This is a genomic window from Paenibacillus sp. CFBP13512, assembly GCF_005233705.1.
GTDB classification, from domain to species: domain Bacteria; phylum Bacillota; class Bacilli; order Paenibacillales; family Paenibacillaceae; genus Saccharibacillus; species Saccharibacillus nuruki.
The window spans coordinates 230,686-286,224 of record NZ_QGAD01000006.1 but is presented as its reverse complement, the minus strand read 5'-3'; the positions used below and the strand labels follow the sequence as shown (position 1 = coordinate 286,224).

At 39.3% G+C, this 55,539-nt stretch carries 54 protein-coding genes (1 of these 54 only partly in view); 38 read left to right on the top strand and 16 right to left on the bottom strand.

The window, feature by feature from the left end; genetic code table 11:
• Positions 1-113 precede the first annotated feature (113 nt).
• Both PaeCFBP13512_RS11710 and PaeCFBP13512_RS11705 read left to right on the top strand, forming a co-directional pair.
• Positions 114-947, top strand: coding sequence for a M12 family metallo-peptidase (locus tag PaeCFBP13512_RS11710; RefSeq protein WP_137223241.1), 834 nt, complete (start codon positions 114-116; stop codon positions 945-947).
• Between the two features lie 19 nt (positions 948-966).
• Positions 967-1,317, top strand: a complete 351-nt coding sequence (locus PaeCFBP13512_RS11705) for a hypothetical protein (RefSeq protein WP_137223239.1) — start codon at positions 967-969, stop codon at positions 1,315-1,317.
• Positions 1,318-1,579: 262 nt separating this feature from the next.
• On the opposite strand, the gene PaeCFBP13512_RS11700 is transcribed toward PaeCFBP13512_RS11705, so the two are convergent.
• Together PaeCFBP13512_RS11700 and PaeCFBP13512_RS11695 are read right to left on the bottom strand one after the other, a co-directional pair.
• Positions 1,580-1,804, bottom strand: coding sequence for a hypothetical protein (locus PaeCFBP13512_RS11700; protein WP_137223237.1), 225 nt, complete (start codon positions 1,802-1,804; stop codon positions 1,580-1,582).
• 139 nt (positions 1,805-1,943) lie between these two features.
• Positions 1,944-2,435, bottom strand: a complete 492-nt coding sequence (locus tag PaeCFBP13512_RS11695; protein ID WP_069328012.1) for a hypothetical protein — start codon at positions 2,433-2,435, stop codon at positions 1,944-1,946.
• 212 nt (positions 2,436-2,647) lie between these two features.
• On the opposite strand from PaeCFBP13512_RS11695, the gene PaeCFBP13512_RS11690 reads away from it, so the two are divergent.
• The 5 genes from PaeCFBP13512_RS11690 to PaeCFBP13512_RS11670 all read left to right on the top strand — a co-directional run bounded on the left by PaeCFBP13512_RS11690 (position 2,648) and on the right by PaeCFBP13512_RS11670 (position 9,080).
• Positions 2,648-3,931: an ABC transporter substrate-binding protein gene (locus PaeCFBP13512_RS11690; RefSeq protein WP_241669355.1), complete on the top strand. Its 1,284-nt coding sequence runs from the start codon at positions 2,648-2,650 to the stop codon at positions 3,929-3,931.
• A 62-nt stretch (positions 3,932-3,993) separates the two neighbouring features.
• A complete protein-coding gene (locus PaeCFBP13512_RS11685; protein WP_137223235.1) occupies positions 3,994-4,881 on the top strand; it encodes a carbohydrate ABC transporter permease in 888 nt (295 codons plus the stop codon).
• A complete protein-coding gene (locus tag PaeCFBP13512_RS11680) occupies positions 4,881-5,762 on the top strand; it encodes a carbohydrate ABC transporter permease (protein ID WP_137223233.1) in 882 nt (293 codons plus the stop codon). Before PaeCFBP13512_RS11685 ends, PaeCFBP13512_RS11680 begins: the two co-directional genes overlap by 1 nt.
• 157 nt (positions 5,763-5,919) lie before the next feature.
• Positions 5,920-7,467, top strand: coding sequence for a DUF4127 family protein (locus PaeCFBP13512_RS11675; protein WP_137223231.1), 1,548 nt, complete (start codon positions 5,920-5,922; stop codon positions 7,465-7,467).
• Positions 7,464-9,080, top strand: coding sequence for an FAD-dependent oxidoreductase (locus PaeCFBP13512_RS11670; RefSeq protein ID WP_137223229.1), 1,617 nt, complete (start codon positions 7,464-7,466; stop codon positions 9,078-9,080). The genes PaeCFBP13512_RS11675 and PaeCFBP13512_RS11670 overlap by 4 nt, the downstream gene beginning before the upstream one ends.
• Positions 9,081-9,223: 143 nt before the next feature.
• On the opposite strand, the gene PaeCFBP13512_RS23215 is transcribed toward PaeCFBP13512_RS11670, so the two are convergent.
• Positions 9,224-9,388 carry a hypothetical protein gene (locus PaeCFBP13512_RS23215; protein WP_161594258.1) on the bottom strand — a complete coding sequence of 55 codons (165 nt, stop codon included), beginning with the start codon at positions 9,386-9,388 and terminating at the stop codon, positions 9,224-9,226.
• Between the two features lie 11 nt (positions 9,389-9,399).
• Positions 9,400-9,753, bottom strand: coding sequence for a hypothetical protein (locus tag PaeCFBP13512_RS11665; RefSeq protein WP_241669354.1), 354 nt, complete (start codon positions 9,751-9,753; stop codon positions 9,400-9,402).
• A gap of 275 nt (positions 9,754-10,028) precedes the next feature.
• On the opposite strand from PaeCFBP13512_RS11665, the gene PaeCFBP13512_RS11660 reads away from it, so the two are divergent.
• Positions 10,029-10,544, top strand: a complete 516-nt coding sequence (locus PaeCFBP13512_RS11660) for a DUF2179 domain-containing protein (RefSeq protein ID WP_069328071.1) — start codon at positions 10,029-10,031, stop codon at positions 10,542-10,544.
• A gap of 134 nt (positions 10,545-10,678) precedes the next feature.
• A complete protein-coding gene (locus PaeCFBP13512_RS11655; protein WP_069328018.1) occupies positions 10,679-11,527 on the top strand; it encodes an aldo/keto reductase in 849 nt (282 codons plus the stop codon).
• Between the two features lie 120 nt (positions 11,528-11,647).
• Here the strand turns inward: PaeCFBP13512_RS11655 and PaeCFBP13512_RS11650 are convergent, their stop codons facing one another.
• Positions 11,648-12,208: a PadR family transcriptional regulator gene (locus tag PaeCFBP13512_RS11650; protein ID WP_137223225.1), complete on the bottom strand. Its 561-nt coding sequence runs from the start codon at positions 12,206-12,208 to the stop codon at positions 11,648-11,650.
• Positions 12,209-12,365: 157 nt separating this feature from the next.
• Between PaeCFBP13512_RS11650 and PaeCFBP13512_RS11645 the strand changes: the two genes are divergently transcribed.
• On the top strand, positions 12,366-12,854 hold the full coding sequence (locus PaeCFBP13512_RS11645) for a phenolic acid decarboxylase (RefSeq protein WP_069328020.1): 489 nt from the start codon (positions 12,366-12,368) through the stop codon (positions 12,852-12,854).
• 93 nt (positions 12,855-12,947) lie between these two features.
• On the opposite strand, the gene PaeCFBP13512_RS11640 is transcribed toward PaeCFBP13512_RS11645, so the two are convergent.
• On the bottom strand, positions 12,948-13,976 hold the full coding sequence (locus PaeCFBP13512_RS11640; protein WP_137223223.1) for a substrate-binding domain-containing protein: 1,029 nt from the start codon (positions 13,974-13,976) through the stop codon (positions 12,948-12,950).
• 368 nt (positions 13,977-14,344) lie between these two features.
• Between PaeCFBP13512_RS11640 and PaeCFBP13512_RS11635 the strand changes: the two genes are divergently transcribed.
• From PaeCFBP13512_RS11635 to PaeCFBP13512_RS11620, 4 genes are all read left to right on the top strand, one after another.
• Positions 14,345-15,649 (top strand): ABC transporter substrate-binding protein, encoded by a 1,305-nt coding sequence (locus tag PaeCFBP13512_RS11635; RefSeq protein WP_137223221.1) that lies wholly within the window; start codon positions 14,345-14,347, stop codon positions 15,647-15,649.
• A gap of 172 nt (positions 15,650-15,821) precedes the next feature.
• Positions 15,822-16,706, top strand: coding sequence for a carbohydrate ABC transporter permease (locus PaeCFBP13512_RS11630; protein ID WP_137223219.1), 885 nt, complete (start codon positions 15,822-15,824; stop codon positions 16,704-16,706).
• Positions 16,706-17,539, top strand: a complete 834-nt coding sequence (locus tag PaeCFBP13512_RS11625; RefSeq protein ID WP_137223217.1) for a carbohydrate ABC transporter permease — start codon at positions 16,706-16,708, stop codon at positions 17,537-17,539. Before PaeCFBP13512_RS11630 ends, PaeCFBP13512_RS11625 begins: the two co-directional genes overlap by 1 nt.
• Before the next feature lie 46 nt (positions 17,540-17,585).
• Positions 17,586-18,539 carry a glycoside hydrolase family 113 gene (locus tag PaeCFBP13512_RS11620; protein WP_137223215.1) on the top strand — a complete coding sequence of 318 codons (954 nt, stop codon included), beginning with the start codon at positions 17,586-17,588 and terminating at the stop codon, positions 18,537-18,539.
• 67 nt (positions 18,540-18,606) lie between these two features.
• Here PaeCFBP13512_RS11620 and PaeCFBP13512_RS11615 read toward each other — a convergent pair whose 3' ends face one another.
• Positions 18,607-18,816 carry a TM2 domain-containing protein gene (locus PaeCFBP13512_RS11615; RefSeq protein WP_137223213.1) on the bottom strand — a complete coding sequence of 70 codons (210 nt, stop codon included), beginning with the start codon at positions 18,814-18,816 and terminating at the stop codon, positions 18,607-18,609.
• A 159-nt stretch (positions 18,817-18,975) separates the two neighbouring features.
• Here PaeCFBP13512_RS11615 and PaeCFBP13512_RS11610 point away from each other — a divergent pair, with 159 nt between their 5' ends.
• The 5 genes from PaeCFBP13512_RS11610 (at position 18,976) to PaeCFBP13512_RS11590 (ending at position 23,590) form a co-directional block, all read left to right on the top strand.
• A complete protein-coding gene (locus PaeCFBP13512_RS11610; protein ID WP_069328024.1) occupies positions 18,976-19,974 on the top strand; it encodes a glycosyltransferase in 999 nt (332 codons plus the stop codon).
• A 47-nt stretch (positions 19,975-20,021) separates the two neighbouring features.
• Positions 20,022-20,990: a nucleoside hydrolase gene (locus tag PaeCFBP13512_RS11605; protein ID WP_069328025.1), complete on the top strand. Its 969-nt coding sequence runs from the start codon at positions 20,022-20,024 to the stop codon at positions 20,988-20,990.
• 149 nt (positions 20,991-21,139) lie between these two features.
• Entirely contained in the window at positions 21,140-21,463 is a 324-nt protein-coding gene (locus PaeCFBP13512_RS11600) for a type II toxin-antitoxin system Phd/YefM family antitoxin (protein ID WP_069328026.1), read from the top strand.
• Positions 21,463-21,777 (top strand): hypothetical protein, encoded by a 315-nt coding sequence (locus PaeCFBP13512_RS11595; protein WP_069328027.1) that lies wholly within the window; start codon positions 21,463-21,465, stop codon positions 21,775-21,777. Before PaeCFBP13512_RS11600 ends, PaeCFBP13512_RS11595 begins: the two co-directional genes overlap by 1 nt.
• Positions 21,778-21,934: 157 nt before the next feature.
• Positions 21,935-23,590: a sensor domain-containing diguanylate cyclase gene (locus tag PaeCFBP13512_RS11590; RefSeq protein ID WP_241669353.1), complete on the top strand. Its 1,656-nt coding sequence runs from the start codon at positions 21,935-21,937 to the stop codon at positions 23,588-23,590.
• A 67-nt stretch (positions 23,591-23,657) separates the two neighbouring features.
• On the opposite strand, the gene PaeCFBP13512_RS11585 is transcribed toward PaeCFBP13512_RS11590, so the two are convergent.
• Both PaeCFBP13512_RS11585 and PaeCFBP13512_RS11580 read right to left on the bottom strand, forming a co-directional pair.
• Complete coding sequence (locus PaeCFBP13512_RS11585; protein WP_069328029.1) at positions 23,658-23,915, bottom strand: helix-turn-helix domain-containing protein; 258 nt, start codon at positions 23,913-23,915, stop codon at positions 23,658-23,660.
• A 40-nt stretch (positions 23,916-23,955) separates the two neighbouring features.
• Positions 23,956-24,492, bottom strand: coding sequence for a sigma-70 family RNA polymerase sigma factor (locus tag PaeCFBP13512_RS11580; RefSeq protein ID WP_161594257.1), 537 nt, complete (start codon positions 24,490-24,492; stop codon positions 23,956-23,958).
• Positions 24,493-24,862: 370 nt separating this feature from the next.
• On the opposite strand from PaeCFBP13512_RS11580, the gene PaeCFBP13512_RS11575 reads away from it, so the two are divergent.
• From PaeCFBP13512_RS11575 to PaeCFBP13512_RS11560, 4 genes are all read left to right on the top strand, one after another.
• Positions 24,863-26,101: an ABC transporter substrate-binding protein gene (locus tag PaeCFBP13512_RS11575; protein ID WP_069328031.1), complete on the top strand. Its 1,239-nt coding sequence runs from the start codon at positions 24,863-24,865 to the stop codon at positions 26,099-26,101.
• A 24-nt stretch (positions 26,102-26,125) separates the two neighbouring features.
• The gene (locus tag PaeCFBP13512_RS11570) at positions 26,126-26,995 is read left to right on the top strand and encodes a carbohydrate ABC transporter permease (protein WP_069328032.1); all 870 of its coding nucleotides are present in this window, start codon (positions 26,126-26,128) and stop codon (positions 26,993-26,995) included.
• Positions 26,995-27,819 (top strand): carbohydrate ABC transporter permease, encoded by an 825-nt coding sequence (locus tag PaeCFBP13512_RS11565; protein WP_069328033.1) that lies wholly within the window; start codon positions 26,995-26,997, stop codon positions 27,817-27,819. Before PaeCFBP13512_RS11570 ends, PaeCFBP13512_RS11565 begins: the two co-directional genes overlap by 1 nt.
• A gap of 204 nt (positions 27,820-28,023) precedes the next feature.
• Positions 28,024-29,409, top strand: a complete 1,386-nt coding sequence (locus PaeCFBP13512_RS11560) for an amidohydrolase family protein (protein ID WP_137223207.1) — start codon at positions 28,024-28,026, stop codon at positions 29,407-29,409.
• 98 nt (positions 29,410-29,507) lie between these two features.
• Here PaeCFBP13512_RS11560 and PaeCFBP13512_RS11555 read toward each other — a convergent pair whose 3' ends face one another.
• On the bottom strand, positions 29,508-30,845 hold the full coding sequence (locus tag PaeCFBP13512_RS11555) for a DUF2252 domain-containing protein (RefSeq protein ID WP_137223205.1): 1,338 nt from the start codon (positions 30,843-30,845) through the stop codon (positions 29,508-29,510).
• A gap of 188 nt (positions 30,846-31,033) precedes the next feature.
• On the opposite strand from PaeCFBP13512_RS11555, the gene gpmA reads away from it, so the two are divergent.
• Together gpmA and PaeCFBP13512_RS11545 are read left to right on the top strand one after the other, a co-directional pair.
• A complete protein-coding gene (gene gpmA / locus PaeCFBP13512_RS11550) occupies positions 31,034-31,783 on the top strand; it encodes a 2,3-diphosphoglycerate-dependent phosphoglycerate mutase (RefSeq protein ID WP_069328036.1) in 750 nt (249 codons plus the stop codon).
• A 12-nt stretch (positions 31,784-31,795) separates the two neighbouring features.
• On the top strand, positions 31,796-32,353 hold the full coding sequence (locus tag PaeCFBP13512_RS11545) for a hypothetical protein (RefSeq protein WP_137223203.1): 558 nt from the start codon (positions 31,796-31,798) through the stop codon (positions 32,351-32,353).
• A gap of 72 nt (positions 32,354-32,425) precedes the next feature.
• Here PaeCFBP13512_RS11545 and PaeCFBP13512_RS11540 read toward each other — a convergent pair whose 3' ends face one another.
• Complete coding sequence (locus PaeCFBP13512_RS11540; protein ID WP_241669352.1) at positions 32,426-33,388, bottom strand: TRM11 family SAM-dependent methyltransferase; 963 nt, start codon at positions 33,386-33,388, stop codon at positions 32,426-32,428.
• Between the two features lie 411 nt (positions 33,389-33,799).
• Between PaeCFBP13512_RS11540 and PaeCFBP13512_RS11535 the strand changes: the two genes are divergently transcribed.
• Complete coding sequence (locus PaeCFBP13512_RS11535) at positions 33,800-34,618, top strand: hypothetical protein (protein WP_137223198.1); 819 nt, start codon at positions 33,800-33,802, stop codon at positions 34,616-34,618.
• Here the strand turns inward: PaeCFBP13512_RS11535 and PaeCFBP13512_RS11530 are convergent.
• Positions 34,602-36,077, bottom strand: a complete 1,476-nt coding sequence (locus tag PaeCFBP13512_RS11530; RefSeq protein WP_137223196.1) for an aminotransferase-like domain-containing protein — start codon at positions 36,075-36,077, stop codon at positions 34,602-34,604. The two genes, PaeCFBP13512_RS11535 and PaeCFBP13512_RS11530, sit on opposite strands and share 17 nt — an antisense overlap.
• Positions 36,078-36,259: 182 nt before the next feature.
• On the opposite strand from PaeCFBP13512_RS11530, the gene PaeCFBP13512_RS11525 reads away from it, so the two are divergent.
• On the top strand, positions 36,260-37,216 hold the full coding sequence (locus PaeCFBP13512_RS11525) for a DMT family transporter (protein WP_137223194.1): 957 nt from the start codon (positions 36,260-36,262) through the stop codon (positions 37,214-37,216).
• Between the two features lie 81 nt (positions 37,217-37,297).
• On the opposite strand, the gene PaeCFBP13512_RS11520 is transcribed toward PaeCFBP13512_RS11525, so the two are convergent.
• Entirely contained in the window at positions 37,298-37,822 is a 525-nt protein-coding gene (locus tag PaeCFBP13512_RS11520) for a hypothetical protein (protein WP_137223192.1), read from the bottom strand.
• A 198-nt stretch (positions 37,823-38,020) separates the two neighbouring features.
• On the bottom strand, positions 38,021-38,536 hold the full coding sequence (locus tag PaeCFBP13512_RS11515) for a hypothetical protein (protein ID WP_137223190.1): 516 nt from the start codon (positions 38,534-38,536) through the stop codon (positions 38,021-38,023).
• 180 nt (positions 38,537-38,716) lie between these two features.
• Here PaeCFBP13512_RS11515 and PaeCFBP13512_RS11510 point away from each other — a divergent pair, with 180 nt between their 5' ends.
• Complete coding sequence (locus PaeCFBP13512_RS11510; protein ID WP_137223188.1) at positions 38,717-39,121, top strand: hypothetical protein; 405 nt, start codon at positions 38,717-38,719, stop codon at positions 39,119-39,121.
• 126 nt (positions 39,122-39,247) lie between these two features.
• Here the strand turns inward: PaeCFBP13512_RS11510 and PaeCFBP13512_RS11505 are convergent, their stop codons facing one another.
• Entirely contained in the window at positions 39,248-41,065 is a 1,818-nt protein-coding gene (locus PaeCFBP13512_RS11505; protein WP_137223186.1) for an APC family permease, read from the bottom strand.
• 278 nt (positions 41,066-41,343) lie between these two features.
• On the opposite strand from PaeCFBP13512_RS11505, the gene PaeCFBP13512_RS11500 reads away from it, so the two are divergent.
• Both PaeCFBP13512_RS11500 and PaeCFBP13512_RS11495 read left to right on the top strand, forming a co-directional pair.
• Complete coding sequence (locus PaeCFBP13512_RS11500; RefSeq protein WP_137223184.1) at positions 41,344-41,586, top strand: NarK/NasA family nitrate transporter; 243 nt, start codon at positions 41,344-41,346, stop codon at positions 41,584-41,586.
• Between the two features lie 115 nt (positions 41,587-41,701).
• Positions 41,702-42,352: a stalk domain-containing protein gene (locus PaeCFBP13512_RS11495; RefSeq protein WP_137223182.1), complete on the top strand. Its 651-nt coding sequence runs from the start codon at positions 41,702-41,704 to the stop codon at positions 42,350-42,352.
• Positions 42,353-42,417: 65 nt separating this feature from the next.
• On the opposite strand, the gene PaeCFBP13512_RS11490 is transcribed toward PaeCFBP13512_RS11495, so the two are convergent.
• On the bottom strand, positions 42,418-43,482 hold the full coding sequence (locus PaeCFBP13512_RS11490; protein WP_137223180.1) for a LacI family DNA-binding transcriptional regulator: 1,065 nt from the start codon (positions 43,480-43,482) through the stop codon (positions 42,418-42,420).
• Between the two features lie 359 nt (positions 43,483-43,841).
• Here PaeCFBP13512_RS11490 and PaeCFBP13512_RS11485 point away from each other — a divergent pair, with 359 nt between their 5' ends.
• The 8 genes from PaeCFBP13512_RS11485 to hcp form a co-directional block, all read left to right on the top strand.
• Positions 43,842-44,774, top strand: a complete 933-nt coding sequence (locus tag PaeCFBP13512_RS11485) for an ABC transporter permease (protein WP_285097523.1) — start codon at positions 43,842-43,844, stop codon at positions 44,772-44,774.
• Positions 44,775-44,788: 14 nt separating this feature from the next.
• Positions 44,789-45,670: a carbohydrate ABC transporter permease gene (locus PaeCFBP13512_RS11480; protein WP_069328046.1), complete on the top strand. Its 882-nt coding sequence runs from the start codon at positions 44,789-44,791 to the stop codon at positions 45,668-45,670.
• Between the two features lie 36 nt (positions 45,671-45,706).
• Positions 45,707-47,284 carry an ABC transporter substrate-binding protein gene (locus PaeCFBP13512_RS11475; protein WP_137223176.1) on the top strand — a complete coding sequence of 526 codons (1,578 nt, stop codon included), beginning with the start codon at positions 45,707-45,709 and terminating at the stop codon, positions 47,282-47,284.
• Positions 47,285-47,329: 45 nt separating this feature from the next.
• A complete protein-coding gene (locus tag PaeCFBP13512_RS11470; RefSeq protein ID WP_137223174.1) occupies positions 47,330-48,799 on the top strand; it encodes a glycoside hydrolase family 32 protein in 1,470 nt (489 codons plus the stop codon).
• 46 nt (positions 48,800-48,845) lie between these two features.
• The gene (locus PaeCFBP13512_RS11465) at positions 48,846-51,407 is read left to right on the top strand and encodes a glycoside hydrolase family 32 protein (RefSeq protein ID WP_137223172.1); all 2,562 of its coding nucleotides are present in this window, start codon (positions 48,846-48,848) and stop codon (positions 51,405-51,407) included.
• Positions 51,408-51,515: 108 nt separating this feature from the next.
• On the top strand, positions 51,516-52,370 hold the full coding sequence (locus PaeCFBP13512_RS11460; RefSeq protein WP_137223170.1) for a stalk domain-containing protein: 855 nt from the start codon (positions 51,516-51,518) through the stop codon (positions 52,368-52,370).
• 348 nt (positions 52,371-52,718) lie between these two features.
• On the top strand, positions 52,719-54,134 hold the full coding sequence (locus PaeCFBP13512_RS11455; RefSeq protein WP_069328051.1) for an MATE family efflux transporter: 1,416 nt from the start codon (positions 52,719-52,721) through the stop codon (positions 54,132-54,134).
• A gap of 192 nt (positions 54,135-54,326) precedes the next feature.
• Positions 54,327-55,539, top strand: the 5' portion of a protein-coding gene (gene hcp, locus PaeCFBP13512_RS11450; RefSeq protein WP_137223168.1) for a hydroxylamine reductase. 74 nt of this gene lie beyond the right edge of the window; only the first 1,213 of its 1,287 coding nucleotides appear in the window; it begins with the start codon at positions 54,327-54,329; its stop codon lies beyond the right edge, outside the window.

The following is a 55,539-nucleotide window of genomic DNA, read 5'->3' as shown; positions in this document are numbered from 1 at the left end:
CCCTTTTTTGATGCTAGGTAAATATTCTTTTTTTAGAAAAAATAGATCGAATTATACTTAAATTATCCTTTTTTTGTATTATTGTATATAATATACAAAAAAGGAGGTTTAAAATGAAAAAATGTAAATTATTTTCTTTGCTGAGTTTCTTGTTTATGATTTCTTTAGTATTATGTACAATTAGTTATGCAGAGCCAGTTGAGAAAAGTATAGATGTAAAAAAATTTTATGAAACACAAGTAGAATTACCTGAGGAAAAGACACCTTTAGAACCACGAAACTATTCATTAACGAAAGAAGAAAAACCATTTGTTGAAATCGAACGTTCTTCTTTAGCAAAAGTTTATGATGAGTCTGGTGTGGTGATAGATACATACCAAATAAAAAGTAACTTAGATAGTAGAAAATCACTGACTGCTGCTACTGAAGGCAAAGTTGCTACTGTATTAATAGCAGCTGATGAAGAATACAGAAAGAAATTTTCTAATTGGCAAGAAAGAACCTCAAATATCGTTGAATTAACAGATAATGCATTTGTTAGAGATTTTAATATTGATTTAGATGTAAAAGCATTTCGTTATTGGACTTCAACAGGAAGTGACACAACACAAATTTTATCTAATTTAAAAGGTAATGGTAAGGATGATTATGATTTTGTTATTGGTTTTGTAGCTGATGCAAATTATATGGAGGGCGGACGTGCATATATATATAAAAGCCCACCAACATATGCTGCCTATAGTACTGTATTAGATCAAACAACTACTTCAACTTCACGAGCTTTACAACATGAAATATCACATAATTATGGATTAGATCATGATCCGTTAGCAGCAGAACCTTTATGTATTATGAATTATGAAAATATGTATACAACTACACAATGGCATGCAGATCATAAAAATGAGCTTGGTATTCATGTGAATTGGTATGGAACTTCTTTTTAAAATATAGGAGGTGATATATATGCTAAAAAACAAAGTTGTTTTATTGCTAACAGCTTTAACTCTATTTTTAACAGCTTGTGCCCAAGAAGAACAACCAACTTATGTATCCACTCCTAATTATAAAATGGAAGAACCTTCTCCACGTACATGGATTAATTATGATGGCGAAAAATATAATTTTTTTAAGGTTTATTCAAAGACAGAAGAATCAAATATACAAATGGATCATTTGATTGATACAGGTGAAGTAACAGACAAAGATGATGGAATTGAGAGTAATTTACAAATTTATCAAGATAAGAATACAAAAAATTTATTTGTTTCTAGCTCCTACAATGATCAAAAAGAATGGGCAGAATTTAAAAAATAAAAAAAGGGCTTTGCGTTTTATACGCAAAGCCTTTTTTTACAATATCTTATTTTTAATTGTAGAAAATCAGCTAACTAGAAAAATATTTTATTAGAAGAATGTAAGATATTTTGCTGTGCAAAAATCATGTTTGATTGAAGTAGAAAAAGTCGCGCTTATAGTGCCAAGCGCTGAATAATCAAAAATAAAGTGCTTAATTTCTATTTTCTATGCAAAAATTTTTTTAGTATAAAAATAAAACCTATTAGTGCAAAGCTAGAATTTACTCTTTTTGCTCTTTGTTGCGAGCTTTCCAACGCCACATCATTTCCCCGAACAAATATCCACACAATAGAAATAAAGGAACCGTATCCGTAATTTCTTCAACAATACTGTGAAAAGTCAGTACAAAACGATGATCTATATAATGCATGGCGATCATGCCGAGAGATGTTGTCCCACCGTAGCCTAATACACCTTCGCTCCATATAAATTGATACTTGCTCATCATGACCTCCACATTAGTAACGGTATTAGAATCAACGTATGATCATACCCATATCTATCCGAACATGACAACTATTTCTAAATAATAGCGTATTCATAAAAGAGTCGCAAGACTATTTCTTGCGAATTTCATTTTAGTTTTACAAAGGTAACAAGTCTTGTCTTTTGGCGATATGTTCACAATCTTTGCATACACCTACAAGACCTCCGTTATCATTCGCATAAAAAGTCAGATGTTTGACATCTTTTTTGCAATAAGAGCATTTCTGAAGTCGAGTGTTGGAAAAGGATTGTACTTGTTTGGGTTGATGTAAGTTTCGTACAGTTGCTAATTTGGGAGGAGTAGATACAGATGAAGAGGTATCTTTAGCTTGGATATCAGCAGAAGCAGAGGTACGTTGCTCTTCCTGGTTCAGATGCTTGCGTTCACGAAAAGCAGATAAATCTACAATATTAGGATGCGATGGATCTTGTTCAGTGGGTTCAGGCTGTGTTGTTGGCTCGGGCGGTAGTATAGGATCTGCCTGATGTATAGTGACCTTTTTTAAAGGAAAAACAATCCAGAGCACAACAGCAATAGCAACCACGGCAACAACAATAATGCCGGCTAATATCATCCATTCTGGTTGCATAGGAATTCACCTTCTTTTACACATATTTGGTAATAAAAAACAACAATTTGCACAAGGATTACCTTTTAATTCCTGTCTATCCCTTTTTTGTTACATTTAGTTTTGCTATAATTCGTCTCATAGGTAGAACGGTTCCAGATTCTGGCATCTCCACCGTGATATCTTACATATTACATGATGGTCGTAGAAAGTATAACTGCCACACGAGAGGGATGAAGATTGTGAAAAAGAAATTTAGAAGTTGGATGTCATTATGTCTACTAGCTACATTATGTGTATCGCTACTGAGTGCATGTGGTTCAGATGCCAAAGATAATGAGGCGAAAGATGGGAAAGTCACTTTGAAATTCTGGACGATTGCTCTTCAACCCACGTTCAATGATTATTTTAATGGACTAATATCAGAATACCAAAAAAGTCATCCTGGCGTAACTGTAGAATGGAGCGATTATCCATATGATGCTATCTCTAATAAGTTATTAACCGGAATTGCGAGTGGTAACGTACCAGATGTGGTCAATTTGAATACTGAATTTGCGAATCAAATGGCTTCTAAAGGTGCACTTGCTGATCTGGGTCAATGGATGAGCGATGATGAGAAAAAATCTTATTTTGATGGCATTTTCAATTCCACTGTATTTGATAACAAAGCATATGCTTTGCCATGGTATACAGGAACAGAAGTGTTATTTATGAACACTCGTCTGGTGAAGCAAGCAGGGCTTGATCCTACCAATCCACCGAAAACGCGTGATGAGCTGAATGAATGGTCTCGTGAGATCAAAGCCAAAACAGGAGCAACAGGGTATGCAACTACATTTGCAGCTAGAATGTTCCCGGTTGAAGGAATCTCTATTTTGAATGACGACAAAACAGCAGCAGCTTTTAATACACCAGCTACGATTGCATTAATCCAGAAAATGCAGGGATTGATTCAAGAAGGCGTACTGGTGAAAGAAGACGCTAACTTTGATAAACAGATTCAATATTATTCTAGCGAACAGACTGCTTTTGAAATTGCAGGACCTACTTTTATTAATTTTATCAAAACATCTGCACCAGATGTATATAAAAATACAATTGCGGTTCCACTGCCTACAGGTAAAGCCGATGTGCGTTTGTCGAACACGATGAATGTCGTGGTACCACTCAAATCGGCTAATGCTGAACAAGCGGCTGAATTTGCGAAATTTTTGACCAATGCGACGAACCAGACAGCATTTGCCAAAGCAGCTAATACATTGCCAAGTACTAAAGAATCGATCAAAGATTCCTTTTTCACTGAAAATGATGGCACATTGGAATCCGAAGCCAAAGTAGTATCCGCAGAAAGCTTAGATAAAGCAGTAGATTATATGGTAGGTGTACCAAATGCAGGTGATGTGAACTCGGCGATTGCACGTCAATTGCAAGAAATCTTTATGAATGGCAAAGACCCTCAACAAGGATTGACAGAAGCCGAACAAGAAGTGAACCAAATTCTGTCGCAAAACTAAGGGGCACTCCAAGCAGATCAACAATCGAACCCAAGACGACCCTTTGAAGGCGGTGGACGAACATGAAGAAATGGATGAGAACAGAAACATTTGCTGCATGGGCATTTATGGCGCCCGGACTGCTGATTGTGGCTGTATTCGTGTTATGGCCAATTGTGTACGGACTTCCGTTGTCCTTGACCGATTATTCGGTCATTGGAGAAACGCACTATGTAGGTGTAGACAATTATGTAACAGCTTTTCAAGATAAAAGTTTCTTGGCTTCCCTATGGAACTCGATGGTCTATGTGTTGATTGTACCGATTATTCAGATTATTTCGATCTTAATGGCGATTCTGGTCAATAGCCGTATTCCATTGATCAAAGCATTTCGCGCCGCTTATTACATCCCTGTCGTCACCTCTATGGTGGCGGTAGCGTTGATGTGGAGCTGGTTGTTCAGTAGTAACGGTGTGATCAATTATGCGTTAATCCAGCTAGGTGTTATTCAAGAACAAGTCGGCTGGTTGTCCAGCAGTAGCACCGCATTGTATGTAATTATGTTTATTACGATGTGGAAAGGGCTTGGCTATTATATGATGTTGTATCTAGCCGGGCTTCAATCGATTCCAACTGATCTCTACGAAGCATCCATGATTGATGGAGCAAGTCGCTGGCAGACCATTTACCGGATCACGATTCCTTTACTGCGCCCTCATATCTTATTCTGTACGTTGATCTCATTAATGGGTGCGATTCGTGTATTTGATGAAGTGTTTGTTCTAACCAATGGTAAAGGTGGACCGGGTACAGCGACACTTACATCCAGTCTGTATATTTATCAAAAAGGGTTGGTGCAATTTAACTTTGGTTATGCGTCAGCACTAGGTCTAATCGTTAGTGTGATTGTAGGCATTTTGAGTATACTGGTGTTCCGTCTGAACAAGAAAGGCGGTGTGCAAACGTACTGATGAATAATCCAACGATACCAACCAAAACCGATTACAAAACACCCAGTCCGCAAGCACGTAAATGGAAAAAAGGGATTCGGTATACGATTACTTACGTGTTGTTGATTGCCTTAGCTTTATTTATGACAGGGCCTTTTCTCTGGTTACTCAGTGTATCGCTTATGCCCGGACGCAATGTGTTTTCTAATCCACCTGCCGTTTTTCCGACATTTATTAATTTCGGCAACTATGCGCAAGTGTGGAACTTTATGAACTTTCCCAAATACATTATGAACACGGTCATCATTACGGTGATGGGTGTTGTATTTAATATTATTTTGTCCTGTATGACGGCTTATCCGTTAGCCGTATTCCGGTTTAAAGGTAGAGATATGGTCTTTACCCTGCTGATCGCAACGATGATTATTCCTTCATCAACAGCGATGATCGTACATTATTTAACGATTCAATGGCTAAATTTAGGCAATACGTATCTGGGTGTAGTGCTACCTGCTGCTGTATCGGTATTTAATATCTTCCTGATGCGTCAGACCTTCTTGACGATTCCTACTGAAATTCGAGATTCTGGTAAAATGGACGGCGCATCCGAATTACGCATCTGGTGGCAATTAGTACTACCACTCGTAAAGCCCGGTATTGCGGTCATTATGCTACTTGAAGTAATGGCATTCTGGAACAATTTCCTGTGGCCAATCGTTGTGCTAGATGATCCCGAAAAATACCCATTAGCATCAGCACTAACATATCTCAACGGACAATTTTCCTACAACTTCGGCTGGATCGCCGCCGGAACCATCATTTCCGTAATCCCTATCATCGTCGTCTTCCTGTTCACCCAACGCTACTACATGGAAGGCTTGGCAGGAGCCGTCAAAGGATAATAAAAGTAATACGCATTATAAATCGTTTTATATTTTACTGCTCCGCCAAATAGAAAAATGCGAGTTTACTCTGAGCGAAGGGAACGATATCTTTACCAGCGACGACAAGCAAGATATCCTTCCCAAAGCGGTGTAACTTCAAAGGAGTCTATTCCAAATGACATTGGTGATTGTACCTTTAGACGAAAGACCTTGTAATTATAATTTCCCTTATGAACTGACACGAGGAACATCATATCAAGCTGTGCGTCCTCCGCAAGAATGGATGGGACGCAAGAAAATAGCCGCCGATACCGAACGGCTATGGAGATGGACACAATTGGAATGTCAATCGGCTGACGGAGCAGTGATATCCCTAGATACACTATTGTACGGCGGGATTGTGCCTTCCCGTCTACATGAACTGGATGTGACCGAACTGACTCGTCGTTTGGATCGATTACGAATACTCAAAGAGCAGAATCCTGCACTTAAATTGTTCGCTTTTCAACTGATTATGCGTTGCCCACAGTACTCTTCCTCAGACGAAGAACCGGATTATTATGCTGATTGGGGACGAGAGATTTTTCGCAAAGGGTATCTAGAACATTATGCAGAAGAACATCCGTTAACGACCGAAGAGCAACAAGAACTGGACGATATCAATAGTCGCTTACCTCAAGAAGTGCTGGATGATTATCTAGGTCGTCGTGCGGTAAATCGGGAGATCAATCAATTAGCACTGGATTATGTAGAACAAGGTGTGATCGACTTTCTGATTTTCCCGCAAGATGATTCGGCTCCTTATGGATATACCGCTAGAGATCAGCAGGAAGTAAGGGCACGTATTCGAGCATTGCGTCTAGGCTTGCGTGTCTATATGTATCCGGGTGCAGATGAAGTTGGTTGTACATTGGTGGCTCGCATGATCAATCAGTTGAATCATAATATCCCTCGGGTCTATGTGCGTTTTAGCTCGGTAAATGGAGCTTTGATTATTCCTGCGTATGAGGATCGGCGATTGTATGAAACGTTAAAATATCAGATTATTGCGGCAGGCGGTATGGTCGCTTCTGATGAACAAAGTGCGGATATCTTATTACTGCTCAATACCGCAGGTGAAAAAATGGGTGAAGCTGTCTATCAAGGATCACCGTCTGCTAATTATGATACCGAACGGACAACCGTAGAGTTAGTAGAGTATGCAGGCTACATATTGGATCGTCAGCCGAATGCGGTAGTGGCTATTGGAGATATTGCCTATGCTAACGGTGGTGATCTTGAATTGCTGGATTTACTTCGTCAGCGAGGCATTTTGTACCAACTGGCAGGTTATGCAGGCTGGAATACCAGTTCGAATACATTAGGAACGGTTATTGCACAATCGATGATCTATCAACAATATGGAGCCACTCCAGAGCATATGAATTTTCTGGCGCTACGTTATGTAGAAGACCTAGGCTATGATTCTGTTGTACGTAAGTATTTAAGCAATGGACCCATTCAAGAATTGGGTCTGGATAAATTTCAGTTAGATGGAGAACGTGGATATGTGGCTGAGATGGTACGTAGTCACCTGGAACAATTTATAGAGCAACATTTACAAGAAGATGGTGTGCAGATCGATATTCAAGATTGTTATATGCCGTGGAATCGGATGTTTGAAGTGGGGTTATCGATTCGAGCCCATCTATCGTTAAAAGATCACAAAGGAGAACAACAATGACAGAACAAATAAAACAAACAGATGTGGTAGTAATCGGTGGCGGTCTAGGAGGCTGTATGGCAGCTCTTGCCGCTGCGAAGCAAGGATTGACTATAACCTTAACAGAACCGACAGACTGGTTAGGTGGACAGCTTACATCACAAGCTGTTCCGCCCGATGAACATCGCTGGATAGAACGTACAGGAGCAACCGCTACATTTCGTGAATTTCGTGAACGGGTACGCGACTATTATCGTCGGAATTATCCGTTAATAGAGGAAGCACGTAATAACCCAATTTTAAATCCGGGCAATGGATGGGTGAGTCGATTAGCGCATGAACCTAAGATTGCACTAGATGTATTACAAGAAATGATGTCGCCGTATATCCATACTCAGCGTATCCAAGTGCTATATCATACGGTGCCCGTTGAAGTAGCAACAGAGTATGATCGTATTGTATCGGTCACGGTTAGTCATACCCAAGTAACCGGATCAGTCGGTCAATATACACAGTTAATCGGTCAATATTATCTGGATGCTACAGAAGAAGGAGACCTTCTAGAGCAGTCTGGAACAGAGTATGTCAGCGGAGCAGAAGCGAAGTCAGATACCGATGAACCGCATGCGCTAGAACATGCTGATCCGCTAGATATGCAGTCGATCACTCATGTAGCCGCTGTGGATTATGTGGAAGGAGCAGATTTCACGATTGAAAAGCCAGCAGAATATGACTACTGGCGTGAATATATGCCTTCTTTTTCCCGTTTTCCTATCTTAAGCTGGTATGCTTCTGATGCGAACGATACAACCAAGTTAAAAGAGTTCACGTTGTTCCCTAACGATCAAGGTGTGACTTCATTATGGGATTATCGCCGTATTATCGATCCAGCTATTTGGGAAGAACCACTTCGTTCACAGATTCAAGAAGTCAGTCTACTCAATTGGGCGCAAAATGATTATTATGCAGGAGCAGTGACAGGTGTACCGATCTATGAACGTACGCAAAATCTAGAAAGTGCCCGCCAGCTTACTTTTTCATTAGTATACTGGTTGCAGACAGAAGCGCCACGTCTGGATGGTGGTAAAGGCTTCCCGGGTATTCGTTTGCGTGGAGATATTTTAGGGACAGCAGATGGGCTTGCCAAAGCACCGTATATTCGTGAGTCTCGCCGTATCAAAGCGCTATACACGATTACCGAACATGATGTGAGTAAAGAGTTACGCGGGGCTGAAGGAATCAAGCGATATGAAGATAGTGTGGGTGTAGGAAGTTATTCACTTGATCTACATCCAACAGTCAAAACACATCGTACGTTCTATATTCCTAATTATCCTTTTGAGATTCCGTTGGGATCATTAATTCCTGTGTGTATGACTAATCTTTTACCTGCTTGCAAAAATATTGGCATGACTCAGATTGCTGGCGGTTGCTATCGTCTGCATCCTGTCGAATGGAATATTGGAGAATCCGCAGGTTATCTAGCTGCGTATGCGATCCAACAGGGCATTACACCACGTGAAGTCTACGAATCAACAGAACATGTCAGTCGTTATCAAGAGATGTTGGTAGACGCAGGTGTGGTTCTGCACTGGCCTGAGGATGTAGAACAAGAAGTATTGAACCCCCAGTAAAACGTCGTTATGTCTTTGTAAATGATGAATAGATCAAATAGCCTTTTGTCCGTTTGATTGATGGACAGAAGGCTATTTTTCGATACTGCATATAGCAATATAGCTTGAAAAATGATAAATATCGTCATGATTGAATCTGAAGATCATTCTGCTAATCCTGTTGTCACCAGTTCTAACAATTCAGTTCGTAACGTCTGCATCGCATCTTCATAAGGCATACGTAGATATTTACTCAGATGCTTCATGTCTTCTTCGTAATAATGAAGTAGCTCCAACATAGCCGCTTGATCACCATGTTGTTGAACCATGTGTAATAGATTTACGAACTGATCTTCTGAGAGAGATACTGCAAGCTTTTGCGCTTCCATCGGTTCACCGCCTGTTGACTGATTTGTAGTTGCTCTGCTAATTGCGCTTCGGTCTGCTGATCTAGGTATAATCCTCGAATAATTTGTTTTCCCTGAGCAAAAGGTAACGAATCAATCAGTTCTTGAACCGCTATCAGACTATCAAATTCTTCTGCTGGAAAAGAGTGATACTCATGGGTTTCTAACCATGTATGGATCGACAGCTGCTCCGAACGAGCACGTACTTTATTCCGATACTGGATACGCCAGGCGATCTGTTTGAGCTGTTTACGATAATGCTCGGATAATGAAAGAGTCTGTGGCATCATGATTTCTCCTTTATAACGTTTTCCTTATTTTGTTACTTAAGGGAGCTTATGTTCTTATTTTATAATAAAAAAGAAATGATGAGGTTGGAGATACGGTTAATTTATAGCCATTTATCAGCTGATTTATAGCGAGGAAAAAGATGGACTTTTTGGAAGACCTTTAATTGACACTTGATCCCATGTATAGAAAGAGATAGTGTAGAGGTTGAATATCTATAGATCGTTAGTGACATACACGATTATTTTGGAGAAGAAAGGTGTTTTTGCATGTTATGCTTAAAATTCTAATGTTTATTTTTCTGATTCAGATTGTATATGTAACGGCATATACGTTAAGAACGATCCTTACACTTAAAGGACAAAAATATATAGCATCGGCGATCAGTATTGTTGAAGTCGTTATCTATGTTATGGGGCTTAATCTGGTTCTCAAATATCTCGATCAACCGCTAAGTCTAACGGTATATGCAATTGGATATGGACTCGGTATCCTGCTCGGTTCTTGGATTGAGGAAAAGATTGCTCTTGGTTATATCACCGTCAAAGTAATCAGCGATGTACCGAATCAACGTCTAGCCGAAGTGTTGCGAGACAAAGGATATGGTGTCACTTCATGGCTTGGACAAGGACGAGATGGTGACCGAATCGTGATGGAGATTCTAGCCAAACGCAAAAATCAGGACAGTCTGTATAAGACCATCCTGTCTGTCGATCCCAAAGCTTTTGTAATTATGGTGGAGCCGCGCGAATTTCATGGTGGCTTCTGGACGAAGGCAATTAAACGCTAATTGAAACCTGTCGATCGTGTAGAAAATCGTTCGCAATCAGACGCCCTTTATCTATGCCCTTCAATGATGAATTGTTTATAACCTATTCATTGGTTTAAATAATGATTGAAGCAAATAAGAGGAGGGCTTTTGATATGCAAACGAATATTCCAACGAAAAAGCTAAATGATGGACTGGATATTCCAGCGATCGGGCTGGGTACTTACTCGCTTAATGGTCACAAAGGTGTGGAATCGATCAAGCAGGGGATTGAAGTGGGTTATCGGCTGATTGATTCTGCTTTTAATTATGAAAATGAAGGTGCTGTGGGTAAAGCGGTACGTGAAAGCTCGGTCCCTCGTGATCAGTTACGTGTCTGCTCGAAATTACCAGGACGGCATCATGCGTATGACGAAGCATTAGTCACCATTGAAGAATCACTACTTCGTACCGGACTGGATTATTTTGATCTTTATATTATTCACTGGCCGAATCCGAAAGTAGATAAATATGTAGAAGCATGGCAAGCGATGATTGAAGCACAAAAACGCGGTTATGTCCGTTCGATCGGCGTTAGTAATTTCTTGCCAGAACATCTGGAACGGATTATCGCTGAAACCGGTGTAGCACCCGTGCTGAATCAAGTAGAATTGCATCCGTATTTCGAACAGACAGAACAGCGTGCTGCAAATGATAAACATCAAATCATCACTGAATCATGGAGTCCGCTTGGTCGTGGGCGCGGAGAAAGTGTGCTTGAAGATGCAGGTATCAAAGAAATCGCAACCGCTTATGGCAAAACACCGACTCAAGTGATTCTACGCTGGCATACCCAGCTAGGTGCTGTACCTATTCCGAAAGCTGGCTCACTAGAGCATCAACAGGAAAACTTGAACATTTTTGATTTTGAGTTAAATGAAGAGCAAATGCGTACCATTTCAGCATTCAGTAAAGACAACAAACGCCTGTGGGATCAAGATCCAGCAGAGTACGAAGAATTTTAAACAAAGCACATCTTGAAGTACAGTTCACTACTATACAACCAACGTAAAAGATACAAAAAAGGCATCCTTAATGGATGTCTTTTTTTGGGTTAAGCTGTCTATAAGTATTCAAAGTATCTCTTATAAGAACAAGTGAACATGGCGTTTCAACCACTCTACGTAGCTTTGCTCACGTGCTATCGCTTTGGTCAGTACGAGATAATGTCCGAGATGAGGATGATCGAAATGCATAGCACCAGATGTATTTTCCTCGCCGAATAAAGGAATGAGTTGCTCATATTCCTGTTTTAAATGAACCAGCTTCTCTTGGCGCTGTTGTAGTTGATTTTCAAATAATATGCGTGCTTCTTCTCGTGATAACGTATGGATAAAATACATTTTCAACATAAACGCATCTTTCTCTGTTTCAGGCAACGGTTCTGGCGATAACGCCCATTCTAGCAGTTCTTTTCGTCCAGCTTCAGTGATCGTATACATTTTTTTTTCTAACTTTTCCCCTTGAATCTGAGTACGAAAATGAAGTAAACCTTCGTCCACCAACTTGCGAAGCTCTGGATAAATCTGACTATGTTTGGCACTCCAGAATTGACCGATTTCTTTTTTAAATTGACTGGTGATATCGTAGCCACTGTATTCTTGACGATATAATAAACCTAGAATCGCATATTTCAATACTCGCACGATCATAATCCCCTTTAAATATAGATTTGTGTATATTTGACCATAGCATATCAAGATGTTAAAATAAACATGTTGATATTTACATGTTTTATAAAACAGTTTGCAAGACAGAGTGAATGATATTTGAATTCAAATTCTAGAAAGCAGGTGCTGTATAATGGAAAACTTTGTAGGAAGTCATATGATTTATACGTATGAGAACGGCTGGGAGTATGAGATTTATATCAAAAATGATCATACTATCGATTATCGTATTCATAGTGGTATGGTGGCTGGACGTTGGGTTCGCGATCAAGAAGTCGATTTGGTGAAATTAACAGAAGGTGTATACAAAGTAGCTTGGACAGAACCAACAGGTACAGACGTAGCGCTGAACTTTATGCCTCTTGAGAAACGAATGCATGGTATTATTTTCTTCCCTAAATGGGTACACGAACATCCAGAAATCACAGTATGTTACCAGAATGATCATATCGCTTTGATGGAAGAATCTCGTGAAAAATACGAAACATATCCTAAATATGTTGTCCCTGAATTTGCCGATATTACATTTATCGAAAATGCAGGCGTAGACAATCAAAACGTAGTTGCACAAGCACCTTATCCAGGCATGACCGACGATATTCGTGCAGGTAAAATAAAATAAATAATGACTTTATATACATCATATAGCATTCATCTGAATGACCAAAAAGGAACGTCTTTGAGACGCTCCTTTTTTTATTTGTCTACTATTCTATTAGGCTTGGTGGTCTGCATCATTAGTTAAAGCGATGGCTGATTCACGTTCAATTACACGACCAGGTACAAGTGCACGTCCGAAAGTGTAATACGGATTACTTACTTTTTTCAAAATGGACTGTACGGCTAACTTTGCCATGCGTTCGATATCGACTTCAACAGTCGTGAGTGGGGGCCGGGTTAATGTGGCATAGATATCATTATCAAAGCCGGTCACAGAATAATCTTGAGGCACATGGTAACCCAAGTCCTGCAATTTGTTAATTAGATTATGCGCGACCTGATCGCAGTTACAGACAAACGCACTTGGCATAGGATCAGGTAACTGAATATCAATATAAACGCCATCTTCATCACGGTCATCCAATATCCATTGTTGTTGCAAAGGGATTCGATGTTCCAACAACGATTTGTAATATCCTAGAAAACGGTCTTGAATACTACTGGTCGAGTGTAAAGTACCGAGATACGCAATATCCCGATGACCACCTCGAATCAACAAGTTCGTTAACTCATACGCACCGTAAAAGTTATCGGTAACCACAGCATCCATTTCTACATGCTCATCATAGAAGTCGAGAAAGATTTTGGGTAATTGCATTTCTTGCATGGCTTCAATATAGGGCTTGCCAATCTGCCCCAAAATAATCAAACCATCTATCTTTTGTTCATAATACAATCTTGGCAATGTAAGCATCGATTCTTCATGTTCGCCTAAAGTGGTCATAATGCCGTAATAGCCACCTTGTTCAAGGATCTTTGCAATGTATTTGTAGATACGAAAATAAAAGGAATGATTCGTACCTGTAAATCGCTCAGGAATCATGACCCCGATATTGTAAGATAATCCATCTTTCATTGATTTGGCAGCTGTATTATAGCGGTAGCCCATTTCTTCAGCTACTTGTTTGATCTTTTCTTTAAGACTATCACTAACTCCGTCTTTATCTCCAAGCGCTTTGGATACGGTCACACTACTGATATTCAAGCGATCTGCGATATCCCTCATCGTTACTTTATGATTCATAGGTACGCCCCTTTTTAGAAAATATCAATATATCTAATTTATCGGTAACTTTATAAAAGTATCTATTATTTATATTTAGAAAGAATATAACAAAACATTCAACAATTAATACTAGTTTTTTTCAAGAAGACTGTCAATAAACATGCTAACTTTGTGTATTTTGCGTGTTCTATATAGGTATAGCTCCTATTTTAAGCTTATATATTCTATCCTGTGATACACAATAAACCTGTTATTAACCTTACATTCTATTAAAATAGGGCAAAATAAAGTAATTGACAAGAAAGCGTTACCATACTAACATGTATTTTGTAACCTAACCGATAACTTTATTTAATACAAAAAATAAGTAAAGGAGATTAAAAGTAATGGCAATTAAAAAATGGTTCCAACTCACAGTCGCTTCTTTGTTAACCGTAGCTCTTGTCAGTGGATGTGGCTCCAAAAGCGAATCTAGCACAGCAAGTACGAATCCAGAAGATATTTCGGGGGATATTACAGTCATTACACAGCGTACAGATATTGTAGATACAGTATTCAAAGATTATGCCGCCAAATTCAAAGAAAAATACCCGAACGTGAATGTAAACTTTGAAGCATTAGCAGATTATGAGAGTCAGATCAGTATCCGTCTCAATACCAAAGATTATGGCGACGTTTTATTGCTTCCGACCAGTATTCCTATTTCTGATTTGCCAGACTTTTTCGAGCCTTTAGGTTCTATGGATGAATTAAGCAAAAAGTATAAAGGGCTTGAAGAGCGTGCTGTAGATGGTCAAGCCTATGGTATTCCTGTAGCCATCAATTTCTCAGGCATTATTTACAATAAAAAAGTGTTCAAAGAAGCAGGCATCACAGAAACACCGCGTACACCGGAACAATACTTAAAAGCACTAGCAACGATCAAATCCAAAACAAGCGCTGTACCGTTGTATACCAATTATGCTTCTGGATGGGCGCTAACCCAGTGGGAATCAGACTTAACAACTGTGGCGGGTACAACAGATTATGTAAACATCACACAACCTACGATAGATAATAACTTTGTGGCTGGACAACCTCATTATGAATTGTACAAATTGATGTATGATGCCACCAGTCAAGGATTGATCGAGAAAGACCCAACAACAACCGATTGGGAAACATCCAAAGTAGACCTAGCGAATGGCAAGATCGCTACGATGGTGCTCGGTTCATGGGCAATTGATCAGATCAAATCGGTAGCAGAGAACAAAGACGATATTGGATTTATGCCATTCCCTACTAATGCAGATAAAGTGATCGTGCCATTAGCAGACGATTATACGATTGGTATTAATGTAAATAGTGAGAACAAACCTGCTGCTAAAGCATGGGTGGATTGGTTCACCAATGAATCGAATTATGCAACAGAACAAGTGGGGGGCGTAAGTCCAGTGATTGGCGCAGAATTGCCACCTACATTGAAAGAGTACGAAGGAACAGATATTACTTTTGAAGCTCAGACTCCTGCCAAAGCGGGTGAAGAAGGTCTGGTGGATAAGATCGACAAAGAAGGCGAAATTGGTCTATGGCAACCTGATTTCAAAAAACGAATTATTGAAGCAGCACTGTATAAAAAAGAAACATTTGATGACATTATGAAAGATTTGAATGATAAGTGGGTTGCAGCTCGTGCAGAAGTAGCCAAGTAATCGTCAGTACATTTTCTTCGTGACAATATACAGCGTATCGACAGCATATAGAAAAAAAGTCTGTTCGCTGTGGTGATATCAATAAAGCATGTTGCTATATTCGAGGATGATCCATGTACGCAGACAACACTCGGATATAGTCACATGGCTTATAGGAACAGGAGGATATAGGATGTGGAAGTTATCGAACTGGAGTTATAGCAATCAAAGAAAGCTTATTATATTCGCATTTTCGATTGTTCCTATTATTTTGCTGGTTACTTTTGCCTATTTACCTGTGGTGAATATGGTGAAGTATAGCTTTACCGATTGGAACGGTTTTAGCAAGCATTTAGATTATGTAGGTCTTAAAAATTATAAAACGATCTTTACCGATCCCGAATACTTCGCTGTCTTCAAAGTGAGTTTGTACTACTTTTTTGCTACCTTTGTACAGATGGCATTAGCTCTTTATTTTGCAACTATACTTAGCTTTAATGTACGATTCAAAAACTTTTTTAAAGGTGTATTGTTTTTACCCTCATTACTGAATGGGGTCGCAATAGGTTTTGTATTTTTATTCTTTTTCAAGCCAGATGGCACATTCGATACTGTGCTACATGCGCTAGGTCTTGGTAGTTATATTCAGTTGTGGCTTGGTAATCCGGGCATTATCAATATTTCGCTTGCAGGTGCTTCGATCTGGCGGTATATGGGATTTAACTTTATTATTTTTCTCGGTGCCATCTCCTCGATCTCCAAAGATATCTATGAAGCTTCCGATATTGATGGAGCCAATCGCTGGCATCAATTTATGCATATCATTTTACCGAGTATCAAAAAAATTCTGCAATTGAACTTAATTCTAGCGGTCAGTGGAGCAATCAGTGCTTTTGATATTCCATACATTATGACCGGCGGTTCGAATGGTAGTGAAACCTTTGTTATTCAGACGGTGGACTTGGCGTTCAAATACAGCAAAGTCGGTTTGGCTTCAGCGATGGCTGTTGTATTGTTGTTGATCGTCGTGATTGTCACACTGATTCAGCGTCTGTTGATTGAGGAGGAGAAAGCCTAATGTATGTATTCAAGCGAACTTTTTTATCTTCGATCAAATATATCAGTCTGATTCTAGGAACGATTGCAGCTCTATTACCGATTGTGGTTATCTTTTTTGCTTCTTTTAAAGTAGGTACAGAATATACTCAGACCAGTCCACTCGCACCGCCCACCAACTGGTTTAACTTTGCTAATTATATTAAAGCGTTTGTAGATGGAAATATGTTAGTTGGTTTTTTGAATACAACGATTATTCTCGTGATTTCTATTGTTGGAGCTACGTTGACTGGTTCGATGGTGGCTTATGTACTTAATCGCTTTAAGTTCCGTGGTAGCAAATTACTGGTCGGAGCATTTCTGTTAGCGACTCTGATCCCAAGTGTGACCACACAGGTAGCTACTTTTCAGATTATCAACTCGTTAGAGTTATTCAATACCCGTCTGGCACCGATCGTGTTGTATTTAGGAACTGATATTATAGCGGTTTATATTTTTCTACAATTTCTCGATTCGATTCCACAAGCGTTGGATGAATCAGCGATGTTAGATGGAGCTTCATACTTCACAATTTATTGGAAAATCGTTCTACCCCTGCTTAAGCCTGCTATCGTTACTGTGATTATTGTCAAAGGCGTAAATATCTACAATGACTTTTATACTCCATTTCTGTATATGCCCAAAACGAGTCTGCAAGTGATATCAACAGCTTTATTTAAATTTAAAGGCCCGTATGGATCACAATGGGAAGTCATTAGCGCAGGGATTATGATTGCGATTATCCCGACAGTGATCGTTTTTATCGCTTTGCAAAAATACATTTATAATGGATTCGCTCAAGGTTCTGTTAAATAACTATTTATAGATAACTATACTCTGCTAAAAAGGATGCGATATACGTATGCAACTTCCTTACATCAAAGGATTTACTTTCGGCTGGATGAGCGGCAAAGGAGTCTTCCGTACCCCTGAAGCCAAGCAATCTCTTCAATTGATGCAACAGCATACAGGGAGTGAATATGTAATTATTGCACTGGCTGCGCTACAAGATCATCCGCAAGCGACAACAATTGATTATCAAGGTCGACATATGGTCGATAATGATGAACTGATCGATATGATCGAATATGCGTATTCACTAGGATTAAAAGTAATTCTCAAACCAACTGTGAATTGTGCAGATGGAACATGGCGTGCTCATATTAACTTTTTTGATCATGATGTGCCTTGTGAACCGAAATGGCATGAATGGTTTGCTAGTTATACCGAGTATCAATTACATTATGCTCGTATTGCACAGCAGACGAATTGTGAAATGTTGGTTGTCGGTTGTGAAATGGTGCAGTCTGATCGTCGTGCAGAGGAATGGCGGCAATTGATTGCAGAGGTACGAACAGTTTATACCGGAAAGATCTCGTACAATGCAGATAAATATCAAGAAGATCGAATCACCTGGTGGGATGCAGTCGATGTGATATCATCCAGTGGATATTATCCGTTAGGGCACTGGGAGCAACAATTAGATCGGATTGAAGCAGTGGTTACCCGTTACAACAAACCTTTTTTCTTTGTCGAAGCAGGTTGTCCAAGTCGTACCGGTTCAGCGCATATTCCAAATGATTGGTCATGGGATGGCGAAGTGAATGTAGAAGAACAGCAGAACTTTTACAAAGAAATGTTCTCTCATGTACAACAACGGGATTGGGTGCGTGGATTCGGGTTGTGGGATTGGAGCGCAGAACTATATCCAGAAGCAGAAGCTCTGACTGACAATGGGTACGGTGTATATGGGAAGCCTGCACAGCAAACGATTTTAGATTTTTATACTCATCATCAGGTATTCACTTCTTCCTGAATTCTAGAATAAAAAGGCACATAAAAACTCGACAGCTCTAAAGACTGTCGAGTTTTGGTTGTTACATTTAGAATTTTAATCGGTATCCTTCTTTATCACGGAATTTGCCTAAGATAATAATAATGATATCAATAATGACCCAGACCCCGCCCAGACCCGCTGTAAATAACATCAAAAGCCCTGTTCCGACTTTACCTACATAAAAACGATGTATCCCTAAATATCCGAAGAAAATACATAACAATAAACTGACTAGATTACTTTTACGACTATACATAGCGTTCCCTCCAAAGTGTGTTGCTTATGAGATTACATACGTATTCAAAGCGGTCAAGGTTCCTCTTTTCATCATTTAAAGGTATATTTAGAATATACACACTACAACACAATAGACGCAAATAACGAAAAATAATAGAGATTTCTTTGGAGGAATAGTATGCAAAAAGTTGGACTGCTTATGCGCAAAATTCAATTTAGTGAGAATCAAGGGCCACGTGTGTTTGCAGAACGATTACAAGCATTAGGACGAGAATTAGGCGTAGAGATCGTCTTTATTTCACCAGAGCGTCATGTGAGCGGATATGATTGGCTTCCCGGGTATGAACACGAGAAGAGTGATCTGGTGAACTACGATATTGTATTAGATCAGATCCATAAAGAACAGATTGAGCATGTTATTTATACGGTGTCTGGCTTTACGTATTTAAAAATGTTTTTGCCGAAAAGTGTACTGTTTCCACATAGTTTCCCTGATCCTGCGCTAACAGGATACGAGATGATGAAACCTTTTTATAATATGGTCGATAAAGCCGTAGTACAGACTCCTTTTCTCAAACGACAGTTAGCTTCACAATTCAATATTCATGATGTCGATGTGATTCCAATAGGATTTAGCGAAACGCTGGCAAACAAACATTTCGATCCTTCACAAGTGGTAGAAAATCGAATCTTGTGGATTGGACGAGATGAAGAAAATCGCCGTCCTGATCTGGTACTCAAGTATGCTCGTCAGAATCCAGACAAAGAAGTATTTATGGTATTTGGTGGCGAACGTTATCGTGAAAGTATGCAGAAATATGATATTCCATCTAATATTCACTTACGGTTTGCTTTATCGCAAGATGAGATTTTCCAATTGATGAATTCGAGTAAAGTGTATTGGAGCTGTTCTAAATTTGATACATTTGCGATGCCGCTTACTGAAGCATTAGCGATGGGCAAAATTGTAGTCAAACCAGAACATCCTTGTTATGACCATATTAGTTCGACCCATGCTTTTGCAGGGAATGAGCGCAATTGGTTTGAACTGGTGAATATGGCAGCAGCCTCTCCACGCCAATTTTCACAAGATAATCGGGATTATGCGTTTGATACGTTTTCCAGTTCGATTATGAAAGAAGGGTATCGTCAATTTTTCTCGGAATGGTTGAAATAAACACAGTAGCTTAGAATCTAAAGAAATCATAAGGACGTGGAACCATTATGACAACATTACGCAAAGCGATTATAGATACCGATACTGCTGGTGATGACACGATCGCTATTTTGACAGCACTTCATCATTTTGATGTACAAGGCATTATGATGACAGGTGGGAATGTACAATTTGATCAGGAAGTCGAAAATGCACTCTATACGATTCAAGTCGCAGGTAAAGGTGGAGTAGACGGGCAGATTCCTGTCTACAAAGGTTGCGAGCGTCCACTAATGACGACATGGAATCAAGAACAGCATCGGACTGTAGAAGATGTGCATGGTAGCGATGGCATGGGAGGAGCGAACTTCCCTCCAGCAATCCAACGTCCAGCGGATGGACATGCAGTTGATTTTCTTATCGAAAGTGTACATAAGTACCCTGGTGAAATCCATTTACTAGCGATCGCGCCACTAACCAATATTGCGATGGCGATTCAGAAAGATCCAACAATTGTTCCGAAAATCCCTCATTTATATGTAATGGGTGGAACGAATAATGCACTCGGGAATATTACACCAGCGGCTGAATATAACTTCTATGTCGATCCGGAAGCAGCTCATATTGTTCTACGTTCAGGGATTCCAACAACCATGGTTGGTTGGGAAATGTGTACCGGTTATTCTCTGATGGATGATGACGATCATGCAGAGATTGCTGCGTTGGGTACTGCCGGAGCGGACTTTTTCAAAGCAGTCAATCAAGTCGTGATGACATTTAATAAAGAAGTACATCGTCTAAATGGTACAACTCATCCTGATACATTACTGATGGCTGTAGCCGCTAATGAAGCAGTCATGACAGAAAGCCATACGTATTTTGTTGATGTAGAAACCAAAGGCGAATGGACACGCGGATACAGTGTAGTGGATATCAATGGACGACTAGGACAGACACCAAATGTACGCGTCTGTGAAAAGATTGATCGTCCGTTGTTTAAGCAGATGTTGCTTGATGTATTAAGTGCGATTAAGTAAAAAAAATGCACGAGCATATAAATTGGTGGTAAAAGGAAAAGGCTAACTCAAAAGGTTAGTCTTTTTTTAATTAAATAAAGGCTCTTATTAAAGCTTGAATAAAAGCCTTTTTGAACGTATGATAATAGTAGTCAAAGGAGGTTGTAATTATGTATAAAGTTTTGAATGTACGTACAGAATCTATTACTAAAGTTCGTGCTAATTTTAATAAAGTGATCAAAGAAGTAAGAGAAACTCACGAACCTATATATATATTATCTAATAATGAACCAAGTGCAGTTATCTTAGATGTTCAAAGTTACAAAGAAATTATTGAACGAAATCAGCAACTTGAAAGTGAATTATTATATGCTCATACTTCTCAACGTGTGCAAAATGGGAATTCGATATTAATACCTGCTAAAGAAGTTGTGAATACAGATCTAACAGATAACCCTTATGCAAATCGAAGCGATGAGGAGTTATTTGATTAATGGCTAAAGTTGAATTTTGGGAAGAAGCTGCCAAAGATTATCGTCGTTTAGATGGGAATTTAAAGCAGTGGGTAGATGTTGCTCAAAAACGTTTAGAAGAAAGAGGCTCTGAAATTGGAAAGCCTCTACATAATAATAGTTATTCCAATCTAGCAGGTATGAAAGAGCTAAAATATGATAAATTGGGAGTTCGTTTAATATTTAAAGTTTCGCAAAATGATGAAATTGAAATTGTAGAGATTATTGTTATTGGAGCAAGGGATGAAGGAAAAGTATTTAGAACCGCCGAGGCTAGGCGTCAAAAACGGGAATAAGCACATGTAAAAGGCTAACTCAAAAGGTTAGTCTTTTGCTATATGTATATTTAAATATATAACTAATTCGACATTAATTTACAAATAAAAATAATTAAACTCTCTGTTAACAGAAACCGATAGTAATAGTAAAGTCGAATTTTCGGGGGAAATGTCGGTGTCTGTCAAATTAAGAACTGCGCTTATTGTTACATTTATTGCACTGTCTTTATTGTTATCTTTTACACTTAGCACGACAATTAATTATTATTCTTCACAAAGTATTAAAAATGAGATTGGGGAATCTCTAGCAGGAACAGCGTATCAGACAGCAGATAAGTTAGATAACTTTATGTGGTCTAGATCAGGTGAAGTGGAATTATTGGGAAGCTTGCCTGTTTTTGAAAATAATCAAAATGTCGAAAATATTCAACAAATGTTAGATCAATTGAAATCACACTTTCCATCATTCTCATGGATTGGATATACCGATACTAAAGGAAAAGTATTAGCAGCGACCGATGGGATTTTGTTAGGCAAAGATCTGTCAGAGCGTCCTGTATTTAAAGAAGGTATTCAAGGCAAATTTATCGGTGATGTGCATGATGCTGTATTACTTGCCAAATTACTGCCTAATCCAACTGGAGAACCGCTACAATTTGTTGATGTAAGCTTACCGATCAAAAATAGCCAACAACAGACCATTGGTGTACTAGCTGCACATATGAGCTGGGCATGGGCCAAAGAAGTACAACAAAGTGTATTATTACCGAGTAAATGGGCAGGCCAGAATGTAGATATGCTGATTGTCAGTAAAAAAGATCAGACCGTTCTACTTGGTCCACGTGAGATGGTAGGTAAGCCACTACCGTTAAAAAGTATAGCTAAAGCCCAATTACAAAAAGATGGTTGGGAGTTGGAAAAGTGGCCTGATGGTAATACCTATTTAACAGGATATGCCTATGGAGATGGATATTTAGACTATCCTGGATTGGGTTGGACGGTTATTGTGAGACAGCCTGAATCTACAGCTTTGGCTTCTGTATCTGAATTAATGCATTTTAATATCTGGATTACCGTTGTTGCCGCCGTAGTATTTGCATTAATCGGTTGGTGGTTAGCACAGCGTATTTCGCTACCTATTCGTGAATTAACGCATACTGCGGATCGACTAGCATGTGGAGAAGAAGTCGATATACCTTCTCGTAAAAGTTTTAGTGATATTGAAATGTTATCTTCTTCTTTGCAGACGATGGTCACTTCGTTAAGTCAAAAAGAAGTCGAGCTTGGCAATATGCAAAGTCTAGCTCATTATGATCATCTAACTGGGCTACCGAATCGGAATGCATTAGAAACGTATTTAGAAGATGCGTTTGAAGATCCTGAGCAACAACCGTGTCTGTCTTTTCTTTATATTGATTTAGATGGATTCAAAAAAGTAAACGATACGTTAGGTCACCAGAGTGGCGATATTTTACTGCAAAAAGTAGCTCAACGTCTCAGCCAGTTAAAACGTGAACATGATATTACTGTTCGTCTGGGTGGCGATGAATTTCTAGTGGTTCTGCATACCGATCCTTCTGGATTAAATATCGAAAAAGAAGCTGAAATCTATGCAAATGAGATTATTCGTAGCCTGAACAAACCATTTATCGTGGAATATGAAAAGGTGAATATCGGATGTAGTATCGGCGGAGCCGTCTATCCGCATGACAGCGATAATCCAATCGAGATTATTCGTATGGCAGATCAAGCCTTATATCAATCCAAACGTTCCGGTAAAAACCGACTTACCTTTTACAAAGAACCACTTGCTCCGCAATCGATCGGATAAAAGGTTCTATAAGCATACACAGAAAGCTAGAGCGTATACGACTCTGGCTTTTTGGTGTATTCACATATTAAGAAGACATTGGACGTGCTGAGAAATCGTCAGGATTAATAAAATTCCAAATATCCGGGATATGTTCAAGATCGTATTTGCGAACAGCTTCGATAATTTTGAGATGGATTTCTTGTTGTAGATCTTCTTGTTCTTGATATGTGGTTTGCTGTAATGAGCGCATAATCTTAGGCGAAAATTTTTGGATTAGAAATAGAATTGCTTCTTCATCTTCGTTTTTAGCTTTTTGAATTAATGATAGTAGAGCATGTGCCATAGTTATTCCTCCTTCTAACCTACCTTCTTTATAACTTTTTCTAACTTGGACAATGAAGATACGTTTGTAATTTTTTGATGGCTAATCGTTTGGTTTTGGAAATCGCTTGTTGAGTCACCTGAAGTTGAGACGATATTTCTTTCTCGGTCATTTCATAAATATAAAGATAACAAAGAATACGTTGCTCTCGATCTGTGAGTTGCTGAATCGCTTCATACATCTTTTTTTCGGTAATCACTTGTTGTAAATTACGTTCTGCAAAATGATATGTATCTGTATCAGCAGGTATTCGTGAAGTATAGGTATGATCTTTATTTTCGCTGTGGTCAATAATCAGTTGATGTCGATCTTTATACAGGCGATTTTTTTTATCATAATTGATCGCACTGAAATGAATCAGAGAAGCGATATAAGAAGTGAAGCGAGCTTCTAAAAAGAACAGTTGAAATGCTTGATTAAGCTTTTGTTTATTAGGTTCAGTTGGATAGTATATGGCTTGTTCCAACAGCTGCTTATGACTTGGAATACTCAAAAAAGAATGAATGATCGGATTTTGATCTGTTGTTGTTAGGTTCATACGTATTACCTCCAGCACTTTATATCTTAAGTGCATATGAATTGGGATCAAAAGATAAATACCACATAAACGGGATAGTCTCTATCTTTTATCTATAAAGTTGAAAGAATGGAGGTAAATACAACTTTAGGCGTAATTATTTTTTATATACTCTCCACCTTTATAACTATTTTTATATATCTACATACTGTATTTGATAAGAAAAGGTGTCAAAAATGGGTATTATTTTTTTGAGACTATGCTTTTTAGGCTTTTAAAAGGATTAAAATAGGGTATAAATTTGTTGAAATCGTTTCCTTTTTGTCGGAATAGGGTATTTTTTGTTTATATTGTTTATGCAAGTAAAAGAGTTTGAGGAGGGAATGAGTAAATGAAAAGATGGGGGAGTATGTTGCTGATCGGGCTATTGCTAAGTGGTATATTATCCGCTTGTGGTCTGAATAACAGTGGAACCAAGGATGGAGTTGTACAACTCGAATTTTTCCAAAATAAGCCGGAGGCTAAAGCTAGCTTCGATGAACTGATTACCAAGTTCAATCAAGAACATCCGGATATTCATGTGTCTCAAGTGAATCCACCTGATGCAGAGACGGTACTCAAAACACGAGTCGTCAAAAATGATATTCCTGATATTGTGGGTTTGGGTGCTACTGATACATATTCGTTACTCGCTAAAAGTGATATTTTTATGGATCTAACGGGCGATTCGTTATTGCAAAATATTGATCCGAAATATGCACAAATGCTCAAAGACGTTACAGGTATGGATCAAGTGACAGGGGTTCCTTTTGCGTTAAATGCAAACGGTATCATCTACAATAAAGATATTTTCAAAAAGCTAGGGTTATCTGTACCCAAAACATGGGATCAACTGATTGCTACAGCTAAAAAAGCGAAAGCAGGAGGAACCATTCCTTTTTATTTCACCTACAAAGACGATTGGCAGACCAATTTACCTTTCAATGCGATGGGCGGTACATTAGTCGGTACAGACTTCTACAAAGAGCGTCGTGAAAACAAAACGACATTTGTCCAAGCGTATCAAGAAGTCGCTAAAAAACAGTTGGAATTACTTAATTACGGTCATAATGATAATTTTGGTAAAGCATATTCGGATGGTAATCGTGCTTTTGGTAATGGCGAAGCGGCGATGTATATTCAAGGAAGCTGGGCGATCTCTGAGATTCGCAAAGTCAATCCAGATATTAAATTAGGATTTTTCCCACTACCCGGTAGTAACGATGAATCCAAAAATAAATTGACCGCAGGGATTGATACATTACTGGCGATTTCAAATCAGACCGAACATCCTGAACAAGCCAAAGAATTTATTTCGTTCTTATTGCAAAAAGAAAATAGCCAACAATATATTGACCAGCAAAACTTGTTCTCGGCTGTGAACGGTGTACAGCAAAAAGATGAGAGTGTCGCGGAATTACTGCCTTATTTTGAACAGGGTAAGATTGTCGATTTTGTCGATCACTATATTCCAAGCGCTGTTCAATTGAATCCAACTGTACAAGCCTTTTTGCAAAATAAAGATATTAATGGCTTCCTCGGCACACTGGATAAAGAGTGGGATAAAGTAGCGGCACGAAGAGCAAGCTAATCGAGAAATGGAAGGAGTGATCTGATGTCTACCAAACGCATGGCGACTTATTATTGGATGACGATTCCTGCGGTATTGTTGTTTTTCTTATTTCTAACTTTACCTGCGATTCAAGGGATCTTTTATTCGTTTACCAACTGGAACGGTTTTGGTAAAGAATATGATTTTGTAGGTTTTCGCAATTACGTCAGTTTATTTACAGATAATGTTGTGGGTGAAGCTTACTGGTTTACGATTAAATATGCGGTAGTTGTAACGATTTTTATTAACATCTTCAGCTTATTGATTGCTGTTGGATTGAACTCACGTATCAAATTCCGTAATTTTTTTAGAGGGGTATATTTTTTACCTAATATTTTGAGTGTATTGATCGTGGGTTACATATTTAATTACCTATTCTCTAATGTATTTACAGTATGGGGACAATCACTCGGAATCAATGCGTTATCGACAAATATACTTGGTAACGAAAGTCTGGCTTGGATCGGGATCGTTATTGTTGCAGTATGGCAAGGGATTGCTCTGAATACGATTCTTTATCTAGCAGGATTACAGACGATTCCGGGTGATCTGTATGAGGCTTCCAGTCTGGACGGCGCAGGCAAATGGCGTGAATTCTGGAGTATCACGTTTCCACTAATTGCTCCATTTTTTACGATCAATATGGTATTAGCGATGAAGAATGCATTGATGGTGTTTGATCAGATCGTAGCTTTGACCAATGGTGGACCGGGTCGTGCGACACAATCGATTTCATTCTTAATCTATACCGGTGGGTTTGAAGGCGGCGAATTTGCGTATCAATCAGCGAACTCGGTCATTTACTTTATCGTTATCGCAGTCATCTCTATTCTTCAGATCCGATTCCTGCAAAGAAGGGAGATGGATATGTAATGGAAACACATAAACGTACCAACTGGACTGTTAATATTCTTATCGCTCTCGGTACGATCGTGGTTCTTTTCCCTTTATATATGGCGATCACGATTGCGCTCAAAGATCCACAGCAAATGTCTCAATCATTATTCGGATTACCCACCACATGGCGATTTGATAATTTTGCAAGTGCGATAGAATTGACGAACTTTTTCCAAGCGTTTCGTAACAGTGCATTAGTCACGACAGCGACTGTTATTTTGACCCTATTAACCAACTCGATGGTGGCTTATGCGATCGGGCGTAATATGGATCGCAAGTTTTTTAAAGGGTTATATTTCTACTTTGTGAGTGCGATGTTTATTCCATTTCCGATTATTATGTTGCCGATTGTTAAATTAACATCTTCGCTACATATGACCAATCTGGTGGGACTGACGATCTTGCATACGGTATATGCTCTGGCATTTAACGTATTTGTATATGTAGGGTATATTCGTTCGATACCGGCTGTACTTGAAGAAGCAGCAACGGTCGATGGAGCGACCACTTGGGGTACATTCTGGCGCATTATTTTCCCATTGATGGCACCGATTAATGCAACTGTAGGGATTCTCGTCTGTTTGTCGACGTATAATGATTTCCTATTGCCATTGATTATTGTTAGTGATCAGAATATGTATACACTACCGCTAGTGCAATATATTTTCCAAGGGCAATTCAATACCGATTATAATCTAGCTTTTGCATCGTATCTGTTAGCGATGTTGCCGATGATTATTATTTATCTATTTGCTCAAAAATGGATTATCAGTGGAGTTACCCGCGGTTCTGTGAAATAAAATGACTGTTGACTAGCCAACTTCAAAAGTCTTCGCCTATAAACGGTGAAGGCTTTTTTGTTGTATTACTCACCTTTATTCACATCATCAATAATACTTTATAAAGTTAAGTAACTTCCTTTTATTGAGTTGAATGCAAGAAAGAGGTATGATAAAGAAAGAACATCTATTTATTCTTAAAAAAGGTAAAAGGAGGAATTAAAGATGGAGAAGAAAGGGTACATTTTAAAAAAGGGTACGGTGTTGTCGCTGGATGATCAGATCGGTAACTTAAAACAAGCAGATGTGGTGATTACTGGTTCAACGATTGAAGCGATAGGAACTAATCTACAAGTGGATGAATCCGCTTATCATGTTATTGATGCTACAGGTCAAATTATCATGCCTGGCTTAGTCGATACGCATCGTCATATGTGGGAATCGCTTGTGCGTACAGCCGGAACGAATTGGTCACTACCTGTTTATTTGCAAAATCTATACTATGGTGGACTCGGAAGTCGATTGCGTCCACAAGATAGTTATATTGCGAACTTACTAGGTTCATTGGAAGCGCTCTATTCGGGTGTGACGACTGTACTGGATTGGAGTATGCCTTACTCTCGAGAACATACCGATGAATTAATACGTGGATTGCAAGAGTCAGGGATTCGATCTGTATTTGCACTGGGTGTATCTGGAGAGACAGCGTATTGGAATCGTGAAAGTCGCTTAATGATCGAGGATGCCGAGCGAGTGAAAAAGCAATATTTCTCTTCACGTGATCAATTACTGACGATGGGGCTTGCAATTCGTGGTCCTGAATTTAGCCACTGGGAGACTACAGTTGCAGAGATTGGGATTGCTCGTCAATTAGATGCCATCTGTTCGATGCATATCGGATTTGGCAACTGGGGAGCTGCCGATCGTTCCGTCACCAAGCTGTATGAAGCAGGCTTACTTGGATCAGATTTGAATATGGTACATGGTAACAAAATGCATACCGAAGAATACAAAATGCTTGCTGATGCAGGAGCATCGTTGTCGGTCACTCCAGAAGTAGAGATGATGATGGGACATGGATATCCAGCGACTGGATTTTTCTTGGAACAAGGCGGGATGCCATCATTAGGAGTAGATGTGGTCACTTCAACAGGTGGCGATTTATTTGCGCAAATGAAATTTATGTTACAGGCTGAACGTGCGCGTGTAAATGAAGAGATTCTGAATAGTGGCAATATGCCAGGTGAGTTAAATCTGTTATCTGCTCAAGTTCTTCAATTTGCTACTGTAGGCGGAGCCAGAGCATTGAAGTTAGAAGATCAGATTGGTCAACTAACACCCGGAAAACAAGCGGATATCATTATGATTAGTACCTCGAATCTAAATACCGATCTCAATCTATTTCCAGTGATTGATCCCATAGGTGCAGTCGTTCAATGTACCAATCCATCGAATGTCGATACTGTATTTGTTGGTGGACGACTGATGAAGCAACATGGTCAATTGGTAGGTGTGGATCTAGAACGTATTCGTCGTCTTGTATTGGAAAGTAGAGAGTATCTGGAGACACAACATGTACTGAGTGATGCCGATCGAGTGATCTATTCATAATCAATCGGATTATTTAAATGGAAGTCATATGAACCAACCCAAAAAGGGACAGACTCCTCTTGAGGATGAACTGTCCCTTTTATAGATGATGTTATCATTTATTCCGGTTGAAATGTCTGAGCCCATTCGCAGAAAATAGCATAATCTTTCTCTACCTGATCGGCATAAGCAAAAGCCCAACGCGAAATATGTTGTACAAAGGCGTCCGGTTTGCGTCCCATCGCTTTTAGAATTTCTTTTTCACTATGATAGGGTAAGATGCCTTTATTTACATCGGCATCTGCGCGAGCATGCATTTTGGCAGTTAATTTAGCCATCGTACTCAGTACACTTTCCATATCTTCTATTGTTTCGATATCCTCTAGTTTGAGACGCTTTTTGTAAGGAGAACGTTCCCGTACATAGAAGTCTCGTCCATCTAATGTCAGAAATCCAAGATAAGGATCAGCCTTGTGATGCATCGCTTGTTGAGTCGTCGTTACCCGTTTGCCTTGATGACTGAATATCTGCCAGAACGATTCAGCATAGGGTAAGAAATAAGCAGGAACCGGTGTGCGAACTTCTTTGACTTCCAAAACAGCATCGTCTTCGCCTTCTACGCTCAGTCCACCTTCGATCAATACATAATACCGATCAAGTCCAATCGAAGCTGTACCTGAACCATGCTTAATCGCAATATCTTTAATCCGATAATGATCGGCTTCACCTTGATGACAGACCAATGTCTGTTGATAAAATGCCCATGCTTGCTCAAGTAAAGATTGTTCTTGCTCTGAAGGCACAACCAGTTCAGCTGTTTCTTGAAATACCCGATCGCTTTGCATAACCGCTGTTACTTTTTCAAGAAAATGACCGTTACGGCGCTTTTCTAACTTGCGTAATAACTTACGTACAGGGCCTTTAGCTTTATTTTCGTCCATCACAAATTTAGCGGGATCATCTTTGTCTTCAACAAAACAGGTGATTTGCTTATGGTAGCCTTTGATATAATGCTCTAAAAGATGCAATTGTTGGTCATCCGTATATTGTAGCTGTCTGCCTACCAACGCTATACTAACCGACATTCGTAATACGTCATATAGATAAGACCCGATATATCCTTCATCAAAATCATTTACATCATAGACAATCTGCTTCGATTCATTGCGAAACGCTCCAAAGTTCTCAAAATGTAAATCACCTTGAATCCATGTAGGACGTTCGGTTGACGTATGGTAAGGGAAATAATGTCTTGTCGCATCAAAGTAAAACAGATACGAGCTTCCACGAAAAAAGGAAAAAGCAGTAGCACTCATTTTGCGATATTTCTCAGCTCTTTTGGTTGGGCTTAATATCATAATCTTGCTATCAAATTCATCTAATACTGAAATAAGCGTTTCTTTGCGTAATTTAGTACGCGTATGTATAACTTGTTCTGTCATATTGGTTGGTATCATCTTCATTTCCCCCTAATCATGTAACCGTATAAATCTGTTTTATTCTATCACTTTCTCACCCTTATTGCGTACATTAAAATGGTCGCAAAGCGCGTTTGTTGCAAATGGTTCTTTAAAAGCATAATGTGGGTTAAAGAAGTATAGATACTTCTCCATTAGAAGCAGTAGAAGAAAAGGAGCAACGACTCATGTACAAAATCATTCTCGTTCGTCATGGAGAAAGTGTATATAATCAGCAGAATTTATTTACAGGCTGGACCGATGTTGCGCTTAGTGACCATGGAATAGAAGAAGCTAGAATAGCTGGTCGATTAATTAAAGAAGCAGGGTATACATTTGATATCGCTTTTGCTTCTGTACTCAAACGTTCTATTCAGACGATGCATTACATATTAGACGAATTGGATTTGCTTTGGATTCCTGAACAAAAGTCTTGGAAATTAAATGAACGTCATTATGGAGCTTTGCAAGGATTAAGCAAAATAGATACTGCTGAGAAATATGGAGAAGAACAACTTCATCTTTGGCGACGCAGTCTAACCGTACGTCCTCCATTGTTAAAAAAAGATGATCCACGCAGTCCTCGTCTTGAGATGCGATATAACCAGATTCCAGACGATCAGATTCCTTATGGTGAAAGTCTCAAAGACACGGTAGATCGAGTGGGCGAGTTCTGGCATGATTGTATTGTTCCTTTGATTCAGAAAAAAGAACATATTTTAATAGCCGCTCATGGCAACACTCTGCGTGCTTTAATTAAATATTTGGAAGATATTGATGAGAAGACGTTAACCGATCTCAATATCCCAACAGGTATTCCATTAGTATATGAGTTAGATGATGATATCAATCCGATTCGCCGCTTTTATCTAGGGGAAGACGAACATATCGAACGCAAAACCAATGAAGTCGCTAATCCACATAATGTGAATGAATAGAAAGGCGGAACAATGCGTATCAAACCTTATTTGAAAACAAGTTTAATTTTAATCATTGTAGGTTTAGTTATGGCGTTAGGATACACACGTATTTATTCAGAAAGTGGATATAGAGCTAGTGTTTTTTCTGGCGTATGTATATGCGTTGTGTTGAGTACACTTGTTATGCGTTGTATTGTGACGAGACATTATAATCAAGATACAGAAAGTATATTATTTAATGTTAGCAGATGTATGCGTTATTATAGTCTCTATTTAATTACTTTTTTAGTAGTGATGTGGATAGATACAGCATCTTTAGGAGAGACGATTCCATTAACATTTGCTTTGCTATTATCAGGTCCTCTTGTCATCGAACCTGCTAGGAAGCAATTGTTTACAAAAATATGGCAAAGAATAATGAATATATTATGGATTGTGATAGCAGTAATATATATCTTTATTGCTATAAAGTATCATTTAGAATGGGCTAATGTATATTCTGTGATTATAGGATTATTGATATACACGGTATTAGAAGTAATATTAAGCTGGATATTCCGCAAATATGCATTACAAGCCTGCTCATAAAATGAATAAACAAAAAGCATCTATAGGGATTTACGCTATAGATGCTTTTGACATGTTGTTATTTGGATTGAATTAATGGCAGACGAGAACCTGACGGGAAAAGACGCCTTTGGCTCCTTTTTTGGCTTCACCACGATCTGTAATCGAGAATCCAGCTTCTGCTATCATCTCATCTATATTTTCAATCGTAATCACAACTACTTTATCTGCGATTCGGCGTGCATGTTTGAGAATACTTAATTGCTCTTCCGGTGTCGTCGTCGAAAATAAGTTATAGGGCATATCCACGATAGCCGCATCATAATGCTCGTTAATATCAGCAATATCGCCTAAAGTCACTTCTCCTTTTAAGCCGAAATGTTTGATATTTGCTCGTGCACCTTGAGCAATATGCGGGTTGATATCACGCCCGACGATGTTGATATCCATCGACAAGGCTTCAACAAGTACAGTACCGATGCCGCAGCAAGGATCAATCGCTTGAATACCGACTGGATTAGGAACTAGAATATTTGCAGCCGCTCTAGCTAGCCGGGTATTCAGAGCAATCGAATAATTTTGTGGTTTGCGCATATTGTGGAACCAGACAGCTTCGTTTTTGAAATAATGACCTAAATACCAGCGTCCACCAAAAGGCACTATACCAAACGTATGTTGAGGATTTTTCACATCGGCTTCGCCATGAATCCGCATGCCAATTTCACGTTCAATCCCCAGCCGTTCTTGATATTCGATTTTGTGATCTGAATCCAGATCGTTAATTTTGACAAAAATGACTTTGAACGTCTCTTCTAACATATCGATCTGTTCTGCTTGAGCATATATCTCTTCTAATGTATCGCCTTCGTATAGGATCTCAATCCGTTCTTTGATAAACGGGCTACGACTAGGCATGACAGCTACATCACTTTTAAGAATAAATTGATCGGTTTCTTTGCCGAAAAAAGATCTCATTTCCAAATAACAAAGAGAATGTTCATCTTGACGATGAGAATACGTGTAAATATATTGCGGACTTGCATGTTGTTGATCCAATCGTCGTCCATCCTTTAAGCCCAATCGGCTAATTATATTTCCTGCAAATCAGTCAAAAATAGCGCTGTTTTGCAAAATGTTTCATGTGGAACAATTCACTATGGTAGAACACCTAAACTTCCTTTAACTACATATCTTCAGTATGCTCTCAAAATACAATAATTTCATTATACTCTTCAACTTTTATTTCTTTAAGAATAATCGTGTTTATTCAACCTTTATAGTAGGTAATCTAAAGTAAAAGTGATGATTTAAGACTTATTTGTAAGGAACTTGCTGTGAACAGCAATTTTTTCTGGTAATTACATCGATTAAGGCTTAGCATGTAATAGAAGCTAGCATGACACACGTTGGAATTCTTTTCACCTTCAAATTAAATATGAATATCGAACGATCAAGGAGGCACTCCTTTTGAATATAAAGAAAAACGCTACAAAATGGTTGATGATCACGATTATTTTATGTGCTCTTTCGTTAGAAACAGTATCAGCAGCCAAGTTCCATTCTAATCAACAAGTGACTGAAAATGGTGAACCTTTAATGGTGAACACTGTTAATATAAAACAATTAGATTTTCCAGTAGCTCAATCCAACTTATTTAACATTATGGAAGATGCCAAAGTAATCGCAAGTGAGCCTGCTCTTCATATTACGATCCGTGGCAAAGAAAAATCAGACGGTACGTATGAAAATATGTCTATCCATACACCTACATTCAACTGCATGTTAGATGGCGTTCAGGTGGTTAATCCAGAATATCCGCCACAGGTCTATTCAACCGATCTCGATGGAGATGGTCAGCCTGAAGTGGTGGTGATCTTAACGAACGGTTATGGTACAGGAATTTACAAAACAGAAGTTAAAGTCTATCGACAAGACGGTACATCGATTGCTGTAGAAGATGGACAACATGCCTGGAATAAGCATTTTCAAGCTAAAGTCAATGCAGGACAGATCGAACTTCAATGGAATCAGAACCAAATGACTTTACCGACTTCGATACTGCAAGACCCTGTCGCCTCTGTAGAGAGCGGAGTAGAAGTAGGCGCTGTACGCCAATACAAGATCGAAAACGGGCACCTCGTTGTAGCTGCGTCTGTTCAAGTAGGTATGATGAACGTTTTGGGTGAGCTGACGACAACTTATGAGTACCAACAAGGCATATTACAAGCCAAGTCTTCCAATATAGTATGGGATGAACCGTATCGCTCAGCTATTCAGAAGAATTAGATTCCATATCTTTCGCAATCGCGACTAACTGCTGAATACCAGTACGAATTTCTTGTTCACTGGCAAAAGAAAAGCAAAGGCGAATATATTGCTTGGATGATTCGTGATGATCGAATAATGATCCCGGAACAAAAGAGATTGATTGCTTGAGACAACGAGCCAGTAGTTCAGGAACCGATAAATGATCGGGTAATCGAACCCACAGATTAAATCCACCTTGAGGTGGTTCATAATACCAACCGGTTGAGGAGAGTTCTTCGTCCATCATTTCGAAGCGAATCCGCAATGCGATCCGTAATTTCTCGATATGTTGTTGTAACCGTGTTGAGGTAAAATAATGCAAAAATACTTTCTGGTTGAGCAAAGGGGTACCTCCGTCGGCGAGTGACTTGGCAGCCAGTAGAGAAGTAAACCATTCCGGTCTAGCGACAATACAAGCGATTCGCAGTCCCGGAGAAACGTATTTGCTAAAGCTACGAATATAGATCGTATATCCTTCTGTATCATAAGCAAATAAAGGTAACGGTGGCTTTTGCCCAAAATAAATATCCTGACAGGTATCATCTTCGATCAATAGACACTGATACTGAGCGGCTAGATCGACCAGTTGTTTACGTTGCTCTGCTGAGATGCAGATGCCTGTAGGGTTGTGAAATGTAGGATTAAGGTAAAAGAAGCGAGGTTTATATTGCTTCATCGCTTGTTCGATCTGAGCTAGATCATAACCATTAGCATTGATTGTCATCGGAACCAATCTAGCCCCTTTTTGCTGAAAAACATCTAAAGCACTGGCATACGCAGGCGATTCGATCAGCACATGATCACCCGGGCGTATCCATACTTCAGCAATGAGTGAGATCGCTTGTTGAGCACCTGTTGTAATAAGAATTTCATCGGCATGAACATGAAATTGAGAAGTATCTGTAAAATAGTGTTGAAGCATTTCTCTGAGCTCTAGATCACCCTGTGCAGGTGCATACGTACCGAGCAACTTGGGATACAGATCGAATACCTGTTTCACATATTCAGCAAAATAGTGATTTGGTAGTAAATTCGGTGTAATCAGAGCTTGAGAAAATTGATATTTGACTTGAATCCGATGCAGATCGCCTAGATTTCCTTGAAATAAAGGCAGACCTAATTCAGCTTCATTGGTTAACACTTGCAACGTAGGCGGTTGCACATAATAACCGGATTTGTCACGGGCATAGACATGACCATCATCTTTAAGATGTTGATAGGCTTTGAAAATCGTTAAGCGGTGCATCCCTGTATCTTCTGCTAGTTGACGAACAGAAGGCAACTTAGCATGTGCTTGCCAGTCTCCACGCTGAATACGTGTATGGATATACGTATAAACCGTTTGAAAAGAATGTTTCCCATGTTGTCCGGATAATACAGTATCCACGATGGAATCGGATTGTTTTTTTTGCGGTTCAGTGAGTGGTTTATTTGTCATATCCACATTCCTTCCTAATTGATAACAGGGTACAAACAGATATCCCGAATAAGCAAAATCAAACTAAAAGTACATGTAGTGTAACCTGCATCCAGACCAAGATATCCCCATCTGTTCTATGGTATGGCATCTGTTCTGTTGATCTTCCTTTACAATAACAGAACACAGAGGAGGAATGGAAGATGGTATTACTGGGGTATGCAATAATGTGCTTAATTTTTGGAACCACATTTCTAGCGATTAAGATCGGGGTCGATGCAGGATTACCGCCTTTCTTTTCCGCAGGAGTTCGTTTTTTAGCAGCAGGATTGATCTTAATGATCTGGATGTATGCACGTAAAAAGATCAGCTTCTCTTTATTGTTACGCAAAGAAACGCTGTTTATCGGCTCAGGATTAACCTTTTTTACATTTGCAGCTTTATATTGGGCTGAACAATATATTACGTCTGGTGTAGGTGCTGTTCTGTCTGCAACCGGTCCCGCTATTATTTTATTGATAAGATCAGTGGTATTGAAAGATAAAGTACCGAGTATTTCATTTATCGGAGCGATGATCGGGTTAGTTGGAGTTGCTCTACTGATGTTACCGGGGTTATCCGGTCAGTATCATGCCCTATGGGTAATTGCTTGTCTGGTTGTCGTATTGGGGGAGTTCGGCTACGCAGCAGGAGCTGTTTATTCCAAACAAGTGGTTTCTAAATTACAGGGAAGTTCACCGATTGCACAAAATGCCGCTCAGATGATGCACGGAGGATGGATGTTATTGGTACTGTCTTTGATTACCGAACGGGGTCAAATACATATGGAAACGATGTTCAATTCCGCAGCGATCGGTTCGTTGCTGTATTTAATTGTACTGGGATCTATGGGTGGGCATACGCTATTTTACTGGTTAATTTCACGAACGAATCCAGTATTCCCTTCGACATGGTTATACATTTCACCGGTGATCGCACTGCTACTAGGATGGTTGATCTATAAAGAACCACTCAATTGGGTGATGGGGGTAGGAGCCTTGATTATTCTAATCGGGGTGATTTTGACCAATATTGAGACGTTACGTTCTTTATTTGCCAGCCAACGGAACAAAGCATCACGAGATAAAAAGGTGCCTATTGTGAAAGTGTACAAAAACTAAATCAAAATAGACTAAATCAAAAAAAGACCTCCTATCGGTTAGGAGGTCTTTTTGTCTAATGATCAGCGTATAACATTAACATTATTGATTAATCGCATAAATACCGGGCTTGTTGTTTACAGGAGCGATCCATAATTCGCCATCACCAATCATAACACCCATATCACGTATAAATAATTCATCTAATCGTTGATTAGCTAATGCTTTTTTAACTTTAGCCGTCATAATGGTATTGTATTCGGTGATAAATTGCGACTGGTTTAGAATACTTCTTTTTTTGTTACTACTGTTAATCACTAAAGGATAAGAAATCCGTTTAGCAACGGCTTCTTTATTCCCTTTGGCTACTGCACGGCGTAGATTTGCATAGAACCCTGTAAACTGTTTTACATTATCGAATCCAGCGACACTGACTAGTCTTTTTTGTTGTTCAGCGGTTAATTGATCCGCTTTGATAGGAGTAGTCGTTTCTTTAGAAGCTACTGTAGAGACCGTAGGTTCAGTCGTAGTGGTATTCGTTTGTGCAGATGCTGAGAATGCAGGCATAGAGAGGGTTACCGCCAACATTGAAGTCATGACTATCGTGATTCCTTTTTTACGATTCATTATGATTACCTCCTTGAGAGTCATTATATTTAATAAACAATAAACATGTGTCTAAAGCTGTTATTCAATATCATGCGATCTCTTATAAAATAACAATATCGTAAAATAATAGCAAATTAAAAGAATGGGCATCATGCTATACAAGCTAGATTAAGTATATACACAGCTTTTTATATTCAAATCAGTGCTGTGATGTAATTACTGATGTATTTGCTGATTAATCGTATAGACACCTAGTTTATTATCTAGAATAGCCATCCATATTTCACCATTACCAACCATAACCCCTTGATCACGTATAAATAATTCGTCTAAGCGTTGATTAGCCAGTGCTTTTTTAACTTCAGTCGTCATGATCTGATCGTACTCCGCAATAAACTGTTTTTTATTCAAAATACTTCTTTTTTTGCTATTGCTATAGATTGATAAAGGATAAGAGATTCGTTGTGCTACGGCTTCTTTATTATTTTGCGCTACTGCACGACGCAAGTTAGCATAGAATCCGGTAAATTGTTTTACATTATCAAAGCCAGCGACATGTATCAGACTTTTTTCTTGTTCAGCAGTTAAATGATCAACTTTAGCTGGAGTTGCTGTTTGGGTAGTAGTGGCTTTCACAGTAGTTGCTTGTGCAGACACAGATAAGGCAGGAATCGAAATCGATAAAGCGAGAACAGAAGTGACCATGATTTTTAGTGCTTTTGTATTGTTCATATTAAATGCCTCCAAAGATTCATATATTGAATAGACGACTATGTATCATCTAGAGTTATTATTCAATACATGACAGGCACTTGTAAAACAACAATATAGTCATGTAAAGTAACAGAATAGTTATCGCCAATTGCTATTATGTGCCAATAAAATGACATGTATGATAGAAAGGAGCTAGCTATGCAACCATCCGATCCATCTTCAAAATCGGCAGATCATACTTATCATTACCGTGAAGAAATTCGCATGAATCAAGAGTTACCCTTCTTTCAGCCCCCTAAATACAAGGCTGATTGGATACGCTGGGCAGATGAGACGATGGAAGTCCAGACTCAGCGAGAAGCCTATGAATGGATCAGCAGTGGAGCCTACAATGAGATCGGCAAGTTATACGATGGATATCGTAGTCATGATCCTAAAATGGCAGAAACACTAGCCTTTCAATTACTTCAACGACAAACGTTCCAAGCACCAACGTACCGCATATATACCGATGTTGACCACGAAGCAAAGCCCAATTGGTATATGGTCTGGGTTGAAAAGATAGACAATGTAGAAAAAAATGAAAATAAAGTAACAGAATAGCGACGTATATAGGTATACGCTCATCCTTCAACTGTAAATTTGCCCACAAAAAAAGGTAGACCTCGTATAAGGTCTACCTTTTTTTTTATATTTTACATGCGGATCTGCTTTTAACTATGCCATGATCTATTTATTTAAATGATAAGGAACTGTAGCAACAACGACATCTTTGTAGTTAATCAGATAAGCACGCATCAATAGACTGGTCTGATTATGCAAAATCGTTTCCCACCAGTGATGAGTGACGAATTGCGGAATCAATACGGTAATATGATCGGTTGCTGATGTTTTCCATTCCACCGTATCTATAAAGCGGCGCAAAGGACCTAGAATACTGCGATACCGTGATTTCAGTACAATCAGACGAACACCTGGATTCCATTCTTCCCATTTCTGCTCCATCTTATGAATCGCTTCATCATCGAAACCAACATAGACAGCAAGTACATTAGGAGACAATGTTTTGGCGTAACTGATCGTATTCATTACTACGCGTGTAATCCCTGCCACTGGAATAATAATCGTATTGCCTTTCACTTCTGGCTTATCAACTTTGATATCGATTCGTAACTGTTCTGCTGTATTTTCATAATGCGTATAGATTTTGTAGAAAATATACACGACCAACGGTAAGAAGATAAAGATAACCCAGACTTGCGAGAATTTGGTGAAAATAAAGATTAACGTAATCGATAATGTCGTTAACATACCGACTGTATTAATCGTTAACTTTAATCCCCAATTGGATGGCTTCAGACGAATCCAGCGAATCATCATACCTAATTGCGATAAGGTAAATGGAATAAATACACCAACCGCATACAAAGGAATCAGATTTTCAGTATCGCCTTTAAACACAATCACTAACAATGCAGACAATACGCTCAAAATAATAATACCGTTAGAGAAACCTAGACGGTCACCACGCACCATAAACATATGAGGCATATATTTATCTTTTGCTAACATAAAAGCAAGTAGCGGGAACGCAGAGTACGCTGTATTGGCTGCTAGGAACAGAATCAATGCCGTAACACCCTGTATAATGTAATAAAGCGTACCATGACCAAACGTCATCCGTGCGATTTGTGAAATAACCGTTTCGGTTGCACTTGGATGAATACCGTACCAGTAAGCTAGTAATGTAATACCGATAAACATTGCGCCCAAAATAATACCCATCATCAATAGTGTAGCCGCCGCATTTTTTTCAGCAGGCTTACGGAAGTTAGGAATAGCATTGGAGACGGCTTCTACCCCAGTTAATGCCGAACAACCTGAGCTGAAGGCTTTGAGTAGTAAGAACAGACTGACATTCGAAACGGTGCTATCAAATTGCGGAGCTGCGGCTTCGATCCCACCTGTCAAATAACGAATGACACCTGTGATAATCAATACAAAAATAGCGATAACAAACAAATAAATAGGAACAGCGAGTACAGATGCAGATTCGGTCACACCGCGCAGATTCATAATCGTTAAAAAGACAATCATGACAAGCGCGATCAGAACCCGGTGATCATGTAATACTGGAAAAGCCGAAGTGATTGCATCTGTTCCAGCAGATGAACTTACAGCTACGGTTAGGATATAATCAACAAGTAAAGATCCCCCTGCTATTAAGCTAGGTGCTTTACCGATATTATCCTTGGCGACAATATAAGCGCCACCACCTGTCGGATACGCAAAAATCGTCTGACGATACGAAATAATCAGAATAACCAACAAACCGAGTACGGCGATAGAGATTGGAACCGAATACCATAAAGCCGCAAATCCAGCAACCATGAGGACAAGCAAAATTTGCTCTGTTCCGTATGCCACCGAGGATAGCGCATCGGAAGAAAGAATCGCTAATGCTTTGAGCCGACCTAATTTTTCAGCTTCGAGTTCTGCTGACTTCATCGGCCTTCCGATTAATATACGCTTGAACTTACCCAACATCTTGTGCACACCTTCATTTCTTGAAATTTGGAAAGACTAATTAGTTTACATGTTATAGATACTCATTTCGTACAAGCCAAGCATGAAAAACAATGCTTGTTTAAGCTAGCTTTTAAGGCAAGCGTATATCATTATACTCTAGCTTTGTAAAAAGTCATCCCCTATTTTAAACAAAATGTATAAGTAAAAATAGACAGTGTATTATTTTGAATCGCTTATACCATTATCTTCGTATATAAGACATTAAGAGATCATACAAAAATAGCAGGGAGAACCATATGAGAAAAGTCATGCGCCGTATCCTTTGGGGATTATCGATCGTTGTTTTTATCGGAATTATTACGTGTTTTTATCTAGGATATTTTATGTATGCTTACGGTCTTATCTTTCTTGTGATCAGTATTTTATTCGGAATCGGGCAGATTGCACAGGTCAATAATAGTGTGTGGTTACACCAAAATGGATATGATCGTCATATGAGAGAACGGATCGAGCGAGAGCAACGGAATCGGGAAGAATAAACTGTAAAGATCGTTAATTTAGTTCAAATTGCATTCATTTATAGGGCTATAGAAGGTTCCAAATCTAACATGACCTGATAACATAGAGTTACTACTATATTCAGGAGGTTGTTATATGAAGAAGAAGCATTGGTTAGTGACAGCAGCAGTTGTAGGTATGGCTTTGACAGGATCAGCAGGGGTCTATGCAGGTACGAACTTGGAAAGTATTAAAGCATCGCTTAATCATGGTCTGGGGATTCAGGTAAATGGTTCAGCATATACGCCTACAGCTAATGGCAAAAAACTAGCTCCAATCTCTTATCAAGGAACAACTTATCTTCCTATACGCTCTATTGGTGAAGCATTAAATACACCGGTTAGCTTTGATGCCGCAAGCAACAAAGTCATTATTGGTAGTGGTTCTTCTACAGGAACGCCAGCTACACCAGCAGTCTCCACAGCTGTGATCAAAACGAAATATTTACCAACCGATTTTCCTTTTCCTAAAGATGCGAAGCAAGTCAGTCTAGTTGAAAATGTAGCAGATAACAAAAAACAGGTTTCCCTGTTGTACTCTACCAAATCCAATCTACTTGAACTGGGCAATACATATAAAGACTATTATTTGAGCAAAGATGTAACCAAAAACAGTGAGATCATTGAAGCGGATAACTTGAGCATTGTAAGCTCTAAAGATAATGATTTTGTGGTATCGATTAACAGTTCACCGATCACTAATCAGACAGGTGCTTACGAAATTAGTGTAGTCTGGAAAGAGCAATAATAGTAGCTGAATCACCAAAAAAGCTTGCAGCTCTCCTTGTTCTCAGGAGGATTGCAAGCTTTTTGTTATGCTCGGGAAGAAAGAGAAGACTTCGGTACCACGGCTGAAGATTCACGAAAAATAGGATGAGTCTGGATATGAGCGATCTGATAAGGACGAGTAGGATTTTTGATTCGTGCTAATAAGGTTTCTGCGGCTTGTATTCCCATATCGTTACTGAAAATATGCACTGTCGTTAAAGGGGGCTCTACAATGCGAGACTCCGAAGCATCATCAAATCCACAGACTGCAATATCTTCAGGGATTTTAATTTGATTCGCTTTGAGCACTTGCATAAGATGAACAGCGCTAAAATCATTCGTACATATAAAAGCAGAAGGTTTGTGAGTCATCGCTTTGAATTGACGATCAATCCAGTCTTTGGCTTTAAAAATTTCTTCGTCTTTGCCTAAAATGCAAAAAGAACGATCTAAAGTGATATCTGCTTCTAACAGAGCACGGTTAAAACCGATCCAGCGTTCATTGAAGCTTTTACAGTGATTGTAATCGCCTACAAAACCAATCTGCTGATGCCCTTGTTGAATTAAATGTTTGGTCATTTCATAGACGCTGTATTCATTTTCCATCAGTAAAAGATCGGCTTGTAATGAAGGAGACGCTAAATCGACTGCACAGTCTATAAAAATAGTCGGTAAACCCAGACTGGTGATTTTTTGGCTGTATTCTTTATCAAATAATTCGATACAAATAATTCCATCCACTTTGGACGCTTCAAAGTTATTTGGCAAAGTCAGCGACTGCATATCGGCTTCACGCACAATATGAATCGAAATCGTATATCCTTCCATACTGATTCTTTTCTCAAGTCCACTAATAAGCAAAGTACCAAAATGTGAATTATTTGGTAGGCTAGACGTTAACAAAGCTACGTTACCGGTAGATTTAGGCATTAAATAGTCAGATTCTACATAAGCAAATTGTTTATATTTTAATTCGGCTGCTTTTTGAATGACTTTATTTCGTGTTTCGATCGGAATGTTCTCGTTACCATTAATAGCTTTGGAAGCGGTATTACGGGATATATTTAAAGCGTCTGCAATATCCTGAATAGTCACTTTTTCTTTCTTCATGATCGTTTGTCCACCTTTAACCATCCTATATTTGCAAAAGAAATCATTACAGATTTAGGATAATCTCTTTTATTCGTTATTTGTATTAAATGTATAATAATTCGTATTGAATAGCAACTTTTGTTTACAAATGTAAACTTTAATTTGTGCATTTTACACATGTGATATCTTCATTTATATCCATAATGTAAATTAAATAAATGCAAATGTAAAATATTATTTTTACAAAATGTATTGACGAATGAACAAATTGTTTGTTAAATTGTAAATCAGAGTCAAGCAAAACAAAATGTAAGCCCTTTCTAAATACAGGACAGGACTTGAAGGAGTGAACGCATGTGGATGGAGTAGGACAGAAAATAAAAGCAAGAAAAGGTGAAACCGCACACAGGAAAACATTAAAGAAAAGGCACAATCATTATTTTCTGTATGCTTTGTTAGCCCCGGCACTGATCCTGACTATTATATTCAAATATGTACCCATGTACGGAGCGGTTATCGCATTTAAAGATTTCAGTCCACTCAAAGGCATTATGCGAAGTGATTGGGTCGGATTTAAATATTTCGAGAAATTTTTGAACTCTCCGAACTTTACAGATATTTTTACCAACACAATCTCGTTGAGTCTATTCGGTCTCATTTGTAGCTTTCCTATTCCTATTGTATTAGCGCTGATGTTAAACCAAGTAAGGCAAGCCAAAATAAAGAAAAATGTACAGTTAATCTTGTACGCACCTAACTTTATATCGGTTGTTGTTATTGTAGGGATGTTGTTTATTTTCTTATCTCCTGTTGGTCCAATCAATCAACTGGTTAGTGCCATATTTGGTCAACCGTTAATGTTTATGTCGGAACCTGGTTATTTTAGATCGATTTATATTTTATCCGGTATCTGGCAAGGCGCAGGATGGTCTTCGATTATTTACGTAGCTGCTCTGGCGGGCGTTGATCCTGAGCTACATAATGCCGCTAGTCTGGATGGGGCGAATATTTTCCAACGTATTCTTCATATTGATCTTCCTACGATCAGACCTATTATGGCGATTGTATTTATTCTAGCAGCAGGTGGAATTATGTCGATCGGTTTCGAGAAAGCATATCTTATGCAGACCTCGATGAATTTACCTTCTTCAGAAATCATTTCAACCTATGTTTACAAAGTAGGGCTACAAGCAGGTGACTATTCTTATTCTGCGGCTGTTGGATTGTTTAACTCCGTGATTAACGTCTTTTTATTAGTAGCAGTGAACTTTGTAGTCAAAAAACTCAATGAGGGCGAAGGGCTCTATTAAGGAAGGTGTAAGCGATGAATCTAGCGTCTTCACGTATGGATCGATTTATTATTGGAATCAATTATATTTTGCTAACGTTCTGTGTACTGATTATTATTGTACCGCTTATCTATATTGTAATCGCTTCCTTTATGGACCCGATCGCTCTATTGAACAAAGGGATTTCGTTTAATGTATCCAGTTGGAGTCTGGAAGGGTATCGCAAGATTTTAGGCAATGAAGCCATGACCCGAGGATTTATCAATTCTGTGTTTTACTCGGTTAGCTTTTCAATTTTGACGATTATCGTGTCGGTATTTGCTGGCTATGCGTTGTCTGTCAATGAATTAAAAGGTCGTAATCTTTTTATGACGATGTTTATTGTAACGATGTTTTTTGGTGGCGGATTGATTCCTACTTATTTATTGGTGAAAAATCTAGGCATGTTAGATACGGTCTGGGCGATCCTGTTACCGGGGATTGTGAATGTTTGGGATATTATTCTGGCACGTACTTTTTTCAAAGGCATTCCTAATGAATTGAAAGAAGCAGCCAATGTAGATGGAGCGAGCGATGCGACAATCTTTTTCCGAATTGTATTGCCGTTATCGAAGCCGATTATTTTCGTTATTGCGCTCTATGCTTTTGTAGGGCAATGGAATTCTTACTTTGATGCGATGATCTATCTGGATAATGCCAAGTTGTATCCACTGCAATTAGTACTGCGTTCGATTCTAATTCAGAACCAGACGATGCCAGGAATGATCGGGGATCAATTGGCGATGGCAGAGCTGAAACGCTTGTCCGAGATGATTAAATATTCTTCGATTGTGATCTCAAGTCTACCGTTGTTGATCATGTATCCATTTTTCCAGAAGTACTTTGAAAAAGGCGTTCTGGTCGGTTCACTGAAATAAGCACAGCATCTAAATACAAGTATGGGGGCAAATATAATGAAAGTTATGCAAAAAGTAACGATCTCCGGGTTAACGATAGCGCTACTATTAACAGGTTGTAATTCAGGTTCATCTAATCCAACTACCGATGCTAATGGTAAAGTGACATTGAATTTCTTGACGCAAAGTTCAGCGCTAGCACCTGCTGATCCTAACGATAAATTGATTAATAAGCGTCTGGAAGAAAAAACAGGAATCCATATCAATTGGAAAAACTATACGACCGATCAATTTATCGAAAAACGTAATTTAGCCGTAGCTAGTGGTGATCTTCCAGACGGTATCTTTGATGCAGGGTATACCGATTACGATCTGCTCAAATTAGCTAAAGATGGCGTGATTATTCCTGTAGATGATCTGATCAACAATTACATGCCTAATTTTCAAAAAGTGTTAAAAGCAGCACCTGAATACAAAAAAATGCTTACAGCACCAGATGGACATATGTATTCCTTCCCATGGATAGAAGAACTAGGTACAGGGAAAGAAGCGATTCAATCAGTCGATGATTTTCCATGGATCAATCAAGCATGGCTTAAAAAGTTAGGTTTGAAAATGCCAACAACAACCGAAGAGTTAAAACAAGTGTTGATTGCTTTCAAAACGCAAGATCCTAACGGTAATGGAGAAGCCGATGAAATTCCACTTTCCTTTATTGATAAACCGGGTGGCGAAGATTTGACCTTCTTATATGGCTCTTTCGGACTTGGTGATAACTGGGATCATACGGTCGTTACCAACGATGGCAAAGTAGTCTTTACAGCTTCTGATAATGGATACAAAGATGCGATTAACTATATCCATAGCTTATATCAGGAAGGGTTAATCGATGTAGAATCTTCACAGCAAGATTGGAATACGTATTTAGCTAAAGGAAAAGACAAACGTTACGGATTGTATTTCACATGGGACAAAGCGAATATTACAGGCCCCAATGATGACTACCAACTGATGAATCCTTTAGCTGGCCCTAGTGGGAAAACCAATGTTACACGTACCAATGGACTTGGATTTGATCGTGGCAAAATGGTCATTACTAGCACCAATCAACAAGTAGAAGCGACTGCCAAATGGATAGACCAGTTATATGAGCCATTACAATCGATCCAAGATAACTGGGGAACGTATGGAGATACCAAAGAGCAAAACATTTTCAAATTTGATGAAAAGAAAGGCATGTTAAAGCACCTTTCATTAGAAGGATCAGCACCTGTTGAAGTACGTCAAAAAACAAATATTGCTGGCCCTCTAGCGATTCTGGATGAATATTATGGTAAATATACGACTAAGCCAGACGATGCCGCAAGTCGCTTGAAATTAATGAAAAAAGTCATGGTGCCTCATATGCAAGCCGATCATATTTATCCTAAAGTATTCTTCTCAATCGAAGAGTTGGATCGTTTATCAACCATAGAAACAGATCTGTTCGCTTATGTACAACGCAAACGTACAGAGTGGTACCAAAATGGCAAAGTGAATGAAGAGTGGCCTACTTACCTACAAGAATTGGATCGTCTAGGGCTACAAGAATGGCTCCAAATTAAACAATCTGGATATGATCGTAACCAACAATAATCAACAATAAATACTACCAATAAGGTCAAAAAAGGAGCTTATACTATGATCACTCAATCTCAAGAAAAATATCGTCCACTGTATCACTTTACCCCGCAACAAGGATGGATCAATGATCCTAATGGATTAGTATACTTTAATGATGAATATCATCTGTTTTTTCAATATCATCCTGATGGAACGGTATGGGGACCTATGCATTGGGGACACGCGATCAGTTCAGACTTAGTGAACTGGCAAGAACAGCCGATTGCGCTTGCACCTGATGAGCACGGAACTATTTTTTCAGGAAGTGCAGTTGTGGATTGGCATGATACAACAGGCTTTTTTAACGGTCAATCCGGATTAGTCGCTATATTTACTCATCATGATCATAATTACGAGCTGGATCATATTCAGCAACGACAAAGTCTAGCCTATAGTCATGACGCAGGACGAACATGGATAAAGTATGAAGGTAACCCTGTATTGGAACACGATGAATTGATTGATTTTCGTGATCCTAAAGTATTCTGGCATCAAGAGACTGCACGCTGGATTATGATTTTGGCTTGTGGACAGACGGTGCATTTGTACGGTTCACCGAATTTGAAAGAATGGACATTCCTGAGTGAATTTGGAGATGGTATTGGATCACATGCAGGAGTCTGGGAGTGCCCTGACTTGTTCCCATTAATGGTAGATGGTGATGCGGCAACAACCAAATGGGTGATGCTAGTGAGTATTGGAAGCAGTGATGACTTTATCGAAGGATCACGCACGCAATATTTTATGGGAGAGTTTGATGGGGTTACATTTACACCGGATGATTCTTCGCAAGAGATTCGCTGGCTAGATTACGGACGAGATCATTATGCAGGTGTATGTTGGTCGGATATTCCAGTAGAAGATGGACGACGAATCTGTATCGGCTGGATGAGCAATTGGAAATATGCCAATCTTACACCAACCGAACAATGGCGTGGAGCGATGTCTATTCCACGGGAAATCACATTAGAACAACGTGCCCAAGGGATAACACTGATTCAGCGACCTGTACAAGAAATCAATACGATGCGTAGCCCTATCGTCGCACTGGAAAATACAACGATAGCCGAAGTTCAAGCCAAGCTAGCATCACTACAAATGGATAGTTACGAAATCCAAATTACAGCAGATATAAAATCTACTTTTGCTCTACAATTACGTGCATCATCATCACAGGATCAAGTAACCGTTGTAGGTTATGAAGGAGATGCAAGCGAAGTCTATATTGATCGTAGCCATTCAGGAGATCATACTTTCCATCAAGATTTTGCAGGTAGACATACCGCCAAAGTCGATCATAATCTATCGACGATCGAGCTTCAGATCTATGTGGATCGTTCTTCAATCGAAGTCTTTGCTAATGATGGGCAAGTAGCGATGACTGATCTTATTTTTCCAGATCATGATGCTCAAGGGCTTGGTATCCAATCACCAGATCAGCATTTACCATTATCTTCATTTCATATCTATCAGTTCATGTCCTCTTAATCAATAGGATGAGTCTTATGATACGTTAACAGAGAGGAATAAAATAATGAAACCTATGGGTATCTTATCTCTGAACAAGTATAGATGGAAAATGATTACCATGTTGATGTTGTTATGCGGTCTAAGCGTTGTCTGGGCTATACCAGCACAAGCGAAGACTAATCTACATTCATGGACGATAAAGGACAAAGGAACAATGAAAGATACAACAGCGGGGATCGTGCTTACTTCCGATCCCAAAGAAAATGTGAAAGCCCTTTCAGCGACAGTATCAACTGACTTTGTGTACGAAGCAGATGTGACGATTCAAAATCCACAGACCGATGCTTCACTTATTTTCCGCTCGGATGCTGAAGGGTCAGCTGGCTACTGGTTGAAGGTCATGCCGACATCCGGTCAGATTCAGTTGCTTAATTCTTCAGGGACAAGTGGTACATTACAGCAATCGTATCCTGTAGACCTGCAAGCAGGGCAGACTTATCATGTGAAAGTCAAAGCAGAAGACGATCAGCTTAGTGTCTATTGGGACAAACAATATCGACCTGTGATGCAAGTGACTGATACTGCTTATCGTTCAGGTCATCTGGGCTTGCATGTATGGGATGGGAGCGCTACGTTTCAAAATGTTATTGTAAGTGATCTCAATACCAATCTGACTACGTCCCTACTAACAACAGGAGTATGGACGCCTCATATCAAAGGCAAAATAGTGACTGCAACGCAAGAAGCATTGCAACTGTACAATCTGCGTTCAACCGATTTGATAGCCGAAGCAGATATTTCTTTTGCTAATAATGTACAGGGAACAACCGCAGGTCTAATCTTTCATGCCAATGATAAAGGAACCACTGGTTATGTAGTCCAGTTACGTCATCAAGGCAATACGATTGGGGTTGAATTGAAAAAAAGAAATGGTACTCTGATTGCCAAATCAACTCAGCAGTATATTCATCAACCTAATAGTAACCATCATCTAGAGATTCGGATGATCCAAAATCGTATCCAAGTCTTTGTCGATGGATATACACCGGCTGCTATTCAAGCCACAGATAGTAGTTACACCAAAGGTTATACAGGTATGATTGCCCAAGGCGGTCAGGTTATTTTTCAAGACTTATTTGTGACGTCACCGGCAGATGAGTATACAGAAAAGTACCGTCCGCAATATCATTATTCTGCTTCACGAAATTGGATCAGTGATCCGAATGGATTGGTCTATTTTGAAGGGGAATATCATTTATTTTATCAAGATGGAGGACAATGGGGACATTCGGTCAGTACTGACCTTGTCCACTGGAAAAGGCTACCGTTTGCTCTGAAATGGAACGATCTAGGACATATCTGGTCAGGAGCAGCGATAGCCGATACTACTAATGCTTCCGGTCTATTCGGCTCTTCTGGAGGTAAAGGATTGGTTGCTTACTATACTTCTTACGATCCTGATGCGCCTAACGGTAATCAGAAAATAGGATTAGCCTACAGTACTGATCGAGGACGAACATGGCAATATTCCAAAGAACATCCTATTGTGATCCAAAATCCAGGCTATACGTCTACTGAAGCAGGTGGATGGGATTTCCGTGATCCTAAAGTGGTTCGGGATGAAGTCAATCAACGTTGGGTGATGGTAGTCTCCGGTGGAGATCATATTCGTTTCTTTACATCGAAGAACCTAATCGATTGGACATGGACTGATAATTTCGGGTATGGAGATTATATTCATGGCGGAGTATGGGAATGCCCTGACTTATTTCCTCTGCGGGATCATCAAGGAAATATCAAATGGGTATTGATGATCAGTACAGGAGCGAATCCCAAAACAGCAGGCTCTGATGCAGAATACTTTATAGGTGATCTAACGGCTGAAGGTACATTTACCAATAATAATCCGGTCGGTAACGTTTTGAAAATAGACTGGGGTAAAGAGTTCTATGCCGCCACTTCATTTGCGAATGTTCCCGATGGACGACGAATTACACTGGCATGGATGACGAACTGGGATTACCCGTTTGCTTTTCCTACCACAGCTTGGAAAGGTGAAATGACCATTCCACGAGAATTATCGCTTCAGCAGACGAGCGAAGGATTGCGATTATTTCAAAAACCGCTGACCGAATTGTCTTCTTTGCGAACGCCAATACGTACCCTCTCTAATCAGGTAATCTCAGAACAATCTGCTAATCCGTTAGCCGGTCTTCAAGAAGGTAGTTATGAGATTGAAGCTGAGATTGAATTGCCGGTGAGTCAGCCAGCACAAGCATGGGGATTTGAAGTTCGTACAGGCAACCAGCATCAAACAGACATCGGTTATATCCATGCAGATCAGTCTTTATTTATTGATCGATCATTGTCAGGCAACACAAGCTTTGCCGAATTATTTTCGAAAAGGCATGCCGCGACAGTGCAACCGATCAACAATCGAATTCACTTACGTATCTTTGTAGATGCTTCTTCAGTTGAGGTGTTTGCTAATCAGGGGCAGATCGTTTTTTCTGATTTGATTTTGCCAGATCCACAAGATACAGGGATGCGTTTGTATAGCAAAAATGGAGAAATTAAAATTATCAACTTAAATGTATATCGTCTACAAAGTATCTGGAAACCCTAATATTAATAAAAACTATTTTAATCCAGTTCTAACATATAATTGTTTCACTTCTGCTGACCGATATTACTAATACTAACTTCATTAGTAATCAGCAGGAGGGGAACAAATATGTCTAAAAAGAAGTGGATTATTCCTATTTATATAGCGGCTATGGCGTTAACTGGATCAGCCGGAGTCTATGCAAGTTCTACATTAGAAAGTATCACAGCGTCGCTCAATCACAATCTTAATATTGAAGTCAGTGGTAAAGCCTACAAGCCGACCGGACCCAATGGAGAATCATTATCTCCTATTGTGTATCAAGGAACGACTTATTTACCAGTGCGTTCGATCAGTGAAGCTTTAAATACAGATGTTAATTATGATTCAAGTAATAATAAAATTTCAATCATGCCTAAGTCGTCCAGTGCTACCAGCAAACCAGCTAGTACTTCGACCACTCCTAATGTTGCCCCTACAACTCCAATTGTAAATGAAAAAAATAGCATCAATACATCTACACCTTCTGCAACCACGCCGCCACCAGTTATAGAGACATTAAATCCTAATGATAGCGGCAGAATCGATGTGGCAGGAACAGCACCCGAAGTAGTGACCAGTGTTGTCCCTGTAAATCCAGCGCTTAGTGTGGTAAATACACCATTGATTACAACCAAGTACTTACCGCTTGATTTCCCGTTTCCATCGGATACAACATCGATTAGTCTAAGAGAATCGGTAGCAGGCGATAAAAAACAATTGTTGATGATCTATGCAACACAGATGGATCTAGTCACGCTTGGTAATGCGTATCAAGCTTATTATGGGGCTCAAGGTGTAGTAGAATCGAATACTCGTATTCAGCCGGATACACTGAGTCTTGTAGGCACCAAAAATAATGCATTTGGGTTTTCTATTCAAGGAAATCCACGTTCGATCGCTCCGGGATACAACCAGATTCGAGTCACTTTAGTACAACAATAATTATCATTTGATTATGAAAGCATACGATCCTATGAGTATTCAAGGATCGTATGCTTTTTTGTTGATCATAGCGTGAAAACGATACTGTAAAATGATTGAAAATGAGCTCTTTTCATGAGAAAAGCTTCACAATACCCACTTTTGAGGTTTAGAATCAAAAAACATGTAAAATTTTCAGAAAATTTCAAAATAGGTAGTGCAATCGCAAAAATAGTGTGCTAAGATACCAAGAGTTTGAGAGGAAACCGTCGGAATTGTTTTGAAACATTCATGCAAAAGCGTGAAGTGAAGCAGGCTGGATTGCCTGTATAAGTAACACCCGAATACGAACAAAAGGAAGGTGATCTCATGAGCGCTATGACATCCACCAATGAAAGCAATGCAGTGATTAACAAACAATTTAACCTTTTCCGGTTAACATGGCCAATCTTTTTAGAAGTATTTCTGTTCATGTTAATGGGGATTGTTGATACTTTAATGTTAAGTGATGTATCGGATAATGCAGTCGCAGCTGTCGGCACATCTAATCAGGTTATTTCTATCGCTATATTAGTATTAGAAGTGATCGGTAACGGAGCAGCAATCGTTGTCGCACAGTATATAGGTTCTCGTAAAGTATTAGAAGCAAGTCGTATCACCGCTGTAGCGATTACGCTTAATTTGGCAGTAGGATTGTTGCTCAGTGGTACCTTCCTATTACTTGGCGGATATTTAATGGAGAAAATGCACTTGCAAGGTGAAATTCTTGCTCTTGCTAAAAGTTATATTGCTATTGTCGGTGGAGCGATTTTCTTACAAGCACTCATCAACACATTAGCAGCTGTCATTCGTACGTATGGATTTACCAAAGAAACGATGTTTGTATCGGTATTTATGAACGTGATTCACGTTGTGGGTAACTACTTGTTGATCTTCGGTCACTGGGGTCTGCCACAAATGGGTGTACAAGGTGCAGCGATCTCGACGATTGTCAGTCGTCTAATCTGTGCAGTGATCTTCTTCTGGTTATTGTATCGTGTGATGGAAGTACGTATTCAGATTAAAGATTACTTCCGTATGACTAAGAAATATATTATGCAAATTTTGAAGATTGGCGTGCCTTCTGCCGTTGAACAAGTCACTTATCAATTATGCCAGCTTGTCTTCGTATTCTATGTGACATATCTAGGTAGTGAAGCCATGGCTTCGCGTCAATATGCTAATAATATTTCAACCTTTATCTATCTGTTCAGTATTGCGATTGGTATGGGTACAGCGATTATTGTTGGTCGCTTAGTCGGAGCGAATCTGAAAGATCAAGCGTACAAACGGGTATGGTCGAGTGTAAAATGGGCGATGGCGGCTACACTGGTGATGGATATTTTGATTATCATTTTCCGTGTGCCACTGATTGGCATGTTCACCGACAACCCTGAAATTATTCGAATGGCTTCACAGGTCATACTGCTCAGTTTCTTACTGGAGACCGGACGAACCTGTAATATTGTGATTATTAACTCGTTACGTGCTTCAGGAGATGCCAAGTTCCCTGTCTATATGGGACTGATCTCGATGGTATGTATGAGTTTACCGCTTGGCTATTTATTTGTTTTCAAAATGAACTTGGGACTTGCAGGAATCTGGTTAGCAATTGCAGCAGATGAATGGGTACGTGCTGTTATTATGTACTTCCGCTGGAAGAGCAGAGCATGGGAAAAACATTCTCTTATCCAGCATGATGAACCGGAATCCAGAGAGAATGTTCCAGCTGTAGCACCTGTATAATAGAATCTAATTTTATGGATAAAAAATAAATGCAGTTTACCAACCGTTTGAGTCTTTTTCTACAATCGTAGAGGGGGGTTCAAGCGGTTTTTTTATTCTATTTTGCAAATAGTGATTACAATCACCCTGCGGTTTGTGGTAGCGAGCTATGCTTGAGCCAAGTGAACAATACAACTAAGGGGGATATACATCATGTTTTGTTATCAATGTGAACAGACACCATCAGGTGGATGCAAAGTGATCGGGGTATGCGGGAAAAATGAGACAGTCGCCAGTCTACAAGATACGATCATTTTCGGGCTCAAAGGGGTTGCCGCTTATGCGACTCATGCTCGTCAATTGGGATATACCCATCCAGAAGTCGATCGTATTACGCATGAAGCACTCTATTTGACGTTAACCAATTCGAACTTTAATGTACAAGAACATATCGATATGGCTTTACAAGTAGGACAAGCCACTCTTCATATTATGGATACACTTGATCAAGCCCATACCGACCGCTTTGGGATTCCTCAGCCAGTGACAGTAAGTTCGAATCAGGTGGAAGGGAAATGTATCGTGGTTACCGGTCATAATTTATTTGCTTTAGAAGCTCTATTACAACAGACTGAAGGATTGGGCATCAATATCTATACTCACTCTGAAATGTTGCCTGCTCACGGGTATCCTCATCTCAAAAAGTACACCCATCTTAAAGGCAATATCGGCAAAGCATGGTATGATCAGCGCCGTTTATTTGAGAATTTTCCCGGAGCGATCTTAGCCACAACCAACTGTGTGATGCCGATCAAAGGCAGTTATGCACACCGCTTTTTCACTTATGGGGTAACAGGCTTAGAAGGGGTGACCAAGATAGAGACCGAAGACTTTAGCGAAGTAATCGCCAAAGCGCTATCTTTACCTGAAGCACATATGCAGTCTGATGCTGTTATGACGACAGGTTATCATCATGCGAATGTACTTGGATTAGCCCCTGAGATTATCGAAGCTGTTCAAAGTAAAAAGATCCGTCATTTCTTCGTGATCGCAGGCTGTGATGCACCGGGTAAAGGTGGGGATTATTATCGGAAGCTGGCGACTTCTCTTCCACAAGACACCGTTATCTTAACTACTTCGTGTGGTAAATTCCGCTTTAATGATATCGATTATGGCACTGTGCCGGGCACAGATATTCCACGCTATATGGACTTGGGACAATGTAACAACTCGGGCTCTACTGTCAAAATAGCTATGGCACTAGCCGAAGCGTTCGGTTGTACGATGGCGGAATTGCCTGTCAGTATTGTATTGTCGTGGTTTGAGCAGAAAGCAGTCGCTATTTTGCTAGGATTATTCAGTCTAGGGATTCAAGATATTCGAATCGGGCCGAAGCCACCCGAATTTATTTCAGACGGTGTAATGG

Bases quoted from the DNA above. Each gene is read 5' to 3' on its own strand.
- PaeCFBP13512_RS11645 (WP_069328020.1), top strand. From the start codon at position 12,366: ATGGAAAACTTTGTAGGAAGTCATATGATTTATACGTATGAGAACGGC.
- PaeCFBP13512_RS11585 (WP_069328029.1), bottom strand. From the start codon at position 23,915: ATGGCACATGCTCTACTATCATTAATTCAAAAAGCTAAAAACGAAGAT.
- PaeCFBP13512_RS11575 (WP_069328031.1), top strand. From the start codon at position 24,863: ATGAAAAGATGGGGGAGTATGTTGCTGATCGGGCTATTGCTAAGTGGT.
- PaeCFBP13512_RS11525 (WP_137223194.1), top strand. From the start codon at position 36,260: ATGGTATTACTGGGGTATGCAATAATGTGCTTAATTTTTGGAACCACA.
- PaeCFBP13512_RS11580 (WP_161594257.1), bottom strand. From the start codon at position 24,492: ATGAACCTAACAACAACAGATCAAAATCCGATCATTCATTCTTTTTTG.
- PaeCFBP13512_RS11555 (WP_137223205.1), bottom strand. From the start codon at position 30,845: ATGATACCAACCAATATGACAGAACAAGTTATACATACGCGTACTAAA.
- PaeCFBP13512_RS11490 (WP_137223180.1), bottom strand. From the start codon at position 43,482: ATGAAGAAAGAAAAAGTGACTATTCAGGATATTGCAGACGCTTTAAAT.
- PaeCFBP13512_RS11700 (WP_137223237.1), bottom strand. From the start codon at position 1,804: ATGAGCAAGTATCAATTTATATGGAGCGAAGGTGTATTAGGCTACGGT.
- PaeCFBP13512_RS11565 (WP_069328033.1), top strand. From the start codon at position 26,995: ATGGAAACACATAAACGTACCAACTGGACTGTTAATATTCTTATCGCT.
- PaeCFBP13512_RS11670 (WP_137223229.1), top strand. From the start codon at position 7,464: ATGACAGAACAAATAAAACAAACAGATGTGGTAGTAATCGGTGGCGGT.
- PaeCFBP13512_RS11570 (WP_069328032.1), top strand. From the start codon at position 26,126: ATGTCTACCAAACGCATGGCGACTTATTATTGGATGACGATTCCTGCG.
- PaeCFBP13512_RS11510 (WP_137223188.1), top strand. From the start codon at position 38,717: ATGCAACCATCCGATCCATCTTCAAAATCGGCAGATCATACTTATCAT.
- PaeCFBP13512_RS11615 (WP_137223213.1), bottom strand. From the start codon at position 18,816: ATGTATAGTCGTAAAAGTAATCTAGTCAGTTTATTGTTATGTATTTTC.
- PaeCFBP13512_RS11545 (WP_137223203.1), top strand. From the start codon at position 31,796: ATGCGTATCAAACCTTATTTGAAAACAAGTTTAATTTTAATCATTGTA.
- PaeCFBP13512_RS11640 (WP_137223223.1), bottom strand. From the start codon at position 13,976: ATGAATCATAAAGTAACGATGAGGGATATCGCAGATCGCTTGAATATC.
- PaeCFBP13512_RS11460 (WP_137223170.1), top strand. From the start codon at position 51,516: ATGTCTAAAAAGAAGTGGATTATTCCTATTTATATAGCGGCTATGGCG.
- PaeCFBP13512_RS11680 (WP_137223233.1), top strand. From the start codon at position 4,881: ATGAATAATCCAACGATACCAACCAAAACCGATTACAAAACACCCAGT.
- PaeCFBP13512_RS11530 (WP_137223196.1), bottom strand. From the start codon at position 36,077: ATGACAAATAAACCACTCACTGAACCGCAAAAAAAACAATCCGATTCC.
- PaeCFBP13512_RS11705 (WP_137223239.1), top strand. From the start codon at position 967: ATGCTAAAAAACAAAGTTGTTTTATTGCTAACAGCTTTAACTCTATTT.
- gpmA (WP_069328036.1), top strand. From the start codon at position 31,034: ATGTACAAAATCATTCTCGTTCGTCATGGAGAAAGTGTATATAATCAG.
- PaeCFBP13512_RS11635 (WP_137223221.1), top strand. From the start codon at position 14,345: ATGGCAATTAAAAAATGGTTCCAACTCACAGTCGCTTCTTTGTTAACC.
- PaeCFBP13512_RS11665 (WP_241669354.1), bottom strand. From the start codon at position 9,753: ATGCCACAGACTCTTTCATTATCCGAGCATTATCGTAAACAGCTCAAA.
- PaeCFBP13512_RS23215 (WP_161594258.1), bottom strand. From the start codon at position 9,388: ATGGTTCAACAACATGGTGATCAAGCGGCTATGTTGGAGCTACTTCAT.
- PaeCFBP13512_RS11660 (WP_069328071.1), top strand. From the start codon at position 10,029: ATGCTTAAAATTCTAATGTTTATTTTTCTGATTCAGATTGTATATGTA.
- PaeCFBP13512_RS11455 (WP_069328051.1), top strand. From the start codon at position 52,719: ATGAGCGCTATGACATCCACCAATGAAAGCAATGCAGTGATTAACAAA.
- PaeCFBP13512_RS11685 (WP_137223235.1), top strand. From the start codon at position 3,994: ATGAAGAAATGGATGAGAACAGAAACATTTGCTGCATGGGCATTTATG.
- PaeCFBP13512_RS11655 (WP_069328018.1), top strand. From the start codon at position 10,679: ATGCAAACGAATATTCCAACGAAAAAGCTAAATGATGGACTGGATATT.
- PaeCFBP13512_RS11470 (WP_137223174.1), top strand. From the start codon at position 47,330: ATGATCACTCAATCTCAAGAAAAATATCGTCCACTGTATCACTTTACC.
- PaeCFBP13512_RS11560 (WP_137223207.1), top strand. From the start codon at position 28,024: ATGGAGAAGAAAGGGTACATTTTAAAAAAGGGTACGGTGTTGTCGCTG.
- PaeCFBP13512_RS11515 (WP_137223190.1), bottom strand. From the start codon at position 38,536: ATGAACAATACAAAAGCACTAAAAATCATGGTCACTTCTGTTCTCGCT.
- PaeCFBP13512_RS11475 (WP_137223176.1), top strand. From the start codon at position 45,707: ATGAAAGTTATGCAAAAAGTAACGATCTCCGGGTTAACGATAGCGCTA.
- PaeCFBP13512_RS11505 (WP_137223186.1), bottom strand. From the start codon at position 41,065: ATGTTGGGTAAGTTCAAGCGTATATTAATCGGAAGGCCGATGAAGTCA.
- PaeCFBP13512_RS11480 (WP_069328046.1), top strand. From the start codon at position 44,789: ATGAATCTAGCGTCTTCACGTATGGATCGATTTATTATTGGAATCAAT.
- PaeCFBP13512_RS11690 (WP_241669355.1), top strand. From the start codon at position 2,648: ATGAAGATTGTGAAAAAGAAATTTAGAAGTTGGATGTCATTATGTCTA.
- PaeCFBP13512_RS11600 (WP_069328026.1), top strand. From the start codon at position 21,140: ATGTATAAAGTTTTGAATGTACGTACAGAATCTATTACTAAAGTTCGT.
- PaeCFBP13512_RS11465 (WP_137223172.1), top strand. From the start codon at position 48,846: ATGAAACCTATGGGTATCTTATCTCTGAACAAGTATAGATGGAAAATG.
- PaeCFBP13512_RS11620 (WP_137223215.1), top strand. From the start codon at position 17,586: ATGCAACTTCCTTACATCAAAGGATTTACTTTCGGCTGGATGAGCGGC.
- PaeCFBP13512_RS11695 (WP_069328012.1), bottom strand. From the start codon at position 2,435: ATGCAACCAGAATGGATGATATTAGCCGGCATTATTGTTGTTGCCGTG.
- PaeCFBP13512_RS11520 (WP_137223192.1), bottom strand. From the start codon at position 37,822: ATGAATCGTAAAAAAGGAATCACGATAGTCATGACTTCAATGTTGGCG.
- PaeCFBP13512_RS11610 (WP_069328024.1), top strand. From the start codon at position 18,976: ATGCAAAAAGTTGGACTGCTTATGCGCAAAATTCAATTTAGTGAGAAT.
- PaeCFBP13512_RS11625 (WP_137223217.1), top strand. From the start codon at position 16,706: ATGTATGTATTCAAGCGAACTTTTTTATCTTCGATCAAATATATCAGT.
- PaeCFBP13512_RS11595 (WP_069328027.1), top strand. From the start codon at position 21,463: ATGGCTAAAGTTGAATTTTGGGAAGAAGCTGCCAAAGATTATCGTCGT.
- PaeCFBP13512_RS11495 (WP_137223182.1), top strand. From the start codon at position 41,702: ATGAAGAAGAAGCATTGGTTAGTGACAGCAGCAGTTGTAGGTATGGCT.
- PaeCFBP13512_RS11710 (WP_137223241.1), top strand. From the start codon at position 114: ATGAAAAAATGTAAATTATTTTCTTTGCTGAGTTTCTTGTTTATGATT.
- PaeCFBP13512_RS11630 (WP_137223219.1), top strand. From the start codon at position 15,822: ATGTGGAAGTTATCGAACTGGAGTTATAGCAATCAAAGAAAGCTTATT.
- PaeCFBP13512_RS11605 (WP_069328025.1), top strand. From the start codon at position 20,022: ATGACAACATTACGCAAAGCGATTATAGATACCGATACTGCTGGTGAT.
- PaeCFBP13512_RS11500 (WP_137223184.1), top strand. From the start codon at position 41,344: ATGAGAAAAGTCATGCGCCGTATCCTTTGGGGATTATCGATCGTTGTT.
- PaeCFBP13512_RS11675 (WP_137223231.1), top strand. From the start codon at position 5,920: ATGACATTGGTGATTGTACCTTTAGACGAAAGACCTTGTAATTATAAT.